Origin of the sequence: Micromonospora sp. NPDC007208, assembly GCF_042869175.1 — a bacterium.
Classification (GTDB): domain Bacteria; phylum Actinomycetota; class Actinomycetes; order Mycobacteriales; family Micromonosporaceae; genus Micromonospora; species Micromonospora foliorum.
In genome coordinates this window covers 1-40980 of record NZ_JBIAFG010000012.1, presented here as the reverse complement: position 1 = coordinate 40980, position 40980 = coordinate 1, and the positions used below count along the sequence as shown (strand labels likewise).

Annotated in this window: 35 protein-coding genes; 20 read left to right on the top strand and 15 right to left on the bottom strand. The window is 72.6% G+C overall.

Translation table 11 applies throughout. The annotated features are described in order from the left end of the window. Positions 1–120: 120 nt before the first annotated feature. Together ACFYL6_RS22440 and ACFYL6_RS22435 are read right to left on the bottom strand one after the other, a co-directional pair. The gene (locus tag ACFYL6_RS22440; RefSeq protein WP_030337431.1) at positions 121–354 is read right to left on the bottom strand and encodes a hypothetical protein; all 234 of its coding nucleotides are present in this window, start codon (positions 352–354) and stop codon (positions 121–123) included. A gap of 245 nt (positions 355–599) precedes the next feature. Beyond that, positions 600–2210 (bottom strand): RNA polymerase sigma factor, encoded by a 1611-nt coding sequence (locus ACFYL6_RS22435; protein ID WP_387173881.1) that lies wholly within the window; start codon positions 2208–2210, stop codon positions 600–602. A gap of 657 nt (positions 2211–2867) precedes the next feature. On the opposite strand from ACFYL6_RS22435, the gene ACFYL6_RS22430 reads away from it, so the two are divergent. Next, positions 2868–3686 (top strand): inositol monophosphatase family protein, encoded by an 819-nt coding sequence (locus ACFYL6_RS22430; RefSeq protein ID WP_387173879.1) that lies wholly within the window; start codon positions 2868–2870, stop codon positions 3684–3686. Positions 3687–3905: 219 nt separating this feature from the next. Here the strand turns inward: ACFYL6_RS22430 and ACFYL6_RS22425 are convergent, their stop codons facing one another. After that, positions 3906–4418 carry a LytR C-terminal domain-containing protein gene (locus ACFYL6_RS22425; protein WP_387174108.1) on the bottom strand — a complete coding sequence of 171 codons (513 nt, stop codon included), beginning with the start codon at positions 4416–4418 and terminating at the stop codon, positions 3906–3908. Positions 4419–4851: 433 nt separating this feature from the next. Between ACFYL6_RS22425 and ACFYL6_RS22420 the strand changes: the two genes are divergently transcribed. Then, positions 4852–5148, top strand: a complete 297-nt coding sequence (locus ACFYL6_RS22420) for a DUF4193 domain-containing protein (protein ID WP_007075406.1) — start codon at positions 4852–4854, stop codon at positions 5146–5148. 116 nt (positions 5149–5264) lie between these two features. After that, positions 5265–6170 carry a hypothetical protein gene (locus tag ACFYL6_RS22415; protein ID WP_387173877.1) on the top strand — a complete coding sequence of 302 codons (906 nt, stop codon included), beginning with the start codon at positions 5265–5267 and terminating at the stop codon, positions 6168–6170. 57 nt (positions 6171–6227) lie between these two features. Here the strand turns inward: ACFYL6_RS22415 and ACFYL6_RS22410 are convergent, their stop codons facing one another. Further along, positions 6228–6761, bottom strand: coding sequence for a DUF3093 domain-containing protein (locus ACFYL6_RS22410; protein ID WP_387173876.1), 534 nt, complete (start codon positions 6759–6761; stop codon positions 6228–6230). An 84-nt stretch (positions 6762–6845) separates the two neighbouring features. Between ACFYL6_RS22410 and dut the strand changes: the two genes are divergently transcribed. The 4 genes from dut to ACFYL6_RS22390 all read left to right on the top strand — a co-directional run bounded on the left by dut (position 6846) and on the right by ACFYL6_RS22390 (position 9277). Beyond that, positions 6846–7382 (top strand): dUTP diphosphatase, encoded by a 537-nt coding sequence (gene dut / locus ACFYL6_RS22405; RefSeq protein ID WP_387173874.1) that lies wholly within the window; start codon positions 6846–6848, stop codon positions 7380–7382. A 25-nt stretch (positions 7383–7407) separates the two neighbouring features. Then, complete coding sequence (locus ACFYL6_RS22400) at positions 7408–8070, top strand: DUF3710 domain-containing protein (RefSeq protein ID WP_387173872.1); 663 nt, start codon at positions 7408–7410, stop codon at positions 8068–8070. 114 nt (positions 8071–8184) lie between these two features. Next, on the top strand, positions 8185–8565 hold the full coding sequence (locus tag ACFYL6_RS22395; RefSeq protein ID WP_238659245.1) for an OB-fold nucleic acid binding domain-containing protein: 381 nt from the start codon (positions 8185–8187) through the stop codon (positions 8563–8565). Between the two features lie 25 nt (positions 8566–8590). Further along, positions 8591–9277: a DUF3159 domain-containing protein gene (locus ACFYL6_RS22390; protein WP_387173870.1), complete on the top strand. Its 687-nt coding sequence runs from the start codon at positions 8591–8593 to the stop codon at positions 9275–9277. Positions 9278–9319: 42 nt separating this feature from the next. Here the strand turns inward: ACFYL6_RS22390 and ACFYL6_RS22385 are convergent, their stop codons facing one another. Then, the gene (locus ACFYL6_RS22385; RefSeq protein WP_238659247.1) at positions 9320–10009 is read right to left on the bottom strand and encodes a TrkA family potassium uptake protein; all 690 of its coding nucleotides are present in this window, start codon (positions 10007–10009) and stop codon (positions 9320–9322) included. 3 nt (positions 10010–10012) lie between these two features. Further along, on the bottom strand, positions 10013–10678 hold the full coding sequence (locus ACFYL6_RS22380) for a potassium channel family protein (RefSeq protein ID WP_387173868.1): 666 nt from the start codon (positions 10676–10678) through the stop codon (positions 10013–10015). A 164-nt stretch (positions 10679–10842) separates the two neighbouring features. Here ACFYL6_RS22380 and ACFYL6_RS22375 point away from each other — a divergent pair, with 164 nt between their 5' ends. From ACFYL6_RS22375 to dxs, 3 genes are all read left to right on the top strand, one after another. After that, on the top strand, positions 10843–12927 hold the full coding sequence (locus ACFYL6_RS22375) for an APC family permease (RefSeq protein WP_387174106.1): 2085 nt from the start codon (positions 10843–10845) through the stop codon (positions 12925–12927). 97 nt (positions 12928–13024) lie between these two features. Beyond that, on the top strand, positions 13025–14260 hold the full coding sequence (locus ACFYL6_RS22370) for a class I SAM-dependent RNA methyltransferase (protein ID WP_387174104.1): 1236 nt from the start codon (positions 13025–13027) through the stop codon (positions 14258–14260). 128 nt (positions 14261–14388) lie between these two features. Next, positions 14389–16335 carry a 1-deoxy-D-xylulose-5-phosphate synthase gene (dxs, locus tag ACFYL6_RS22365; RefSeq protein WP_387173867.1) on the top strand — a complete coding sequence of 649 codons (1947 nt, stop codon included), beginning with the start codon at positions 14389–14391 and terminating at the stop codon, positions 16333–16335. Between the two features lie 333 nt (positions 16336–16668). Here dxs and ACFYL6_RS22360 read toward each other — a convergent pair whose 3' ends face one another. Continuing rightward, on the bottom strand, positions 16669–17862 hold the full coding sequence (locus ACFYL6_RS22360; RefSeq protein WP_387173865.1) for a hypothetical protein: 1194 nt from the start codon (positions 17860–17862) through the stop codon (positions 16669–16671). Between the two features lie 269 nt (positions 17863–18131). Here ACFYL6_RS22360 and ACFYL6_RS22355 point away from each other — a divergent pair, with 269 nt between their 5' ends. Continuing rightward, on the top strand, positions 18132–20021 hold the full coding sequence (locus ACFYL6_RS22355) for a hypothetical protein (RefSeq protein ID WP_387174102.1): 1890 nt from the start codon (positions 18132–18134) through the stop codon (positions 20019–20021). After that, the gene (locus tag ACFYL6_RS22350) at positions 20021–21817 is read left to right on the top strand and encodes a hypothetical protein (protein ID WP_387173863.1); all 1797 of its coding nucleotides are present in this window, start codon (positions 20021–20023) and stop codon (positions 21815–21817) included. The genes ACFYL6_RS22355 and ACFYL6_RS22350 overlap by 1 nt, the downstream gene beginning before the upstream one ends. Positions 21818–21829: 12 nt before the next feature. Here the strand turns inward: ACFYL6_RS22350 and ACFYL6_RS22345 are convergent, their stop codons facing one another. Beyond that, positions 21830–23722, bottom strand: a complete 1893-nt coding sequence (locus ACFYL6_RS22345; RefSeq protein WP_387174100.1) for a hypothetical protein — start codon at positions 23720–23722, stop codon at positions 21830–21832. 109 nt (positions 23723–23831) lie between these two features. Here ACFYL6_RS22345 and ACFYL6_RS22340 point away from each other — a divergent pair, with 109 nt between their 5' ends. After that, the gene (locus ACFYL6_RS22340; RefSeq protein WP_387173861.1) at positions 23832–25130 is read left to right on the top strand and encodes a PQQ-binding-like beta-propeller repeat protein; all 1299 of its coding nucleotides are present in this window, start codon (positions 23832–23834) and stop codon (positions 25128–25130) included. Then, the gene (locus ACFYL6_RS22335) at positions 25127–26404 is read left to right on the top strand and encodes a PQQ-binding-like beta-propeller repeat protein (protein WP_387173859.1); all 1278 of its coding nucleotides are present in this window, start codon (positions 25127–25129) and stop codon (positions 26402–26404) included. The genes ACFYL6_RS22340 and ACFYL6_RS22335 overlap by 4 nt, the downstream gene beginning before the upstream one ends. Here the strand turns inward: ACFYL6_RS22335 and ACFYL6_RS22330 are convergent, their stop codons facing one another. Next, positions 26405–27556: a peptidase C39 family protein gene (locus tag ACFYL6_RS22330; protein WP_387173857.1), complete on the bottom strand. Its 1152-nt coding sequence runs from the start codon at positions 27554–27556 to the stop codon at positions 26405–26407. Positions 27557–27699: 143 nt separating this feature from the next. On the opposite strand from ACFYL6_RS22330, the gene ACFYL6_RS22325 reads away from it, so the two are divergent. From ACFYL6_RS22325 to ACFYL6_RS22315, 3 genes are all read left to right on the top strand, one after another. Next, positions 27700–28368 carry a response regulator transcription factor gene (locus ACFYL6_RS22325; protein ID WP_387173855.1) on the top strand — a complete coding sequence of 223 codons (669 nt, stop codon included), beginning with the start codon at positions 27700–27702 and terminating at the stop codon, positions 28366–28368. Continuing rightward, on the top strand, positions 28365–29540 hold the full coding sequence (locus ACFYL6_RS22320) for a sensor histidine kinase (protein ID WP_387173853.1): 1176 nt from the start codon (positions 28365–28367) through the stop codon (positions 29538–29540). The genes ACFYL6_RS22325 and ACFYL6_RS22320 overlap by 4 nt, the downstream gene beginning before the upstream one ends. A 248-nt stretch (positions 29541–29788) precedes the next feature. Then, the gene (locus ACFYL6_RS22315; protein WP_387173851.1) at positions 29789–30208 is read left to right on the top strand and encodes a VOC family protein; all 420 of its coding nucleotides are present in this window, start codon (positions 29789–29791) and stop codon (positions 30206–30208) included. 65 nt (positions 30209–30273) lie between these two features. Here ACFYL6_RS22315 and ACFYL6_RS22310 read toward each other — a convergent pair whose 3' ends face one another. From ACFYL6_RS22310 to ACFYL6_RS22290, 5 genes are all read right to left on the bottom strand, one after another. Next, entirely contained in the window at positions 30274–31113 is an 840-nt protein-coding gene (locus ACFYL6_RS22310; protein WP_387173850.1) for a hypothetical protein, read from the bottom strand. A gap of 171 nt (positions 31114–31284) precedes the next feature. Next, the gene (locus tag ACFYL6_RS22305) at positions 31285–33345 is read right to left on the bottom strand and encodes a 3-hydroxyacyl-CoA dehydrogenase NAD-binding domain-containing protein (protein WP_387173848.1); all 2061 of its coding nucleotides are present in this window, start codon (positions 33343–33345) and stop codon (positions 31285–31287) included. Further along, entirely contained in the window at positions 33342–34538 is a 1197-nt protein-coding gene (locus tag ACFYL6_RS22300) for a thiolase family protein (protein WP_387173846.1), read from the bottom strand. Before ACFYL6_RS22300 ends, ACFYL6_RS22305 begins: the two co-directional genes overlap by 4 nt. 241 nt (positions 34539–34779) lie before the next feature. Further along, positions 34780–36099, bottom strand: a complete 1320-nt coding sequence (locus ACFYL6_RS22295; protein ID WP_387173845.1) for a ribonuclease D — start codon at positions 36097–36099, stop codon at positions 34780–34782. Positions 36100–36194: 95 nt separating this feature from the next. Continuing rightward, a complete protein-coding gene (locus ACFYL6_RS22290; protein ID WP_387173843.1) occupies positions 36195–36767 on the bottom strand; it encodes a DUF3000 domain-containing protein in 573 nt (190 codons plus the stop codon). 149 nt (positions 36768–36916) lie between these two features. Between ACFYL6_RS22290 and hemE the strand changes: the two genes are divergently transcribed. Genes hemE through hemQ form a run of 3 tightly spaced genes read left to right on the top strand, consistent with a single transcriptional unit; the run spans position 36917 to position 40128 of the window. Continuing rightward, on the top strand, positions 36917–38014 hold the full coding sequence (gene hemE, locus ACFYL6_RS22285; protein ID WP_387173841.1) for a uroporphyrinogen decarboxylase: 1098 nt from the start codon (positions 36917–36919) through the stop codon (positions 38012–38014). 6 nt (positions 38015–38020) lie between these two features. Then, positions 38021–39430 (top strand): protoporphyrinogen oxidase, encoded by a 1410-nt coding sequence (hemG, locus tag ACFYL6_RS22280; protein ID WP_387173839.1) that lies wholly within the window; start codon positions 38021–38023, stop codon positions 39428–39430. Then, positions 39427–40128: a hydrogen peroxide-dependent heme synthase gene (gene hemQ, locus ACFYL6_RS22275; RefSeq protein WP_196921722.1), complete on the top strand. Its 702-nt coding sequence runs from the start codon at positions 39427–39429 to the stop codon at positions 40126–40128. Before hemG ends, hemQ begins: the two co-directional genes overlap by 4 nt. Positions 40129–40330: 202 nt before the next feature. Here the strand turns inward: hemQ and ACFYL6_RS22270 are convergent, their stop codons facing one another. Beyond that, positions 40331–40810 (bottom strand): GNAT family N-acetyltransferase, encoded by a 480-nt coding sequence (locus ACFYL6_RS22270; RefSeq protein WP_387173837.1) that lies wholly within the window; start codon positions 40808–40810, stop codon positions 40331–40333. Between the last annotated feature and the right edge of the window lie 170 nt (positions 40811–40980).

Sequence of the window (40980 nt, the reverse complement as noted above, 5' to 3'; positions counted from 1 at the left end):
AGGGGGGGGGGGGGGGGGGGGGGGGGGGGGGGGGGGGGGGGGGGGGGGGGGGGGCGCCCCCACCCCGCCGGCGGGCCCCCCCCGGGGGGCCCCCCCCCCCGGCTATGTCGGTTTGCGGATTTAGTTCGCCATCAGATCGGCGCCACGCCAGCTGAAATCGGGCTCCGTTGCGAACCGCTCGGTGATCTTCACGAGATCCTCCGCGTACTTGTTCGCGTGGTGCCCGCAGAACACCAGCTCGCTCCCACCCGCCAGAGTGATCCGGAGCTTCCCGGCAGCATTGCAGCGGTCGCACCGTTCATCGGCGGCTGGGGGCGCCACCGTCTCGGGCGGCGGCGTGAGGGTCGGGGTCATCGCCTTCCTCCTCTGGTCGTCACCGATGAACAATCTCTTCGGTCGTTGCTCACCTATCGTGCAACACCCTTACTAGGCACTGCCTTCCCTGTGTGCCCGCGGGGGACCGAGGTCACACCTGGAAGGGACAGTGTGCCGTGCACCCAGGGTGCCACGTCAACGATCACATTCGTGCATCCGGACGATCACCATCTGGTGTTGCACGCCAGGTGGTCAAAACGACACGTTCGGTTGACGAAACCGGCTCAGTCCAGGTAATCCCGGAGAACCTGCGACCGGGACGGGTGACGCAGCTTGGACATCGTCTTGGACTCGATCTGCCGGATCCGCTCCCGGGTCACCCCGTAGACCTGGCCGATCTCGTCGAGCGTCCGAGGTTGGCCGTCGGTCAGGCCGAAGCGCAGACGTACCACACCCGCCTCACGCTCGGAGAGCGTCTGCAGCACCTGCTGGAGCTGGTCCTGGAGGAGCGAGAACGACACCGCGTCGACCGCGACCACGGCCTCGGAATCCTCGATGAAGTCGCCGAGCTGGCTGTCGCCCTCGTCGCCGATGGTCTGGTCCAGTGAGATGGGCTCCCGAGCGTACTGCTGGATCTCCAGCACCTTCTCGGGTGTGATGTCCATCTCCTTGGCCAGCTCCTCCGGAGTGGGCTCGCGGCCCAGATCCTGGAGCAACTCACGCTGTATGCGGCCGAGCTTGTTGATGACCTCGACCATGTGCACCGGGATGCGGATGGTGCGGGCCTGGTCGGCCATGGCGCGGGTGATGGCCTGCCGGATCCACCAGGTGGCGTACGTGGAGAACTTGTAGCCCTTGGTGTAGTCGAACTTTTCGACGGCCCGGATCAGACCGAGGTTGCCCTCCTGGATCAGGTCGAGGAAGGCCATGCCGCGGCCGGTGTAGCGCTTGGCCAGCGACACCACCAGTCGGAGGTTCGCCTCCAGGAGGTGGTTCTTGGCCCGCTCGCCGTCGCGGGAGATCCAGCCCAGGTCACGGACCATCTCCCGGGCGAGCTTCTCCTCGCCCTCGTCGGCAGCCCGCAGTCGCTCGGCGGCGTAGAGCCCGGCCTCGATCCGCTTGGCCAGCTCCACCTCCTGCTCGGCGTTGAGCAGCGGAACCTTGCCGATCTGCTTCAGGTACGCGCGGACGGAGTCGGCGGAGGCGGTCAGCTCGGCGTCGCGTCGCGCCTGCTTGAGGGCCTCGGACTCCTCGTCGTCCCACTCGAAGTCGTTGTCGGTCGCCGAGGCGGCGGCGTCGGTCTCGGCGGCCTGGGCCAGCTCGGCCGGCTCCTCGACCACCACGTCCTCGATCGCGGCGGCCAGTTCCTCCGGGTCGATCTCGCCCTCGGCGCCCTCGCCCTTCGCCTTGCCGCCAGCCTTGGTCGGCTTGGCGCCGGCAGCCGCGGCCACGGTCGCCTTGGTGGCTCGGGTCGACCGGGTCGCCTTCGCCGGTGTCGCCGCGCCGGCCTCAGCGGCGGTGCCGGTCGCCTTGCGGGCGGCCACCTTGCGCGGGGCCGGCGTCGCCGGAGCGTCGTCGGCGGCGGGGGCCTGCTTCGGCGCCGGCGCGGCGGCCTTCTTGGTGGTCTTGGCGGTGGTGGCCCGGGACGCTGGCGTGGTCGAGCGGGCCGCGGCGACACGGCGACGGGTGCTCGCCGAGCCGTCCACCACGACGGTCACTCCCGCCTCGGAGAGCGCCCGCAGGATCTTCTTGGCCTGGGCCGGAGTCACCTCGGCGGACTCGACGGTGCGCGCGAGCTGAGCCGACGTCAGCTGACCACCGGCGCTCTGCGCGTGGGCGATCAGGGTGTCGGTGAGCGAGCGAACGTCGGCGCCGGGCTGGCGGGGTTCTGTCACGAATGACCTTCCGGAGGCGAAGAGCGGGCACGGCGGGTTCGTCCAGCGCAGCGAGGGTTACCGTGCCGGGCGATGTGGTTGAGGGACCCTCGTGTCACGGTCCGGCCGGTGGTCGGCGGTCCGTGCCGCGTGGGCAGGGGTGAATTGTAACGCCGTCTGCGGCGATCATCCTGCTCCGCACCGCGTACCGCCGGTGGGGACCGTCGGTGCGGCGGAGATATGGGCTTCGCGGTAATGATAGCCGCGCGGCCGGCGAAGGGCGCCCATCGTCGAGCCTGGCGGCGCGCAGATCGTGTCCGAACTGCCGTTTGAGCAGGCAGTGCCAGGTCAGCGTGCCGGTTGCGAGGGCGCGCGTGCGGATCACCCAGGTCGCTGACGGTCCGGCGGGTGGCACCCCCACCAGGTCGCGGTTGGGCAACGGTTGCGAGCCGAGCACGGACGGGGCGGTAAGCACTTAAGCGACATTACCGGACCTAATGGGGCATGTTGGCGAAGGTTGGCCGCCCAAGTCGCAGGTGCACGCATCTCGCGGTGGGTGCCAGGCACCAAAGATCCTGGTCTGGTGCCGTCGCGCGGCGTGGGGAACGATGATCTTCGGAAGCCGGGTCGGTAGTTCCACCCATCCACATGCACCCGGAGTGCGGAAAGAGGCGAATCATGACCAACTCGGCTACGACGCCATCGGAGCTGCTGACCATCGCGGTGGAGGTGGCGAGGGACGCGGCGGACACCGCGTACCGGATGCGTGCCGAGGGGGTCGTCGTCGCCGCCACCAAGAGCACCGTCACCGACGTGGTCACCGCCGCCGACCGGGCGGTCGAGCGGCAGATCCTCGACGCGCTGGCCGCGCTGCGTCCCGAGGACTCGGTGCTCGGCGAGGAGTACGGCGAGGACGCCTCCGGCGCCGGGCGCAGCGGGGTGCGCTGGATCGTCGACCCGATCGACGGCACGGTGAACTACCTGTACGGGCTGCCGCACTCCGCGGTCTCGCTGGCCGCCGAGGTGGACGGGGTGGTGGTCGCCGGCGTCGTACGCAACGTGAGCACCGGCGAGGAATGGACCGCCACGGCCGGCGGCGGGGCCTGGCGCGACGGTGTCCGGCTGCGCTGCTCCGGCGAGGTCGACCTGGGGCAGGCGCTGGTCGGCACCGGCTTCGGCTACGACGCCGCCCGCCGGACGCACCAGGCGCAGGTGGTGGCCGGGCTGATCGCGCACGTGCGGGACATCCGCCGACTCGGCGCCGCCGCGCTGGACCTCTGCCTGGTCGCCGAGGGGCGGCTCGACGCGTACTTCGAGAAGGGTCTTGCGGCCTGGGACCTGGCGGCGGGCGGGCTGGTGGCCGCCGAGGCGGGGGTTCGGGTCGCAGGCCTGGCCGGTCGGCCGCCGGGGCCGGATCTGGTGGTCGCGGCCCCGCCCGCGCTCTTCGCGCCGCTGCACGATCGGCTGGCCGCGCTGGACGCCGCCGGCGGACCCTGACCCTAGGAACCCTGAACGGCGGACCCTGACGGGCCAGCCTGACCGGCGGACCCTGACGGGCCGGCCTGACCGGCTGGCCTGACGGGCCGGCCTGACCGGTGGACGAGGCCGGCGGACCTGACAGGTGGACGAGGCCGGGGGACCTTACGGGTGGACCAGGCCGGTGGGCCAGGTGGCTCCCGATCGCCGACCTGCGCTGCGGCGGGGCCGGTTACGCAGTCACTTGGCGGGTGGGGAGGGGCAGGAGCCCTTCGGTGCCTCCGGCGGGCCCGAGTCGCCGAGTGACTGGTTGACCTCGGTCGTGGTGGCGAGCTGCTGGAAGCCGTTGCCGAGCACCACGTCCACGGTGTCGTCGGTGCGCTTCGGGTCGTAGCCGGGGGTGGCGTTGTTGAGGAAGTACGCCTGGAGCAGGTGCGCGGAACCGACGCCCTTGGGGCCGTACCGCAGGACCGCGACGCTGTTGACCTTCTTCTCGTTCCCGGTCTTCTTGACCTGGAACTGTCGATTGCTGAACTCGTCGGCGACGGTGCCGGCGAGACCGGGCTGATCCGTGGCATTGAACACGTTGATCTTGACGTCCTTGCGCTCGCGCAGGGTCAGATCCGCCAGCGGCCAGCCCTCGGGGCAACCCGCCGCGGTGCCCGCGTTGCCCTGGCTGTCGCGGACCACGGCCACGACGACGAAGACCAGGGCGATGATCGCCAGCAGGCCGACGACGACGAGTGCTCGCACGCGCGCAAAACTCATCAGGGCACTCCCCGGACCTCAGGTGGGTGGTGACGGCCAGGAACGATCGCTCAGGCCGCCGGCCGTCGAATACGCCGCTGAGGTTAACGGTTGTCCGGCCGTCGCGTGGAAACAGCCCGACATGCCGGCGCGCCGACCGCGAACCGGGTACTACTACCCCTATCTTCGTGTCGCCTGAATCACATTGGGAACAACTTCGCGTGCGGGGGCGTACATCTCAGCCGCAAGGGCGGTATACATGCCTCGCCCAAGGGGGGGTAAGGTTCCGCGCTCGCAGGGGAGTCGCCCCGGCGAGCTCGACCCGTTCGGTCCTCGGGTCGGGTGCCCGACACAAGTGGTGGCCGGCCAGCGGAACCGAAACAGCGTCGTCCGGCGTTACAACCGGAAGCGACAACATCGATATGGGAGAGTGAAACCGATGGCCACCGACTACGACGCCCCGCGTCGCGACGAGGTCGACCTCGGCGAGGACAGCCTGGAAGAGCTCAAGGCACGGCGCGTCGACTCACAGTCGGGCGCGGTGGACGTCGACGAGGCCGAGGTGGCCGAGAGCTTTGAGCTGCCCGGTGCCGATCTGGCCGACGAGGAGCTCACGGTCAAGGTGCTTCCGATGCAGCAGGACGAGTTCCGGTGCGCCCGCTGCTTCCTGGTCCACCACCGTAGCCAGCTGGCGGTCGAGCGTAACGGCGAGCTGATCTGCCGCGAGTGCGTCTGACAGCCACAACACCAGCGGCGGCCTCCTGAACGGGGCCGCCGCTGCCGGTGTAGGCATGCGGCAGCGGTGGGTACCTGCTTGACTCGTAGCGGGTAGCCACAGCACCGGGAGGTCCGATGAGCGATCGAGGCGGCACCACCGATGGCGGCACGGACGACCTCGGTGCCACCCGTGGCACGGATGACCTTGGTGCCACCCGTGGCACGGATGACCTTGGTGCCACCCGTGGCACGGATGACCTTGGTGCCACCCGTGGCACGGATGACCTCGGTGCCACCGTCGCGGCGTTGACCGCGGACGACATCGCGCCGGCCCGACGCCGCCAACTGCTGACCCGGATGGTCGGGCAGGCCCGTGCGCGTGGCATCTCCGACCTGTTCAAGCCCCGCGCCGCCGTCCGGTGGATGGTCGACACCGTCGCCGAGATCGCCCCGCACGTGCCGGTGCGGGACCTGGACACGCTGCGCCGGCACTTCCCCGGCCTGGACGACGCCGCCCTGGCCGACAGGCTCATCCGCAACGCGTCGAGGACCACCGCCGCGATCGGCGCGGCCGGTGGGGGCGTCGCCGCCGTCGAGTGGGCGGTGGCCCCGACGCTGCTCTCCGCGCCGGTGCTGCTCGCCGCCGAGACCGTGGCCGTGGTGGCGGTGGAGCTGAAACTGGTCGGCGAGCTGCACGAGATCCATGGTGTGTCGCTACCGGCCGGCGGCAGCCAACGGGCGGTCGCACTGGTGCACTCCTGGGCCACTCAGCGCGGCGTCAACCCGATGGTGCCAGGTGTGGGAGTGGGAGCGGTGCTCGGCACCGCCGCCCGCAAGGAGTTGCGGGACATGCTGCTGCGGCGTTTCGGTCGCAACCTCACCACGCTCGGGCCGTTCCTGACCGGTGCGGCGGTGGCCAGCTTCCTCAACCGCCGGGCCACCCAGCAGATGGCCGACCAACTCCAGGTCGACCTGCGTCGGCGGGGCATCGCCCGACCCGCGCCACCGACGGCCCTCCCGGGCCCGCCGACCGGCACCTGAGCGAGCCGCGGGCCTTCGGCGCCGGACCGGCACCTGAACGGACCCGGCGCCGTCGGATCAGCCCGGCTCGCCTGCCGCCGGGTGGGACGCCGCCAGGGCGTCGCGCGCGGTCAGCACCGCCTCGGCCAGCTCGACCGGGTGGCGGGTGCTCACCACCCAGAACGGGGTCGGATCCGCGGGGTCGTCGAGGATCACCTGAACGGCGCCGCCGATCCACGGTCGCTGCACCACGAAGGCGAGCGGGTCCGCGCCGACGCCGAGCACCTCACGTCGGCCGGCCACGTCCAGCGGCACCACGTCGGCCACGAAACGGACCGGCAGGCGGGCGTCGTCCACCCGCAGCTCGGCGTCGGCCACCCCGACCCGGATCCGGCCCAGCCACCACAGCCCGACAGCGGTGAGCGGCACCAGCACGGCGAACGGCAGCCAGGCGCGGACGCCGGAGGCGCCCATCCAGATCTCGACGGCCAGCAACGCGGCGGCCACCAGCCCGGACAGCCACAGCCACCAGGGCAGATCCAACCGCTCGGTGTACGCCGAGCGGGCGGCGTCCGGCGGCTGATCGGCGGATGGGGAGGGCGACATGCTCACTCCTGCGAGGGTACGGCGCACGGCGGCTCGACGAACCGGCAGGATGGCAGGGTCACCCCGCGAACCGGACGGAAGAGGGGACCCGTGACCGACGTCGTACCCGTGCCCGTGCAGCTGCTCGACCCGGAGCTGCCGTTGCCCACGTACGCCCATCCTGGCGACGCCGGGGCCGACCTGGTGGCGGCCGCGGACGTGGAGTTGCCGCCCGGCGGCCGTGCCCTGGTGCCCACCGGCGTGGCCATCGCGCTGCCGGAGGGGTACGTGGGGCTGGTTCATCCGCGCTCCGGCCTGGCGGCCAGGCTCGGCGTGACGGTGCTCAACGCGCCCGGTACGGTCGACGCCGGCTACCGGGGTGAGATCCTGGTCAACCTGATCAATCATGATCGGGATGTGCCGGCGAAGATCTCCCGCGGCGACCGGATCGCGCAGCTCGTGGTCCAGCAGGTCGCACGGGCGCGGTTCGAGCCGGTGGTCGAGCTGCCCGCGTCCCGGCGCGGGACCGGTGGGCATGGGTCCACCGGTGGGCACGCCGGGCTGGTGCCGTCGCCGACGGGCCAGGACCGGGTCGAGCGGCGGCCGAACGAGCTGGGCCGCGGGCAGACGGAAGAGGTGGCAGGGTGAGTGTGAACAGCGGAGGGCAGGCGCAGTGATCTTCTCCCGAAAGCGGGCCGATGCCGAGCGGCAGACCCGTGACGAGCGGGCCACCGAGGTCCCGGACCAGGGCGATGCGACGCCGACGCTGGAGCGCGGCCCGTACGACATCTCCGAGAGCTACGACGACGTGCAGCGACTCGACCTGGGCAGCCTGCACATCCCGGCGATCGCCGACGTCGAGGTCCGGGTGCAGGCCGACCCGCAGGGTGTGGTCCAACAGGTGGTGCTGGTGCACGGCGACAACGCGCTCCAGTTGGGCGTCTTCGCCGCACCCCGGTCCGAGGGGATCTGGGACGAGGTGCGCGAGGAGATCCGGCAGTCGCTGCTCCGCGACGGCGCGAACGCGCAGGAGGTCTCCGGCGAGTACGGCCCGGAGTTGCACGCCCAGGTGCGTACCCCGGACGGCTCGACGAACCTGCGGTTCGTCGGGATCGACGGGCCGCGCTGGATGGTCCGTGGCGTGTTCCAGGGCCCGGTGGCCACCGACCCGACCATGGCTGGGCCGCTCGTCGAGTGCCTGGACGGCCTGGTGGTCGACCGCGGGCAGGAGGCGAAGCCGGTCCGCGAGCCGCTGCCGCTGCGGCTGCCCAAGGAGATCGCCGACCAGGCCGAGGCCGAGGCGGGCGACGCCGCCGCCGCGCCGCGTCAGGTCTGACCCGAGCGCACCGGCCCGCCGGAACCAGCCCCGTCGGCGTACGCTGGCGGCACGGTTCCGGCGCCGCCGGGGCCGGCCGGGGACGGCGAGCGTGGAGAGGGTGACGCGGAGGTCATGACGACCGACGAGAGCCGGGTGTCGCTGCGGCGCATCCTGCAGAAGTTCACCGCCAGCGAGGCCGAGATCGACGCGCAGGAGCTGCGTCGGGAGAGCGCCGAGTGCGGCGGGATCCCCGCCCAGCAGTGCTCCCGGGGTCAGCTGGTCTCGGTCGCCGGGCGGCTGCGCACGGTGGTCTACACGCCGCGCACCAACCTGCCCACCCTCGAGGCCGACCTGTACGACGGCAGTGACGTGGTCACCCTGGTCTGGCTGGGTCGACGGCACATCGCCGGGATCGAGCCGGGCCGGCACCTGACCGCCCGTGGCCGGGTGGCCGTGCGGGACGACCGCAAGGTCATCTACAACCCCTACTACGAGCTGGATTCGCCCAAGTGACGGCACTGCGGACGGAAGGCCGGCGATGACGACGGGACAGCACCGGGCGGCACAGCCGGAGACCGGTCCTCAGGACGACGAAGAGCCGCTGCCGACGATCGCCGAGCAGATGGCCGACCAGCTCGGCGGCTGGCGCGGGCTGGTCGAGTCCAGCATTCCGGTCGTGGTCTTCGTCCTCGCCAACATCATCGGGGAGCTGCGGCCGGCGGTGATCGCGTCGGTCTCCGTCGCGGTGCTGATCGCCGGGGTGCGGCTGGCCCAGCGCCGGCCGATCCGGCACGCCGTGAACGGGCTCTTCGGCGTCGGCGTCGGCGCGGCCATCGCGTGGCGCACCGGCGACGAGCGTGACTTCTACCTCCCCGGCATCCTCTACGGCATCGGGTACGGGGTCGCCCTGCTGATCTCGGCCGCGATCCGGCAGCCGCTGGTGGGCTGGATCTGGTCGGTGTTGGTGGCCAAGGGCCGCTCGGAGTGGCGGGCCGACCCGAAGCTGGTGCGCACCTTCACCCAGCTGACCGTGCTCTGGGGTGTGGTCTGGCTGGCCAAGGTCGGCGTGCAGGCCGGGCTGTACCTGGCCCACCAGGACACCGCCCTGGGCGTGGCCCGGCTGGCGCTGGGCTACCCGCCGTACGCGCTGCTGCTGCTGATCACGGTCTGGACGGTGCGCCGGGTCACCCGGGAGTCGCCGCCGGCCCCGCTGCCCAGCGCCTGAGCGACGCCGGGCCCGCCGGGCCGCTCGGCGCGCCCGTCGGGGTCAGCGTGAGCCGCGGGTCCGTTCGACGCTGTCCGGTCCGAGGATCACCGCGCGGACCTCGTCCTCCACCTCGGCGGTGCAGACGAAGATCAGCTCGTCGCCGGCCTCGATCGGGTCGTCCGGGCTGGGCACCAGGACCCGCTTGCCACGCAGGATCGCCACCAGGGCGGAGTCGCGGGGCAGCGGCACGGCGTGGATCGGCTGACCGACGTAGGGGGCGGTCGGCGGCAGGGTGATCTCGACGAGGTTCGCCTCGCCCTGTCGGAAGGTCATCAGCCGGACCAGGTCGCCGACGGTGACCGCCTCCTCGACGAGCGCGGCCATCACCCGCGGCTTGCTCACCGCGACGTCGACGCCCCACTGCTCGGTGAACAGCCACTCGTTCTCGGCCCGGTTCACCCGGGCCACCACGCGGGGCACCGCGAACTCGGTCTTGGCCAACAGCGACAGCACCAGGTTGGTCTTGTCGTCGCCGGTCGCCGCGACCACCACGTCGCACCCGGCGATGTTCGCCTCCTCCAGGCTGGCCACCTCGCACGCGTCGGCCAGCACCCAGTCGGCGGCCGGCACCCGGTCCGGGCGCAGCATCTTGGGTTGACGCTCGATGAGCATCACCTGGTGGCCGTTGTCGATCAACTCCTGGGCGATCGAGCGGCCGACGTTGCCCGCGCCCGCGATGGCGACCCGCATGGCTCAGTGCCCTCCTTCCGGCGGCGTCGCCGCCACCGACGTGACCGTCGCCACGATGTCATCGCTGACCAGCATGAACACCTGGTCGCCCTCCTGCAGGACGGCGGAGCCGGTGGGCAACGTGCCGATGCCGAAGCGGATCAGGTAGGCCACCCGCGCGCCGGTCGCGTCCTCCAGCGTCCGCACCGGTCGGCCGATCCAGTCCTTGTGTACGGGCACCTCGACGATCGACACCGTGCTCGTGGGGTCGCGGAAGATCTCCACGTTGCCCTCCGGCACCAGGTGTCGCAGCATCCGGTCCGCCGTCCACCGCACGGTCGCCACGGTGGGAATGCCCAGCCGCTCGTAGACCTGGGCGCGGCGCTGGTCGTAGATGCGGGCGGCGACCCGGGACACGCCGAACGTCTCGCGGGCCAGCCGGGCCGAGATGATGTTGGAGTTGTCGCCGCTCGACACCGCCGCGAAGGCGTCCGCGCGCTCGATGCCGGCCTGCCGGAGCACCTCGCCGTCGAAACCGGCCCCGGTCACCGTGATCCCGGCGAAGTCGGGGCCGAGCCGGCGGAAGGCGTCGGCGTCCTGGTCGATCACCGCCACCGAGTGCCCTCGGGACTCCAGGCTGTGGGCGAGGGTCGACCCGACCCGACCACATCCCATGATCACGACGTGCACGCTGTCCCTCCCAAAGGTGGTACCGCTTCCGCTGCCGGTGGCCTTACGAGTGCGAGCCTGCCACGTCCCGGTGGCGAGCGGGGACCGACCGTACCCCGCCGTCTGGAGCAGCCGTGATCGCCCACCCCCGCACCCCCGCCGTGGTGGTCGTACTCTTGGCGTTCGTGGCCAGTCCCACCTCGCTGCTGAAGCGGCTTCTTCTCGGTCGACCGTTCCGGTCCGACCGGCTGCAGCACACCCTCCTGCCGAAGCGCATCGCGCTGCCCGTGTTCGCGTCCGACGCGTTGTCCAGCGTCGCGTACGCGCCTGACGAGATCCTGCTTACCCTTTCCATCGCCGGTGCCTCCGCGTACGTCTTCTCGCCGTGGATCGCGCTGGCCGTGGTCGTGGTCATGCTCACCGTGGTGGCGAGCTACCGGCAGAACGTGCACGCCTACCCCTCCGGCGGCGGTGACTACGAGGTGGCCACGGTCAACCTGGGGCCGAAGTTCGGCGTCGGGGTGGCCAGCGCATTGCTGGTCGACTACGTGCTCACGGTGGCGGTGTCGGTCTCCTCCGGGGTGGCCAACCTGGGCTCCGTGGTGCCGTTCGTGGCCACTCACAAGGTCCTCATCGCGGTGAGCGCGGTGGTCCTGCTGAGCGCGGTCAACCTGCGGGGGCTGCGCGAGTCGGGCACCGCATTCGCCATCCCCACCTACGGCTTCGTGATCGTGATGGGCGGGATGCTGCTCACCGGGCTGTTCCGGGTCTTCGTCATGGGTGACGACCTCCGCGCGCCGAGCGCCGGCCTGGTGATCCAGGCCGAGCACAGCGTGACCGGTTTCGCGCTCATCTTCCTGCTGCTGCGGACGTTCAGCTCGGGCGCCGCCGCGCTCACCGGTGTCGAGGCGATCTCCAACGGGGTGCCGGCGTTCAAGGCGCCGAAGAGCCGCAACGCCGCCACCACCCTGCTGCTGCTCGGCACCATCTCGGTGAGCATGCTGGTCGGGATCATCTGGCTGTCCCGGCTGACCCACCTGCAGTTCGTCGAGGACCCGGCCCTCCAGATCATCTCCGGCCCCGAGGGGTACGTGCAGAAGACGGTCACCACCCAGCTCGGGGAGACGGTCTTCGGTTCCGGGTCGATCCTGCTCTACGTGGTCGCCGGGATGACCGCCCTGATCCTCTTCCTGGCGGCGAACACCGCGTTCAACGGCTTTCCGGTGCTCGGCTCGATCCTCGCCCAGGACCGCTACCTGCCCCGTCAGTTCCACACCCGGGGCGACCGGCTGGCGTTCTCCAACGGCATCGTCTTCCTGGCCCTGTTCGCGATCGTGCTGATCGTCGGCTTCCAGGCCGAGGTGACCCGACTCATTCAGCTTTACATCGTCGGGGTCTTCGTCTCGTTCACCGTCTCCCAGGCCGGCATGATCCGGCACTGGAACCGGCACCTGCGCACCGAGCGGGACCCGGAGGCGCGCCGCCGGATGCACCGGTCGCGGGCCATCAACACGTTCGGCGCGGGCCTGACCGGCGCGGTGCTGGTGATCGTCCTGATCACCAAGTTCCTGCTCGGCGCCTGGATCGCGATCGCCGCGATGGCGGTGATCTACGTGCTGATGCTGGCCATCCGCCGGCACTACGACCGGATCGCCGTCGAGCTGACCCCGCCGGACGAGGGCCGGGCCGTGCTGCCGGCCCGCAACCACGCGATCGTGTTGGTCAGCAAACTGCACCAGCCGACGCTGCGGGCCATCGCCTACGCCCGCGCCACCCGGCCGGACACGCTCACCGCGGTGACCGTCAACGTGGACGAGAAGGACACCCGGGACCTGCAGGCCGACTGGGAGCGCCGCGAGATGGCCATCCCGCTCACCGTGATCGACTCGCCGTACCGGGAGATCACCCGCCCGATCCTGGACTTCGTCGCCTCCACCCGCCGCAAGTCGCCCCGGGACGTGGTCACCGTGTTCATCCCGGAGTACGTGGTCGGCCGCTGGTGGGAGAACCTGCTGCACAACCAGAGTGCCCTGCGCCTCAAGGGTCGGCTGCTCTTCGAACCGGGGGTGATGGTGGTCAGCGTTCCGTGGCAGCTCGCGTCGACAGCGAGCAAGAACCTGGACCGGCTGGACGCCACGCTGTCCCGCACACCGGCCCGGGGGCCCCGGAGCACCGGGTCGCCCCTGGTCGCCGCCCCGCCGGTGGCCTCCGCGCCGCCCGCCGAGGGCGGGCCCGAGAACAGCGAAACGATGGGAAACACCCGTGACTGAGTCGGGCGGTCAGCGCACCGCGACGCCCCGGACGCCGTCGGCCTCGGCTGCGTCGTCGCCGTCGGCGGCCTCGTTGGCGTCGGCCTCGGCTGCCTCGTTGGCGTTCGAGCGGGGCCTGGCCGAGACGGACCGGGTCGAGCTGACCGTGGACGCGGTCGCCCCCGGCGGGCACTGTGTCGCCCGGGTGGACGGGCAGGTGGTCTTCGTCCGGCACGCGCTGCCCGGTGAGCGGGTGATCGCCGAGGTCACCGAGGTGCACAAGGGGTTCGTCCGGGCCGACGCGGTGACCGTGCTGGAGCCCTCGGCGGACCGCGTCGAGCCGCCCTGCCCGTACGCGAAGCCGGGTGCCTGCGGGGGCTGCGACCTCCAGCACGTCGCCCCGGCCGCGCAACTGGCCTGGAAGACCGCCGTGGTCCGCGAACAGTTGGTCCGCCTCGGCGGGCTGACCGACGTCGAGTTGGACCGGCTCGGCGTCCGGGTCGAGGCGCTGCCCGGTGGGCTGCTCGGCTGGCGTTCCCGGGTCCGTTACGCGGTCGACGCCGCGGACCGGGCCGGCCTGCTCAAGCACCGCTCGCACGAGGTGGTGCCGATCGACCGTTGCCGGATCGCCCACCCGGCCATCCAGCAACTGCCGGTGCTCGCCCCCACCGGTGCGCGCTGGCCGGCCGCCGAGGCGGTTGAGACCATCGCCAGCACCGGCGGGGATGTGACCGTCACGGAGATCCGCGACGGGGTGCCCACCCCGGTCAGTGGCCCGACCGAGGTCCGCGAGGTCGCCGACGGACGGGACTGGACGCTGCCCGCGTCCGCGTTCTGGCAGGTGCACCCGGCCGCCGCGGACGCCCTCTCCACGGCGGTGCTGGAGTTGCTGGCCCCGCAGCCGGGCGAGACCGCCTGGGACCTCTACGGCGGCGCTGGGCTGTTCGCCGCGGCTCTCGCCAGCCGGGTCGGCGACGCCCGGATCACCCTGGTCGAATCGAGCCGGGACGGGGTGGACGCGGCCCGGGCCAACCTGGCCGACCTGCCCCAGATCGAGGTGGTCGCCGCCCGGGTGGAGACCGCGCTGACCCGCCGACGGATCACCGGCCCGGTCGACGTGGTGGTGCTCGACCCGCCGCGCTCCGGCGCGGGAGCCCAGGTGGTGCGGGACATCGTCGCCGCCGGCCCGCGGGCGGTCGCGTACGTGGCCTGTGACCCGGCTGCCTTCGCCCGGGACGTGCGCACCTTCGCCGACCTCGGTTGGCGGTTGGCGGCGCTGCGGAGCTTCGACCTCTTCCCGATGACGCAGCACGTCGAGCAGGTCGGGCTGCTGCTTCCGCCGGACGAGCGGTAGCAGACCGCTCGTCGGCGCTGTTGCCAGCGCCTGACCGGGTGCTCAGCTGCCCACTCCCCGCCCAGCCCGGGTGCGCGGGTCTCCGGGCCGGGCTGCGGAGTACCGGGCGGCCGATAGACTCTCCGGTCATGAGCGTTGAAGAGGACACGGCCAACCACGGCCGGCTGCTGGGGACGGTTCGCGGTCCGCAGGATGTCAAGCGGATGTCCGGCGAGGAACTGGACGTCCTCGCCGCCGAGATCCGGGACTTCCTGATCACCAAGGTCTCCCGTACCGGCGGGCACGTCGGGCCCAACCTCGGTGTGGTCGAGCTGACGCTCGCCATGCATCGCGTCTTCGACTCCCCCCGGGACCGGCTCCTGTTCGACACCGGCCACCAGGCGTACGTACACAAGATCATTACTGGCCGTCAGGCCGGCTTCGACAAGCTCCGCCAGCGCGGTGGCCTCTCCGGCTACCCCAGCCAGGCGGAGAGTGAGCACGACCTCATCGAGAACTCGCACGCCTCCACCGCGCTGTCCTACGCCGATGGCCTCGCCAAGGCGTACGCCCTGCGCGGTGAGGCGCGCAGCGTCGTGGCCGTGGTCGGTGACGGCGCGCTGACCGGCGGCATGTGCTGGGAGGCGCTGAACAACATCGCCACCGCCGGCAACCCCCTCGTGATCGTGGTCAACGACAACGGTCGCTCGTACGCCCCGACCATCGGCGGGCTGGCCGACCACCTCTCCTCGCTGCGGCTCAACCCCGGCTACGAGAAGGTCCTCGACACGGTCAAGGACGCCCTCGGCTCCACGCCGCTGGTCGGCCGCCCGATGTACGAGGTGCTGCACGCGGTCAAGAAGGGCATCAAGGACGCGGTCGCCCCGCAGGCGATGTTCGAGGACCTCGGCATCAAGTACGTGGGCCCGGTGGACGGGCACGACGTGACGGCGGTCGAGGCGGCGCTGCGCGCGGCGAAGAACTTCGGCGGCCCGGTCATCGTGCACGCCGTCACCCGCAAGGGCTACGGCTACCGTCCTGCCGAGGAGGACGAGGCGGACTGCCTGCACGGCCCCGGCAGCGCCTTCGACGTGGAGACCGGCGCGCTGCTGGCCGCCCCGTCGGTGAAGTGGACGCACGTCTTCGCCGACGAGCTGCTGGCCATCGCCGACGAGCGCCCGGACGTGGTGGGCATCACCGCCGCGATGGCCGAGCCGACCGGCATCGCCAAGCTGGCCCGCAAGTACCCCGAGCGGGTGTACGACGTGGGCATCGCCGAGCAGCACGCCGCCACCTCGGCGGCCGGGCTCGCGCTCGGCGGCCTGCACCCGGTGGTGGCGGTCTACGCCACCTTCCTCAACCGCGCCTTCGACCAGGTCCTGCTGGACGTGGCGATGCACAAGCTGCCGGTGACCTTCGTGCTGGACCGGGCGGGCATCACCGGCCCGGACGGGCCCAGCCACTACGGCATCTGGGACATGTCGGTCTTCGGGGTGGTGCCGGGCCTGCGGATCGCCGCTCCCCGCGACGCCGCCACCCTGCGGGAGGAGCTGCGCGAGGCGGTGGCCGTCGACAACGGCCCGACCGTGGTGCGGTTCCCGACCGGCGCGGTCGCCGCGGACCTGCCGGCGCTGCGCCGGGTCGGCACGGTCGACGTGTTGGCCGAGTCCGCCCGTACCGACGTGCTGCTCGTCGCCGTCGGCTCCTTCGGCCAGTTGGGCATGGAGGTGGCCGCCCGGGTCGCCGAGCAGGGCTACGGCGTCACCGTCGTCGACCCCCGCTGGGTGCGTCCGGTCCCGACGGAGCTGGTCGACCTGGCCGCCCGCCACCGGCTCGTGGTCAGCGTCGAGGACGGCGTCCGGGTCGGCGGGGTGGGCGACGCGCTCGCCCAGGCGATGCGCGACGCGGACGTCCGGGTGCCGCTCAAGGACCTGGGTGTGCCGGCCGACTGGCACCCGCACGGCACCCGCGCGCAGATCCTCGCCGACCTGGGTCTGACCGCCCAGGACGTGGCCCGCAACGTCACCGGCTGGATCTCCGGCCTGGACGCCACCCCGGACCGCCTCACCCCCAGCGACGCGGCCGCGCAGAACTAGCCCCGCGCAACGACGAACGGGCGCCCCTCAAGGGGCGCCCGTTCGTCATGCGTACCCGCCCCCGTCCCGGGCCTCCCCGGTCGATCAAGGACTTCTGGTGGGCAGTGATTGGTGGTTCGCGCCTTTTGCGAGGCACCACAACTCCATGATCGACCGGGTCAAGGTGCGGCGCGGCGGTGTGCCGCCACGTTCCGCCGCGTTGCCCCGTCGATCTTGCACTTTCGGTTGGCGTGATGCCCCTTGCGCCCTGGATTGTCGGCGCAGAAAGTGCAAGATCGCGGGGGCGGGGGCGGGGGCGGGGGCGGGGGCGCGGGGGGTTAGCGGGGCGGGGGGTTAGCGGGGGGAGATTGAGCGGTAGTGGGTCTTGTCGGTGTTGGCGAGGCTGTAGGTCTGGGAGCGGGACGGGGTGGGGATGACCACCAGGCCGGGGCGCTCGACCAGCAGGGGAGTGCCCGGTGGGACGGAGAGCGAGCTGTCCCGGGTGGCCCGCCAGCTCAGCACCACCAGCGGCTGGCCGGGCACCGGCAGTTGGTACGCCTGCAACGGGGTGGCCCGGTCGGCGGGTGAGACGACGGGCGCGCTCCCGTCGGCCGGTCGGTAGATCACCGCGGTCATCGCGCCGGCGTCGGTGTCCCAGCTGAGCTGCTGCAACTCGGCCGCCTCGCCGCCGCCGAGGGCGACTTCGCCGAGCGAACGCACGGTGAGCTTCGCCATCGGCCAGGACGTCGGCACCGAACGCGGGGCGTCCCGGTCCCCGATTCGGCGCGGGATGCTGCCGAACGGGCCCCGATCGCCGGCCAGCACGCAGGTGTCCAGGCCGGTGAGCGCCCGCCGGCCCGTGCCGGACTCGTCGCGGACCAGCGGGTAGCGCGGGTCGACGGTGCCGGTGCCCAGGTCGAGCAGCCGGTCGGCGGCCCGCCCACGGGGCAGCGACTCCGTGGTTCGCAGGGTCGCGGTAACCCCGACGGCCGTGCAGGACGGCACGTCGACCGGTGCGCTGAGGCCGTCCGCGATGGCCAACGTCCGGTCCTGTGGCCCGAGGAGGGTCTGCACCCGGGCCGAGACGAGGTAGCGCCGGCCGCCGGCCGTCTGCACCGGCAGCACGTCGGAGTAGACGAGGTAACCGGGGTCGGTGTACTCGGTGGCGCGGGTCACCGCGTACCGGTCGCCCTCGCGGGTCAGTTGCAGCAGCCAGGACGCGCTTTCGCCGGGCACGTCGGCGGCCACCAGCGCCACCGGGGCGCCGTCGACCCGACCGGAGAAGAGGATGCCGGACGAGGGCAGGTGCGCGCGGTCGTCGGCCGGCGACCGCCAGCCCCGGACCGCCGCGGTGACCGCAGCCGTCGCCGTCGGGTCTCCGGAGAGGTCGCCGCGGGGCGGCCACACCGCGAGGGTGCCGTCCAGGCTGTCGTACCCGACCCGCAGGTCCTGCGGCTTCCGCTCGGCTACCGGACCGCAGGCCGTGGTGGCCAGCAGCGCGCTCAGCAGGACGGGAAGCGCCCTGCCGTACCGACGGCCTGGAGTCACCTGGCCCGCCCCCGATCGCCTCACCGTCGCTGTCGGAAAGCGCCATAGTACGAGATGTCCGATGCGATGCCTCAGCTGGCCGGCACCCGACCAACCACAGTGGACACCACCGGGGGTTTAGGACGTTTTGGTTGCTCCGGTAGACTCCGCCGACTGTGACGCCTGCCGAGTCCCGCGCCCTGCCCGCGCCGCACCCGGAGGCGGCAGCCGACTCCGCCGAGCTGGTGAGCTACCGCACACCGGCCGGCCTCTTCGCCGGCCCGCCCGCGCTGACCGCCCCCACCACGAACCCGGCCGAGCCTGAGGCGCCGGCCGAGCCTGAGGCGCCGGCTGGGCCTCAGGCGCCGGCTGGGCCCGAGGCCCCGGCGGAGCCCGAGGCGCCGGCCGAGAACGCGGTGCCGACGCGGGCGCGGTGGCGTCGGTGGACTCGGCGTCGGCAGCACCTGGCGGTGGGCGGGCTGTTCCTGCTCGCCGCGCTCTGGGTGACAAGCCGGATCTGGCTGGACCCGTCCGGCCGGGTGGCGTCGCTCTACACCGGTGACCCGGCCCAGGTGCAGTTCTTCCTGGCCCACTCGGTACGCGTGGTGCTGCACGGCGAGTACCCGTTCTACACCGAGCAGTTCAACTACCCGGACGGCGTCAACCTGATGGCCAACACGGCCGTGCTGGCGCTGGGCATCCCGATGGTCCCGGTGACGCTGCTCTTCGGGCCGGCGGTCTCCTTCGTGGTGCTGGTCACGCTCGGTCTCGCCGGCACCGCCATGGCCTGGTACCTCATGCTCTCCCGGCACCTGGTGCGTACGCCGCTCGCGGCGGCGGTCGGCGGCTGGTTCTGCGGGTTCTCGCCCGCGATGCTCTCGCACGCCAGTTGGCACCCGAACATCATCAGCCAGTTCCTGCTGCCGTTCATCGTGTGGCGGGTGCTGGTGCTCACCCGCTCCGCAAAGCCGGTTCGGGACGGGGCTCTGCTCGCCCTGCTGGTCACCGCGCAGGCGTTCATCAACGAGGAGATCCTGCTCTTCGCGGCGCTGGCCTGCGGCGTCTTCCTGTTGGCGGTGCTCGCCCAGGAGCCGGCCCGGTGGCGGGCGGCGTGGCGGCCCCTGGGGGTCGGCGTGGTGACCTGCGCGCTGCTGGCCGGGTCGCTGCTGGCGTACCCGCTCTACATCCAGTTCGCCGGGCCGATGGCCTACCACGGGCTCAGTGACGCGGTGCAGGACTACGGCAACGACATCGCCGCCTTCTTCGCCCCCGGCTCGCCCACCCTCGGCGGCAACCAGCGAGCCAACATCAACCTGGCGCCGAACTACTCGGAGGAGAACGCCTTCTTCGGCTGGAGCCTGTCGATGCTGGCCATCGGCATCGTGGTCTGGCTGCGCCGGGAGTTGATCGTGCGGGCGCTCGCGGTGACCGGCGTGTTCTTCGCCGTACTCTCCCTCGGCGAGCGGGTCTCCTGGTGGGACCGGGAGCTGATCACCGGGCCGTGGCAATGGTTGGTCCACCTGCCGCTGCTGGACGCGGTGGTGCCGACCCGGTTCGGGCTGATCACCAGCGTGGTGATCGGTCTGCTGCTCGCGCTCGCCGTCGAGCGGGCCTGGGCACTGCGTCCGGCCGACCGCCGTACCGTCCACCTGCTGACCGCCGCGGGCCTGGCCTTCGCGCTGCTGCCGATCGCACCGATGCCGCTGCGGATGGTCTCCCGGCCGCCGGTGCCGGACTTCATCACGGCGGACCGTTGGCGGGCGTACGTCGGGCCGGACCAGACGCTGGTGCCGATTCCGGTGCCCAGCATGGGTAACACACACGGCATGCGCTGGGCGGCGGCCACCAACCTCGACTTCAAGATTCCCGGCGGGTACTTCCTCGCCCCTCGCAACGGCAACACCGGTGACGCGGGCCGGTTCGGCGGTCGTCCCAGCGGGGTGGGCCAGATGCTGGAGGAGGTGGCGACCACCGGCCGTACGCCCAAACTGGACGACCGGCAGCGTCGGCGCTTCAGCGACGAGCTGCGGCACTGGCGGGCGGCGATCCTGGTGCTGCCGGTGCGGCAGCAGAACGCCGAGCCACTGCGGCGTACGGTCGAGGAGCTGGTCGGCCCGGGCCGCCAGGAGTTGGATGTCTGGGTCTGGGACGTCCGGACGCTCAGCGACCGTTCGGTCTGATGACCACCGGGACGACGTCCCCGAACACCTCGTCCCCGGCGACGGCCGGCGCGTCCCGTCCGGCCTGGCTGCGGGACGCGCTGGTGGTGGCCGGCTATCTGGGCCTCGCCGTGGTGCTGACCAGCGGGCAGTGGGGTCGCCCGTGGCGGCTGTTCCACCAGGCGGGTGACCAGATCCTCTTCGAGTGGATGTTGGCCCACGCGGCGCACGCGGTCGTCGAGGGGGAGAACCCGCTCTACAGCACCGGGTTGAACGCGCCCGACGGGGTCAACCTGATGGCGAACACCTCGGTGCTCGGCCTGGGTGTCCCGCTCACCCCGGTCACCCTGCTCTTCGGCTCGCAGGTGGCGTTCTGCGTGGCGGTCGTCTGCTGCCTCGCCGGGACCGCCGTCGCCTGGTACGTGCTGCTGCGCCGCCGGCTGGTCGGCACCCGGGCCGCGGCCGCGGTGGGCGGGCTGATCTGTGGCTTCGCCCCCGGCATGGTCGCTCAGGCGGGCGCCCATCTGCACATCGCCGCCCAGTTTCTGGTGCCCGCGATCCTCGCCCTGGTGTTCCGGCCCGCCTCCGCTACGACGAGGAACGGCGTGTGGCGGCCCGGCGTCGGCCTGGGGCTGCTGCTCGTCTGGCAGGTCTTCATCGGCGAGGAGGTGCTGGCCTTCCTGGCGCTCGCGGCCGGGGTCTTCGCGCTCGGTTACGCGCTCGCCGACCGGGTGGCCGCACGGCGGCTCGCCCCGGCCCTGTTCGGCCGGCTCGCGGTGGCGGCCGGCGTGGCGGTGGTGCCGCTGGCGTACCCGCTGTGGTTCCAGTTCCACGGCCCGCAGCACTACGCCGGGATGGCGTTCGCCACGCAGGCCTTCCAACTGGACGTCGCCTCGTTCACCGCGTCGGCCCGGCAGACCGTGCTGGGTGACGACTGGCTGCCGGGGTTGCTCGCGCCGAACCCGACCGAGGAGAACTCGTTCTTCGGCCCGGGTCTGCTGGTGCTCGCCGTGGTGATCGTGATCTGGCAGTGGCGACGACCGTTGGTCCGGGCACTGGCCGTCTGTGGCGGGGTCTTCGCCCTGCTCTCGCTCGGCGGCGAGCTGCGGGTGGACGGGGAGGCCACCGGCATCCCGGGGCCGTACCGGCTGCTCGGCGGGCTGCCGCTGCTCGATCTCGCGGTGCCGGCCCGGTTCGCGCTGGTCTGCGTACCGGTGCTGGGTGTGCTGGTGGCGCTGTCCCTGGACCGGGTCCGCGCCGCGCGTGGGCCGACCACGGCGCCGGGCCTACCGGTGCGGCTGCTGTGGGCCGGCGCGGTCGCCGCCGCGTTGCTGCCCCTGACCCCGACGCCGATCCGCGTGGTGCCGGTCGCGCCGGTGCCGGCGTTCGTCGCCGCCGGCGGCTGGCGTCCGCTGGTGCCGCCCGGCCGGACGGTGGTCGCGGTACCCCCGGTCACCGGTGCGGGGCGTAGCCCGGCGATGCTCTGGTCCGCCCGTGCCGCTCTGGGATTCGCCGCGCCGGGTGGTTACTTCATCGGCCCCAGCGGCCCGGACGACCCGGCGGCCCGCTGGGGCGCGCCGGACCGGCCCACGTCGGTGCTGCTCCGGCAGGTCGCCGAGACCGGCGCGGTGCCGGTGCTCACCGACGCCGACCGCCGCCAGGCAGTCGAGGACCTGCGGCACTGGCGTGCCGCCGTGGTCGTCCTCGGCCAACTGGAGCACGGTGACCCGGTCCGCCGAACCGTCGACGACCTGCTCGGCCCGGGTCGACCGGTCGACGGCGGCTGGTTGTGGGACGTCCGGGACCGCGTCGGCTGAGCCGACGACGGACTAACCCACCAGGGCGCGCACGTCCCAGACCCAGACGTCGTCGACCCGCTGCGGTGGCCCGAGCAGGGCGGTGACCAGCTCACGGAGCACCGCCTCGCGGGGGTGCGCCCCGAGGACCACCACCGACGCCCGCCAGAACCGCAGGTCCTCGACGGCCTGGCGGCGGTTCTCGTCGGTCAGCGCCGGGACCGTGCCACTGTCCATGGTGGAGTAGATGAGGGAGCTGGTCGGTCGGTTGGGCGCACCGAAGACCCCCTCACCCAGCTCGTTCGGCCCGATGAAGTAACCACCCGGCACGGGGAACTCCTGCCCGGTCAGCGCACTCCACCGCAGCGTCGGCAGGCCGTGCACGTTGCTCGGGATCGGCACCGGCACCAGGGTTCGACCCGCCGGCACGTACGGCCGCCAGCCGCCCGCGGTGATGAAGTGCGGCGGCGGGTCGATCTGCTGGGCGGGCAGCGGCCGCGGGAAGAGTGGCAGCACGGCGAGGGCGACCGCCGCGTACCCCACCGGGCGCAGCCACCGACGGCGCGCCGCGACCGGCGCGGCCGGCTCGGCGGGCTCCGCCGACGTAGCCGGGGCCGCTTCGGCGGTGCGCTGGGCCGGCACCCGCGGCCGGTCGGCCAGCGGGTGCCCCTGGCGGTGCGCGGCGTCCCAGGTCAACGCGAGCAGTACGCCCACCGCGGCGGCGACCACGAGCGTCAACCGGGTCGGCATCATCATCTCGACCAGCGGCAGGTCGTCCGAGACGTACGACCACGGGCCGCGCACCCCGGTCTCCACACCGTTGAACCGCACCCACGGCCCGATCGCGGCCACGCTGAACACCACGATGAGCACCGCGACGATCCGGGTGGCCAGCGAGCGGCGTACGAGCAGCACCAGGGCCACCACCGAGAGCAGCACCAGCGGCCAACCGAACCAGGTGTTCTGCTCGGTCAGGCCGATCGTCTTCTCCACGGCCGGGTCACCGGCCCAGGTGTCCCGGGCGAAGGTGACGAAGGCGACCAGGTCCTCGCCCCAGTTGTGGAACACGCCACCCTGGAGGCCGCGGTAGGACTGCGGGCCGTTGAACTGGAACCAGATCGGGTACGCGGTGAGCAGCAGGGCCAGCCCGCCGGCGACGCCGAGCCCGGCCAGGAACGTGCCGGCGGCGGCCCGGGTGGCCCGTGGCCGCTGCACGGCGTACGCCAGCACGATGACCAGGCAGGCCAGCGCGGTGAGCAGCAACATCTCCTCGTTGATGAAGACCTGGTACGCCACCAGCGCACCGAGCACGAGCCCGTTGCGCCGCCACCGGCCCGGCTCACCCAGGGTCAGCACCCGCACCACGATCAGCGGGAGCAGGAAGTTGGAGACGAAGTTCGGTTGACCGTTGGCGTGGTGGATGATTCCCGGCGCGAAGCCGAGGAACGCGCCGCCGACGAACGCCGCCGCCCGGGACCGCACCAGGTGGCGGGAGAGCATCCAGTACCCGGTGCCGGCGGTGGCCGCCAGCGCCGCGCCCAGGTAGAGCGCGTACATCACCTGGGTGCCGAGCAGCATGGTCAGCGGGGCCAGCGGCAGGGTCACCCCGAGCAGCGAGGTGTTGGCCATCATGTTCACCCCGTCCGGGGCGTTCTGACGGGCCGTGAACAGCGGGTTCTCCAGGTGCCGCACCGAGTACGCGCCGTGCGCGAACAGCCACTCGAACCAGCTGTGATCGGTGGGCAGGTGCGAGGAGACCCGGCCGGTGACGTCACCCCAGTAGTTGAGGCAGACGAAGACGCCGAGCAGCACATAGGCTCCGAGGGCCAACAGGTCGGCTCGGGCCGGGCGGCGTCGAGGCCGCCGTGTCGACTCGGCCTCGGCCGGGTCGACGTCGGTCAGGGAATTCAGCGAAGGGTCTACCACCGGCACGGCCACGACGCGCCATCGTACAGGCGGGGTTCCGTCGCTTTTGCCGGCCCGGTGCGCTGACGGTCGGTTTGCCGGACGGCGACCCGTCGGCCAGCCTTACCTGGTGACGGAAGGACGGTCGTTGTCGATCATCGAGCTGGGCGAGATCCGGGACGAGCCCGCGTCGACGCCTCCGGTTCGTCGCCCGCGCGCCGCCGGTCGCCCGCTGCGCGGCGCGGCGGTGCTGGTGTTCAGCCTGGTGGTGCTGGCCGGCGCCACGCCGTCACCGCAGCGGACGGTGAGCCTGGTGCCGGCGTCGCAGACGGCCACGGCATACCTGGCCGGGGACGGCGTCTTCGTGGTCGACCCGCCGGCACCCGACGGGGACCGCTACCTCACCGCGTACGCCCAACCGGCACCGGCCGGAACCGCGGTGCGGCGGCGGTGGCAGGCGTCGCTGGCCCGCACCGGTGACTACCTCGACGTCCGGGTCCAAAGGGGGTTGGTGCTGGCGACGGCGGTCAACGCCCCGAACCGCTTGTTCCAGACCACCGTCTTCGACGGCGCCACGGGCCGGCAACGCTGGCAGCAGCCGGGGGCCCTGCAACCGACCGCCGGCGGCGGCCTGCTGCTGACCGACGTCCGGGAGGACGGGTCCGGCGCGATGAGCGGGGTCGAGCCCGACACCGGCCGGGTGCTCTGGTCGGTGCCGATCCCGCCGGCCGCCAACCCGACCTCCCATCTCGATTCCGAGGGCCAGGTCGACCGGTTCGTGCTCCTGCAACCAACCGGCGAGGTGCAGGTGTACGACGCCGGCACCGGCCACCTGCTGCGCAGCATGGACACGCTGCCCGGTGGCCGGTCGGCGTACCAGCGGGTGCAGGTCGTCGACGACCTGCTGCTGCTCGTCCCGCCCGGCAGCACCCGGCTGGTGGCCTTCGGGCTGGCCGAGTTGGAGCCACGGTGGACCTCCGAGGTGACGCTGGTGTCGCATGTGCTCGCCTGCGGTGGTCTGCTCTGCGCGGTACCGCAGACCGGCGGCCTCCAGGTGCTCGACCCGGTCAGCGGCGCGGTGCGGTGGTCGGAAGCGGGCCAGGACAACCTGGCCGACGTCCGGTCCGGCCGGTTGCTGATGGCCAGTCCCGGCCGGGGGTACACGGTGCGGGACGCGGCGACCGGACAGGTGCGCATCGATCTGGGTGCGTGGGTCCTGCTGCCGGTGCTCGGACCGGACGATCCGCTGGTCGGTGTGCGGCGGGGCGACCGCGGTGGGATGGTCGTCGCCGAACTCGATCTGGTGGCCGGCCGGTCGCGGATCGTCGACGTGCTGCCGGGCATCGCCGGCAGTTGCCAGGCGTCCCTGCCCGTCCTGCTCTGTCAGCGCCTCGACGGCACGACCGCGCTGTGGCGGTTGACGCGATGACCGGCCCGGTGATCGACCTCGGCGAACTGTGGCACGACCCGAAGCCGATGCCCCGCCCGCCCCGCGCCCACGGTCGCCCGCTGCGCTGCGCGCTGGTCGTGCTGCTCGCGCTGGTCACGCTCACCAGCGCGGCCGTGTCGCCGCCCCGGCGCACCCCGGTGACGCTGGCGGCCCAGCGTGGGTCCGACGTCATGGTGGACGGCGACCTCCTCCTGCTCATGGAACCGGTCAACACCTCGACGCGGCAGGCGCGGCTGTCCGCGTATCGGCTGCCCGACGGCGAGCCGGTCTGGCAGGCGCCGCTGTCGGCGGAGGCCCGGTACTGGGGAATGACGTCACTGGCCGGAATGCTGCTGGCCACCGGGTACGAGATCGGCCCGGAGGGTCGGGAGACACTCACCGTCGCACTGGACCGGGCGACCGGGGCGTACCGGTGGCAGCAGCCGGGCACCGTCTCCAAGCTGACCGACGGCAACCTGCTGCTGCGCAGCGGCGGCGAGACCTTACCGTCCAGTCTGCGCGCTGTGGATCCCTGCTGCGGCACCGTGCGCTGGCAGCTCTCCGGGCTCAGCGCCGACATGAGCGTGCGCGGCACCGGGCTCGGGGTGGACCGGGTGGTGCTCAACCAGTTGGACGGGCCGGTCGAGGTACGCGACGCGGTCACCGGCGCGGTGCTGGCCCGCGCCGACCTGCGCCCGCCCGACGGCGGTCCGATCGGACTGGACCTGACAAAGGACCTGCTGCTGGCCATCGACAGAGGCTCGGGCACGGTCACCGCGTACGGGCTGGACCAGCTTGTGCCCCGCTGGACCCGCGCCAGGCTGCACGTCGACTTCGCGTTGGACTGTGGCCCCGTCCTGTGTGTGCGCACCGGCAACAACGAACTGCAGGCGCTCGACCCGGCAACCGGGGAGGTGCGCTGGCGCAGCAGCCAGTGGGGTTGGGCCTGGGCGGCCGACGGCCGGCTGATGGCCAACCTCAACGGTGTCGGTCCGCCGGAGCAGTACGTCGTCCTCGATGCGCTGACCGGCCAGCAGTTGGCCGACCTGGGCCAATGGGAGCTGTACCAACTCGGTGTCGGCGGTCGGCTGGTCGGCATCCGCCGGCATCCCGACGGAGGGGTGCTCGTCGGCGAGTTGGACATCGGCGCCGGCAAGGTGCACATCGTGGACGTGCTGCCCGACGCCACCGGGGAGTGTCAGGCGATCACCGGCTACCTGGTGTGCAGTGCCGCCGCGGCCAACTCGTACCAGCTCTGGAAACTGGCCGACTGATCACCAGTTGGCCTGGGCGGGTGGCGGGGGCAGCGGCACCGACGCCTGTCGCAGCACGTACGCCACCCCGCCGCTGCCGCGCTGCCAGACCGCCTCGAAACCCCGCCGGGGCACGGTACGACGGACCGCGTTGTCGTCCGGGGCGTACGGGTCGTTGAGCACCGGGTCGCCGTCGACGGTGAAGCCCACCAGCACCATCAGGTGCCCTCTGGTGTCGTACCCGAGCCCCGGCACCTCGTCGGCCCGGAACGCGGCCGAGACGATCAGGGGGATGCCGGCGGCGACGAACGCCTCCGCCTCGACCAGTGACCGCAGTCGGGTGACGAACGCGTCCACCCCGTGCAGACCGGCGTACGCGGTGTTGAACGGCCAGTTGCCGGCCCCGGCGTACGCGTGGTCGTAGCAGTGTCGGGCGGCGTGCACCACCACCGGACGCGGGCCGGACGGCTCGACCCAGGCGTAGCGGTCCGGCGCCGGCTCGGCACCCCAGTAGGCGAGCACCATCGAGGTGCAGGTGGGGCTGCACCAGGAGTCGCCCCCACCACCCCACTGCGGGTACTGGCCGGCGTGCAGCCGCTGCGAGTAGCGCGGCACGTCCAGCACCCGGCCCCAGGCGGCGGACGAGGCAGCCTCCGGCGCGTACCCCTGGTCAGCGCCCGTTGGTCCGGTGGCGACCGCGCCGACGCTGCGCAGCACCGGGCCGGCGGGGCTACCGGCGGGCCGGCACAACGTCACCCGCGCCTGCCAACCGGTGACCGTCGCTCCGGTCACGATCAAGGTGTCGGTGTCGACCCGGGCGGCGCTGTCGCGCTGTCCGGGCAGCGAGGTGCGTCGCACCGCGTGGTCGTCGGCGGCCCAGTGGGCCAGCCGGTACCAGTCGGTGCCGGGCGCGTCGTCGTGCCAGCCCCGCAGGTCGACCTCGATCCAGCAGCCGTCCGGGGTGTCCGCCGTCCAGGACGGCACCACCTCAACGACGGCGAAGCCGACAGGTACCGGCGGCGACGTCCAGGTGCCCCGTCGGGCGACGCCGTCGAGGGCCAGCCCTCGACCGCTGGCGAGCAGGCCGTCGCCGCTGCCGCCGGACGTGTCGGCCGGCAGGTGGAAACCCCGGTAGGCGATGTCCCGTCGGGTGGGTGGTGCCGCAGTGGTCATGCCAGGTCCGTCCGTCGCTCGGTGCCGCCGGCCAGCATCGCGTACGCCGCGGTGGCCCGCAACGCCAGCCGGCGCGGGCGGCGAGGGACGATGGGTTGCCAGCCGGCACTAGGTTGGCGGTGGTCAGCAGCGAGGAGGCCGGGATGCGGGTACTGGTGGTCGAGGACGAGCGCAACCTCGCCGACGCGATCGCACGCGGGTTGCGCAAGCGGGGGATGGCGGTCGACGTGGCGTACGACGGCGACGCCGGCCACGAGGCGGCGTTCGTCACCCGGTACGACGTGGTGGTGCTCGACCGCGACCTGCCCGGCGTGCACGGCGACCAGATCTGCGCCGACCTGGCGGCCTCCGGCGCGTTGACCCGGGTGCTGATGCTCACCGCCAGCGGCACGGTGGCCGACCGGGTGGAGGGGTTGCAGCTCGGCGCGGACGACTACCTGCCCAAACCGTTCGCCTTCGACGAGCTGGTCGCCCGGGTGCAGGCGCTGGGCCGCCGGGCCACCCCGGCCGCGCCGCCGGTGCTCGAACTGGCCGACCTGGTGCTCGACCCGGCCCGCCGGGTGGCCACCCGCGCCGGTGTGCCGGTGGAGCTCACCAACAAGGAGTTCGGGGTGCTCTGCGAACTGCTCAAGGCGCGCGGCGCGGTGGTCTCCAGCGAGGAGCTGCTGGAACGGGTCTGGGACGCGAACACCGACCCGTTCACCACAATCGTCCGGGTCACCGTGATGACGCTGCGCAAGAAGCTCGGTGACCCGCCGCTGATCGAGACGGTGGTCGGCGCGGGTTACCGCACCGCCGAGGTAGGGGCATGAGCCGGCGGTTGCGGCCCACCCTGCGGTTGCGGCTGACCCTGCTCAACGGTGTGCTGCTCGTCGGGGCCGGAGCGATCCTGGTGCTGTTGGCCTGGCTGCTGGTCCGCGACGCGCTGCGACCCACCGACGAGTTGGTGCCCGGCACGACCGTGCTGCTCTCCGACGGCCGGGAGATGGACGCCGCCCAGTGGCAGCGGCAGTTGGTCGATGCCGCCTCCGGGGAGCTGCTGGCCAAGGGCCTGGTCGCGCTGTTGGCGATCAGCGTGGTGGGGGTGGCCGGCGCGTACGCGGTGGCGGGCCGGGCGCTGCGCCCACTGCACCAGGTCACGGCGACCGCGCAGCGGCTCGGTGAGGCGACCCTGGACCAGCGGATCGGTTACTCGGGTGCCGACGACGAGGTGGCCGAGCTGGCCAAGACGTTCGACGCCATGCTGGACCGGATCGCGTCCGCGTTCGAGGCCCAGAAACGTTTCGTGGCGAACGCCTCGCACGAGCTGCGTACCCCGCTCGCCGTGATGCGGACGGAGATCGACGTGACGCTCAGCGACGATGACGCGGACGCCGCCGAGTACCGGCGGATGGCGACAGTGGTCCGCGACGCCTCCGAGCGGGCCAACGGCCTGGTGGACGCGCTGCTGGTGCTGGCCCGCAGTGAGGCGCAGGCCGGGCGGCAGTTGGGTCGGCGTACCGAGTGTGACCTCGCGGCGGGCACCGCCAACGCGTTGTCGGCGATGCGCCGCGAGGTGGAACGGATCGGCCTGCGGGTGCAGACGTCGCTGGAGTCCGCGCCGGTCGTCGGAGACCCGGGGCTGCTCGACCGGCTGGCCGGGAACCTGATCGAGAACGCGGTCCGCTACAACCACCTGCACGGCCGGCTCTGGGTGCGTACCGGCACTGACGGCGACCGGTCCTGGCTGGTGGTGGGGAACACCGGTTTCGAGGTGGACCAGGCCGACGTGCCGGGGCTGTTCGAGCCGTTCCGGCGCGGCGGTCGGGAACGCACCGGCGCCCGTGGCTCCGGCCTGGGGCTGTCCATCGTCCGGGCGGTCTGCACGGCGCACGGCGGCACCGTACGGGTGGTCGCGCAGTCGGGTGGTGGCCTGGAGGTGACTGTCACCCTGCCGTCGGCGGACGCCCCGGCGGTGCCCGGGACGGTGCCCACCGCTGGCTGAACGGGGTTGCGCGCCTCGCTCGACCGATGACAGGATCGCGTCGTCAGCTCGAGAGGGAAGGGGGTGCGTCGATGTCCACCAATGTTTGGCTCCGCGCCCCGGGTCAGCGTCGGCTGACGTCCCGGAGGCGGAGCGCCCCCGTACGGGTCGGGCGCTGATCGCCCACTCTCGAAGGGGAAACCAGTTCCTGCGTGGTGCGCCGCGCCCGGCAACGGGGCCGCACCACGTCGCCACCGTGGAGGACCACTGTGAGTTCGACGATCCACAACATCAGCATCGACTGTCACGACACGTACGCCCTGGCCGGCTTCTGGGCGCAGGTCTTCGACTGCCCCCGGCAGCCCGACGACTTCCCCGGCGACCCGGAGGCGATGCTCCTGCCGCCGGGCGGCCCGGAGGTGCTCTTCATCGCGGTGCCCGAGGGCAAGACGGTGAAGAACCGGCTGCACCTGGACCTGCAACCCGCCGACCGGACCCGGGCCGAGGAGGTCGAGCGGCTGCTCGGCATCGGCGCGACGCTCGTCGCCGACCACGTCAGTCCGACCGGTGGTGGTTGGGTGGTGCTCGCCGACCCGGAGGGCAACGAGTTCTGCGTGCTCGGCAACGCCGCCGAGCGGGCGGCAGCGGCGGCGGCACGGGCCGCGGCAGCGGTGGCCGAACCGGCCTGACCGTCGACGTACGGCACGGGGCCCCGACCACCCGAGGGTGGCCGGGGCCCCGGGCTCCGTACGGATCAGGACTGCTGCTCGACCTGGCCCCGGATCGTGGTGAACTCGGCCTTCGCCTGCTCGGCGGACTTGAAGTACATCACCACCATGCCCAGACTGCCCCGGTCGGCCCAGACGCAGATGCCCAGCGGCACGGTCTCGGCCTTGCCGTCGCCGCAGCGCGCCTCACCGCCGAGCGGGCCGGCGTCGACGGCCGTCATCTCGCCCACCGTCAGCTGCTTGGACAGGCCGCTCACGTAGGCGTCGAGTTCCTTCTTCGGGTCCGACAGCAGCCCGGACACACCCGCGATCATGACGAGGTCCTGCTTGGTCGGTTCGCCGTAGAAGGCGGCGACGGTGCTCGTCTCGTTCCCCGCCGCCGTCTTCATCCCGGCGACCGCCTGCTCGGCGGCCGCCAGGAGTTCCGGATTGGTGAGCTTCGGTCGGCCGGCGAGGGTGGCCGGCGCGACCACCCGGGTCTTGCTGGCGTCCACCACGGCGCCCACGTCGTCCTTCACGACGAACCAGGTGATCGCCACGCCACCGAGGCAGAGCACCAGCACCGCGGCCAACACGATCAGCACGATCTTGCCGACGTTCGACTTCTTCGCCGGGGGCGGGCCGCCGGCCAGGTTCGGGTCACCGTACGGCTGACCCGGCTGTGCGGGCGGGTAGCCCGGCTGTGCGGGCGGGAAACCCGGCTGTGCGGGCGGGAAACCCGGCTGTCCGGGCGGGAAGTTACCGGGCTGCTGCGGGTGTCCCTGCTGCTGCGGCGGCGGCCAACCGCCAGGCTGCTGACCCGGCTGCTGCGACGGGTCGGGGGAATCGTGCGGCGGGCCGTAGGGATTGGCCGGCGGCTGGGACATCAGTCAGCTCCAAGATGGGGGTGCAAAACGCGTGATCCTAACCCGGCGCGGAGCTCGCCGTTGTCCCCGCGGAGATCCGCACCCGGCGATCACCTGAGCACAAACGGTCGCGGTGGCCGGCCCGTCCACGAGGGACGGTCCGACCACCGCGACGGTGGTGCTGCTATCTCCTCAGGCCGGCAGGCTCGCCGCACCGCGCGGCAGGAACCGCTGGCCGGTGACCCGCTCGGAGGTGCCGGTCCGGTCCAGGTACGGCGTGACGCCGCCCAGGTGGAACGGCCAACCGGCGCCCAGGATCATGCACAGGTCGATGTCCTGCGCCTCGGCGACCACACCCTCGTCCAGCATCAGCCGGATCTCCTGCGCGAGCGCGTCGAGGGCGTTCTGGCGTACCTGCTCGGCGGTCAACGGCTGGTCACCCACCACGAGCAGCTTGGCGACCTCCTCGTTGACCTGGTCGTCGACCACGATCGGTTGACCGGAGTCGGCGATCCGCTTGAGGTTCTCGCTGACCCCGAACCGGTCCGGGTACGCGGCGTGCAGGGTGCCGCCCACGTGGTACGCGACGGCCGGCCCGACCAACTGGAGCAGGGCGAGCGGGCGCATCGGCAGGCCCAGCGGGTCCAGTGCGCTGTTCGCCACGTCCAGCGGGGTGCCGGCGTCGACGGCGGCGAAGACGGTGCCCAGGAAGCGGGTGAGCAGCCGGTTCACCACGAACGCCGGGGCGTCCTTGACCAGCACGCTCGACTTCTTGAGCTGCTTGCCGACCGCGAACGCGGTGGCCAGGGTGACGTCGTCGGTGCGCTCGCCCCGGACGATCTCCAGCAGCGGCAGCACCGCCACCGGGTTGAAGAAGTGGAAGCCGACCACCCGCTCCGGGTGCTCCAACTCGGCGGCCATCTCGGTGATCGACAGTGAGCTGGTGTTGGTGGCGAGCACCGCCTCCGGAGAGACGATCTTCTCCAGCTCGGCCCAGACCTGCTTCTTGACGCCCAGGTCCTCGAAGACCGCCTCGATGACGAAGTCCGCGTCGGCGAAGGCGCTCTTGTCGACTGTGCCGCTGACCAGTCCGTACAACTTGGCTGCGGTGCCCTTGTCCATCCGGCCCTTGGTGACGGCCTTCTCGATCTGGGTGTGCACGTAGCCGACGCCCTTGTCCACCCGGGACTGGTCGAGGTCGGTCAGGACCACCGGCACCTGGAGGCGGCGGGCGAACAGCAGCGCCAGCTGGCTGGCCATCAGGCCCGCGCCGACGATGCCGACCTTGGTGATCGTGCGGGCCAGGCCCTTGTCCGGTGCGCCGGCCGGGCGCTTGGCCCGCCGCTGCACCAGGTCGAACGCGTACAGGCCGCTGCGCAGCTCCTCGGAGAAGACCAGGTCCGCGAGGGCCTCGTCCTCGGCGGCGGTGCCGGCGGCGAAGTCGCCGTCCTTCGCCGTCTCCAGCAGGTCGAGCGCCTTGTACGCGGCCGGGACCGCGCCGTGCAGCCGCTGGTTCAGCGTCTCCCGGGCGAAGTAGAGCACGCCCGCCCACATGTCCTTGTCGACCTCGGGCCGGGTCACGGTGACCTGACCCCGGACCACGCTGGCGGCCCACTCCAGGGACCGCTCCAGGAAGTCCGCCGGCTCCAACAGGATGTCCGCGATGCCCAGCTCGGCCGCCTGCTTCGGCTTGAGCATCTTGTTCTGCATCAGCGGGTTCTGGATGATCACCTGGGTCGCTGCCGGGATGCCGATCAGGTTCGGCAGGAGTTGCGTGCCGCCCCAGCCGGGCACCAGACCGAGGGAGACCTCGGGCAGCGCGAGGGCCGCCGCGCCGCCGGAGAGCGTCCGGTAGTGGCAGTGCAACGCCAATTCCAGGCCACCGCCCATCGCCGCGCCGTTGACGAACGCGAACGTGGGGACGGTGCTGTCCTTGAGCCGGGCGAAGACCCGGTGGCCGAGCCGGCCGATCTCCAACGCCTGCGCGCGGTCGGCGAGCTGCGGCAGGCCGACGATGTCCGCGCCCACGCAGAAGATGTACGGCTTGCCGGTGACCGCGATGAACGCCGGGTCGGCGGCCAGCGCGGCGGTGATCGCCTCGTCCAGGCTGGCCAGCCCACCCGGGCCGAAGGTGTTCGGCTTGGTGTGGTCGAGGCCGTTGTCCAGCGTGATCAGGGCGGCGGGCCGGTCCAGCCCCGGCACGTTCACCTGGCGCAGCAGCGCCCGGGTGACGACCTCGTTCGGTGCCTTCACTTGTTGCCACCCTCCCAGTGCGGGTTCTCCCAGATGACCGTGCCGCCCATGCCGATGCCGATGCACATCGCCGTGAGGCCGTAGCGGACCTCGGGGTGCTCGGCGAACTGGCGGGCCAGCTGCGTCATCAGCCGCACGCCGGAGGAGGCCAGCGGGTGACCGATGGCGATCGCGCCGCCCCACGGGTTGACCCGCACGTCGTCGTCGGCGATGCCGAAGTGGTCGAGGAAGGCGAGCACCTGCACGGCGAACGCCTCGTTCAGCTCGAACAGGCCGATGTCGTCGATGCTGAGCCCGGCGAGGCGCAGCGCCTTCTCCGTCGACGGGATCGGGCCGACGCCCATCACCTCCGGCTCGACGCCGACGAACCCGAACGACACCAGCCGCATGGCGACCGGCAGGCCCAGCTCGCGGGCCGTGGCCTCGTCGGCCAGCAGACTCGCGGTGGCGCCGTCGTTCAGGCCGGCCGCGTTGCCCGCGGTGACCTTGCCATGCGGACGGAACGGAGTCTTCAGGGTGGCCAGCTTCTCCAGCGAGGTGTCCCGTGGGGCCTCGTCGACCGTGGCCAGACCCCAGCCGCCCTCCGCGTCGCGGATGGACATCGGCACCAGGTCGTCCTGGAGCTTGCCGTTGGCGTACGCCTTGGCGGTCTTCTGCTGCGAGGCGAGCGCGAACGCGTCGGTGCGTGCCTTGGTGATGTGCGGGACCAGGTCGTGCAGGTTCTCCGCGGTCGAGCCCATCACCAGCGCGGACGGGTCGACCAGCTTCTCCGCGATGATCCGCGGGTTGGGGTCGACGCCCTCACCCATCGGGTGGCGGCCCATGTGCTCGACGCCACCGGCGATGGCGATGTCGTACGCGCCCATGGCGATGCCGCTGGCCACGGTGGTGACCGCGGTCATCGCACCCGCGCACATCCGGTCGATGGCGAAGCCGGGAACGGTCTTGGGCAGCCCGGCCAGCAGGGCGGCGGTGCGGCCGATGGTGAGGCCCTGGTCGCCGATCTGGGTGGTGGCCGCGATGGCGACCTCCTCGACCCGCTCCGGGGGCAGCTGCGGGTTGCGACGCAGCAGTTCCCGGATACAGCGGATCACCAGGTCGTCGGCGCGGGTGTTGGCGTACATGCCACCCGCCTTGCCGAACGGGGTACGGACGCCGTCGACGAAGACGACGTCGCGAACTTCACGGGGCACTTGAGCCTCCTATTCGACCGTGATTCGGCCTTCACGCCGGGCGGCACGCCGGACCGAACAAGGGTCGCCGACACGGGCACGTTTCCCTCGGATGCTACTCGCCAGTAACCAACCCCGTCCCCACCCCCCGCTGTGGCCCACCCCACACCCGGCTCCGGTCGATCATGAAGTTATTGCCGAGACACGCCGGTGCGCATGGCAATAACTTCATGATCAACAGAGAGAGGGTGGGGTGGGTGGGTTAGGGGGTTGGGGTTAGGGCTTCCGTCAGGTCGGCGGTGAGGAGGCCGATCTGCCACTCGCGGGCGTTGAGGCCGCGCAGGGTCTCCGCGACCGACTCCTCGGTGATCTCCTCCGGTGGGGTCCACGCCAGCCGGCGGACCGAATCCGGAGTGATCAGGTTTTCCGGCGGAAGGTTGTGCGCACCGGCGATGCGGATCACGACCTCCCGGCAGCGGGCCAGCCGACCGGCCGCCACCGGGTCCCGTTCGGCCCACCGGTGCGGCGGGGGCGGGCCCTCCACGGCCGGCGAGACCGGCAGCGAATCCTCCGGCAACTGCCGGGCGTCGTCGAGCGCGGCGAGCCAGGTGCGGGCCAGCCGACGGACCGACCGACCACCGAAACCGGGCAGGGTCAGCAGGGTCTTCTCGTCCTTCGGGTCCAGCTCGGCCGCGGCGATGATCGCCGAGTCGGGCAGCACCCGACCGGGAGCGGCGTCCCGCCGGGAAGCGATCTGGTCCCGGGCGTACCACATCGAGCGGACCCGGGCCTGGGCTCGAGCCCCCCGCAGTCGGTGGATGCCCGAGGTGCGCCGCCACGGCTCCGCGCGGACCCGCGGCGGGCGTGCCCCGGTGCGGACCAGCGCGGCGAACTCCTCCGCGGCCCAGGCCGACTTGCCCTGCCGGGTCAACTCGGCGTCGAGCGCGTCGCGAAGGTCGGTGAGCAGCTCCACGTCGAGGGCGGCGTACGTCAACCACGACTCGGGCAGCGGTCGGCTCGACCAGTCGGCCGCCGAGTGGTGCTTCTCTAGGGTGAACCCGAGCAGCTGCTCGGTGAGCGCGGCCAGCCCGACGCGCTCGAAGCCGGCCAGTCGAGCTGCCAGCTCGGTGTCGAACAGTCGGCGCGGACGCAACCCCACCTCGGCCAGGCAGGGCAGATCCTGGCTGGCCGCGTGGAGGACCCACTCCGCCTCGCCGATCACCGCGTCCAGCGCGCTGAGGTCGGGCAGGGGCAGCGGGTCGATCAGCGCTGTGCCAGCACCGGCCCGGCGCAGTTGCACCAGGTACGCGCGTTGGCTGTAGCGGTAGCCGGAGGCCCGCTCGGCGTCCAGGGCGACCGGGCCGGTGCCGGCCGCGAAGCGGGCCACGACCTCGGCAAGCTCGGCCGGGGCGGCCACCGGATCGGGGGTGCCGTCACGCGGGGCGATCAGCGGAACGGGCCCACCGTCGGCCGGGTCGGCCCCCTCGCCCGCCGGCTGCGGCTGGGCCGACGGCGGGTGCTGGGGTGCGTTTCCCGGAAGTTCTTCGGTGGGCCGACGGCGCAGGGGTGGTTCGTCGGTCACCTGCCAACCCTAGTGCGCGCGGAGATCCGACGGGTGCAGCCGGTCCGGCGTGTGTCGATCAGGTGTCCGCAAAGTGTCCTCTCGAGGGCCGAACGTCAGGCTGCGCCGGCGGGACGGCGGTCGGAGAGGGCGGTCACGCCGGGTGGGGGGAGACCGGCGGTGGAGGCGAGCAGCGCGCACCAGCCGAGCAGGTGTGGGGTCAGGTCGTCGTCGACAGGCGTCCAGGACGCGCGGATCTCGATGTCACCGATGGTCGGTGGCCCGGCAAGATCGCCGAACCGGGTCGACATGGTCTGGGTCACCGTCCCGCCGATCGCCCGGTGGCCGGCGTCCTGGGCGTCCAACGCGTCGGTCAGCCACGTCCAGCCGACCCCGGGCAGCAGCGGGTCGGCGGCCAGATCGACCTCCAACTCGGCGGTCACGTAGGTGACCAGCCGCAGAGTGCCCTGCCACGCCTCGTGCCCGACCGGGTTGTGCAGCAGGATCAGCCGGCCGGTCGCCACCTCGTCGTCGTCGCGCAGCACGGTCGCGGCGAGCGCGAACGCGTACGGGGCCAGCCGCTGGGGGGCGCCGACCTCCTCCAGGGTGATCTCCGGCCGGGGGGCGGCCGACCGCAGCCCGGCGACCGCGCGGGCGAACGTCTCCGGGAGCGCGATCGGGGGGGCCATGTCGGCAGCCTATGCCGACGCCCGCCCCCCGCTTCGACGGCGCGCCGACGCTCACCGAGGGGCCCCTGCTTCGACTCCGACGTAAGGAACGGTGCCCTTCCTCTCACCCCCACCCGGTTGGGGGTGGCGGGCGTGGCACGATTGCGGCGATGACCACGGACACCACGGGCACTGTCGCCCGAGACGGAGATTCCCGCCCCGGCGGACCGGCCGACTCGCCCTTCATCCGGGCCTGCCGACGTCGGCCCGTTCCGCACACCCCGGTCTGGTTCATGCGCCAGGCCGGCCGCTCCCTTCCGGAGTACCGGGAGATCCGGGCGAGCGTGCCGATGCTGGAGTCCTGCCGCCGCCCGGAGCTGGTCACCGAGATCACCCTCCAGCCGGTACGCCGGCACGGCGTGGACGCCGCCATCCTGTTCAGCGACATCGTGGTGCCCGTCGCCGCGGCCGGGATCGACCTGGACATCGTGCCGGGCACCGGCCCGGTCGTCGCCGAGCCGATCCGCACCGCCGCCGACGTGGAACGGATCCGCCGGATCACCCGCGACGACGTCTCGTACGTGGACGAGGCCGTCCGGCAGCTGGTGGTCGAGCTGGGTGACACCCCGCTGATCGGTTTCGCCGGTGCGCCGTTCACCCTCGCGAGCTACCTGGTCGAGGGCGGGCCGTCGCGCACCCACGCGAAGACCAAGGCCCTGATGTACGGCGACCCCGAGCTGTGGCACGCGCTCTGCGCCCGGCTGGCCGAGGTGACGCTGGCCTTCCTGCGGGTGCAGATCGACGCCGGCGTCTCCGCCGTGCAGCTGTTCGACTCGTGGGCCGGCGCGCTCTCCGAGGCCGACTACCGCCGTTTCGTGTTGCCGCACTCGACAACCGTGCTGAGCGGGCTCGTCAACGCGGGGGTGCCCCGGATCCACTTCGGGGTGGGCACCGGCGAGCTGCTCGGCGCGATGGGCGAGGCCGGGGCGGACGTGGTCGGCGTCGACTGGCGTACGCCGCTGGACGTCGCCACCGGCCGGATCGGCGCGGACAAGGCGGTGCAGGGCAACCTGGACCCGTGCGTGCTGCTCGCGCCGTGGCCGGTCGTCGAGGCCGAGGTGCGCCGCATCCTGGAGCAGGGCCGGGCCGCCCCCGGGCACGTGTTCAACCTCGGCCACGGGGTGCTGCCGGAGACCGACCCGGAGGTCCTGACCCGGGTGGTCGCGCTGGTGCACGAGCTGTCCAGCCGCCGGGCCGACCAGGGCTGACCGGGAATGCGGCAGCCCTGGCGGGTGGCGGTGGTCGGCGGCGGGATCGCCGGGCTGGCCGCCGCGGTCCGCCTGCGCGACCGCGCTCCGGCCGGCACCGAGATCACGGTGTACGAGCAGTCCGGCGCCCTGGGCGGAAAGTTGCGCACCGGGGAGCTGGCTGGTCAGCAGGTGGAGTTCGGCGCGGAGTCGTTCCTGATGCGCGACCCGACCGGCGCCGAGAGCGCGGCGGTGGCGTTGGCCCGCCGGCTCGGCCTGGCCGAGAAGATCGTGCACCCCACGGTGGGGCAGGCCGCGCTGGTCATCGACGGAGGGCTGCGCCCCATCCCGGGCGGCACCCTGGTGGGCGTACCCGGGGATCTGGACCGGGTGACCACGGTGGCCCGCCCGGCCGCGGACGCCGACACCGACGGCGGTCGGCCGCTGGTCGGGCCGGACGCGGACGTCTCGGTGGGCGCGCTGGTCCGGTCCCGCTTCGGCGACGAGGTGGTCGAGCGACTGGTCGACCCGATGCTGGGCGGCGTGTACGCGGGCCGCGCCGACGATCTCTCCCTGGTCACGACGATGCCGGCGCTGGCCCGCGCGGCCCGGGTGGAGCACACCCTGGTCGGCGCGGTCCGGGCCGCGCAGGCCGCCGCGCCGCGTGCGCCCGGCGCCCCGGTCTTCGGCACCCTGGCCGGTGGGCTGAGCACCCTGGTCGAGGCGGCGGTGACGGCCAGCGGCGCGACGGTACGGCGGGACGCCGCAGTGCGCGAGCTGACAGCGACCGAAACCGGTTGGCGTCTCACCGTCGGCCCGACCCGCGACCCCGAGTTGGTCGACGTGGACGCGGTGGTGCTGGCGGTGCCGGCGCGACCGGCGGCGCGGCTGCTCGCCGGCCCCGCGCCGGCGGTGGCGGCGGGCGTCGGCGCGCTGGACTACGCGAGCGTCGCCCTGGTCACCATGGCGTTGCCGCAGCCGCGACTGCCCGAGCTGTCCGGCTTCCTGGTGCCGGGTACCGAGGGCCTGCTGATCAAGGCGGCGACCTTCTTCACCACCAAGTGGGGGCACCTGCGCCGGCCGGACGGGTTGGCCCTGGTGCGCGCCTCGGTGGGCCGGTACGGCGAGGAGGCGCACCTGCAGCGCCCCGACGCGGACCTGGCCGCCACCGTGCACCGCGAGCTGTCCGCGGTGCTCGGCACCCCGCTGCCCGCCCCGGTCGACGGGCACGTGCAGCGGTGGGGCGGTGCGTTGCCGCAGTACGCGCCGGGGCACGCCGACCGGCTCGCCGCCGCACGGACGGCGCTGCGGGCCGCGCACCCCACACTGGTCCTCGCCGGCGCCGGCTACGACGGCGTCGGCATCCCGGTCTGCGTCCGCTCCGGCGAGACGGCGGCCGAAGAGATCATCACAGCACTGGGAGGATCGGCGAGATGACCGAGCAGACCAACGCGGCCCGGTTGCGGGAGCTGAACGACAGCATCCGCTACACCATGTGGTCGGTGTTCCGGGCCAGCTCCCCGCTGCCCTCGCTGCGGGACAACGTGACCGGCGAGGTCGTGTCGCTCTTCGACGAGCTGGCCGGCAAGGACGTCGTGGTCCGGGGCGTGTACGACGTCTCCGGGCTGCGCGCCGACGCGGACGTGATGATCTGGTGGCACTCCGCGTCCCCCGACGCGCTCCAGGACGCGTACCTGCGGTTCCGCCGCACCACGCTGGGTCGGGCGCTGACCCCGGTGTGGTCGCAGATGGCGCTGCACCGGCCGGCGGAGTTCAACAAGAGCCACATCCCGGCGTTCCTGGCCGGCGAGGAGGCCCGCCCCTACATCTGCGTGTACCCGTTCGTCCGCTCCTACGAGTGGTACCTGCTGCCCGACGCCGAGCGGCGCGAGATGCTGGCCGAGCACGGGAAGATGGCCCGCGGCTACCCGGACGTACGGGCCAACACGGTCGCCTCGTTCGCGCTCGGCGACTACGAGTGGATGCTCGCCTTCGAGGCCGACGAACTGCACCGGATCGTCGACCTGATGCGGGACCTGCGCGCCTCCGGCGCCCGCCGGCACGTCCGCGAAGAGGTCCCGTTCTACACCGGCCGCCGCCGCTCGGTGGCCGAGATCGTCAACTGCCTGGTCTAACGCCCACCGCCCCCACCCCCGCCCCCGCCCCCACCCCCGCCCCCGCCCCCGCCCCCACCCCCGCCCCCACCCCCACCCCCACCCCCACCCCCACCCCCGCCGATCTTGCAGTTTCTGTCCCGGCGAAAAGTGCATAAGCCGCGATCGGGCGACTGAAAGTGCAAGATCGCGGCAAGGGTGCGGGAGGAGGGGCGGGCGCGGGTCAGAGGGGGCGGAGCATGACCTGTTCGCCATCGGGCGTCAGGTTGTCCGGCTCGTCGCTCAGAGTGAAGCCGGCGCGGTGGTAGAGGGCCTTCGCCCGCGCGTTGTCGGGCCTGACGTTGAGCCTGAGTTGGCTGGCGCCGCGCTCGCGGGCCCACTGTGCCACCTCGTCCACCAGGCGGTCGCCTACACCCTTGCCGCGGGCGTCGGGGTGCACCCACATCGAGATCAGGTCCATCGTCAACGGGTCCGCCGTGGGTGTGCCGCTCGACATCCCGACCGGACGCCCGTCCAGGACGGCCACCAGGTTGTGTGAGCCGGGGATGCTCAGCCGGTCGCGCCAGCGTTGTTCGCGGTCACCGTCGCCCTGCCAGTCGGCGAGCCGGGAGCCGAACGCTCCCGGCGCCTCGGTGAGGGCGGCCAGCCGCAGTTCGCGCCAGGTGGGCCAGTCATCGGGGGTGAGCACCCGGATCTCGATCATGAGGGGAATGGTGACCGGACGGACCGCCGGGCACCACCGCATTTCCCACCGGCCGGGGGCGCCCCCCCCCCCCCGGGGGGGGGCCGCCCGGGGGGGGGGGGGGGGGGGGCCGGGGCCCACCCGCACCCGGGGGGGGGCGGTGCACCCGCCCCCGGCAACCACCCGGGTGG

Excerpts from the sequence above, each read along its gene's own strand:
- ACFYL6_RS22440 (WP_030337431.1), bottom strand. The coding sequence starts at position 354 with ATGACCCCGACCCTCACGCCGCCGCCCGAGACGGTGGCGCCCCCAGCC.
- ACFYL6_RS22430 (WP_387173879.1), top strand. The coding sequence starts at position 2,868 with ATGACCAACTCGGCTACGACGCCATCGGAGCTGCTGACCATCGCGGTG.
- ACFYL6_RS22420 (WP_007075406.1), top strand. The coding sequence starts at position 4,852 with ATGGCCACCGACTACGACGCCCCGCGTCGCGACGAGGTCGACCTCGGC.
- ACFYL6_RS22415 (WP_387173877.1), top strand. The coding sequence starts at position 5,265 with ATGAGCGATCGAGGCGGCACCACCGATGGCGGCACGGACGACCTCGGT.
- ACFYL6_RS22395 (WP_238659245.1), top strand. The coding sequence starts at position 8,185 with ATGACGACCGACGAGAGCCGGGTGTCGCTGCGGCGCATCCTGCAGAAG.
- ACFYL6_RS22390 (WP_387173870.1), top strand. The coding sequence starts at position 8,591 with ATGACGACGGGACAGCACCGGGCGGCACAGCCGGAGACCGGTCCTCAG.
- ACFYL6_RS22385 (WP_238659247.1), bottom strand. The coding sequence starts at position 10,009 with ATGCGGGTCGCCATCGCGGGCGCGGGCAACGTCGGCCGCTCGATCGCC.
- dxs (WP_387173867.1), top strand. The coding sequence starts at position 14,389 with ATGAGCGTTGAAGAGGACACGGCCAACCACGGCCGGCTGCTGGGGACG.
- ACFYL6_RS22350 (WP_387173863.1), top strand. The coding sequence starts at position 20,021 with ATGACCACCGGGACGACGTCCCCGAACACCTCGTCCCCGGCGACGGCC.
- ACFYL6_RS22335 (WP_387173859.1), top strand. The coding sequence starts at position 25,127 with ATGACCGGCCCGGTGATCGACCTCGGCGAACTGTGGCACGACCCGAAG.
- ACFYL6_RS22330 (WP_387173857.1), bottom strand. The coding sequence starts at position 27,556 with ATGACCACTGCGGCACCACCCACCCGACGGGACATCGCCTACCGGGGT.
- ACFYL6_RS22325 (WP_387173855.1), top strand. The coding sequence starts at position 27,700 with ATGCGGGTACTGGTGGTCGAGGACGAGCGCAACCTCGCCGACGCGATC.
- ACFYL6_RS22320 (WP_387173853.1), top strand. The coding sequence starts at position 28,365 with ATGAGCCGGCGGTTGCGGCCCACCCTGCGGTTGCGGCTGACCCTGCTC.
- ACFYL6_RS22310 (WP_387173850.1), bottom strand. The coding sequence starts at position 31,113 with ATGTCCCAGCCGCCGGCCAATCCCTACGGCCCGCCGCACGATTCCCCC.
- ACFYL6_RS22290 (WP_387173843.1), bottom strand. The coding sequence starts at position 36,767 with ATGGCCCCCCCGATCGCGCTCCCGGAGACGTTCGCCCGCGCGGTCGCC.
- hemE (WP_387173841.1), top strand. The coding sequence starts at position 36,917 with ATGACCACGGACACCACGGGCACTGTCGCCCGAGACGGAGATTCCCGC.
- hemG (WP_387173839.1), top strand. The coding sequence starts at position 38,021 with ATGCGGCAGCCCTGGCGGGTGGCGGTGGTCGGCGGCGGGATCGCCGGG.
- hemQ (WP_196921722.1), top strand. The coding sequence starts at position 39,427 with ATGACCGAGCAGACCAACGCGGCCCGGTTGCGGGAGCTGAACGACAGC.
- ACFYL6_RS22270 (WP_387173837.1), bottom strand. The coding sequence starts at position 40,810 with ATGATCGAGATCCGGGTGCTCACCCCCGATGACTGGCCCACCTGGCGC.